Genomic DNA, 57,671 nt, shown 5'->3' with positions numbered 1-57,671 from the left:
TACAAAAAGCAGACAAGATTGCAGAATCACCTTTCAAATGGCCAATGGTCTTAAACATCATTTTAATGTGCAAGGAAATTTGACTCAAAGGATCTATTTAAAAAATGAAGCTTTGGTGTCTAATCCACAGATCATAATTGATGATCGATATACTTAAATGTTTCCCGTCATTGTTCTGTACAAAAGATGTGAACCTCCGTTGCCGTGCGAGATGATGATCAACGGAAATTCGTTGTCGATAATTTCTGCGTCAGGACTTACATTCATTATTTAGGGTCCGAATGAGACAGGTCTTGATATTTCATTAGTCGGGTAGTGGACTAAAACGGGGAATGAAATATTTTTAATTTCATCTTTAATCGTCAATTGTTTGCTTCCTACAAGAAATTTTGTCATTTTCTAAATACTTTTTACGGTTGTTCTGTCTTTGTGTTCTCTCTAAATACGAAGATTTATTTGTTTCTGAAGTGATCTTATATTTTAAAAGTTTGTATGATTTTCCATTCGTTGTCTTCTTCTTGCTCAATCAATGAAATTTCTGTGAAGAAAAGCGTTTCAGGAATATTTATTTTATTAATCTCGCCAAAAATTTCATCTGTACACATAGAATTTCTAGGATGCATTAAGGTAATGTGAGGTTGTAGGAATTTAATTTCAAAACCGAGGTTTTTTAAAACCAACTGTCGTAAATGATGGTACCCAGGATTGCTTTCATCTGCAGCGATCATCACGCCTTTACCATCTGAAAATCGAACGACCCTGTCTAAATGAATAACGATTGAACCCAGATGAAGAGATTTTATGTTTTCCTTGATCTGATCGAAATTTTCCAATTCATGTTCACGGCAAAGTGTGACATGGGATCTGATCAGACGAAACTGAACAGGATTATATCTTTTCCTGATGTCTTCGATGTCCTGTGATTGCTGATCATCAATGAACAGGGTCAATTGTCTTCTTACATTTAAACTCATTATGATAAAGGGTAAATATAGTATTTGAGATCTTAATGATCTTGCGGGAAAATTATAAAATAACGTCAGTTATGAATTCACAATGGGGCCTGTCCGAATGTGATTAAATTGCTGTCGGGATCAAGAAGTGAAAATTCCTTCTGTCCCCAAGATTTTTCGCTTAGACTTCCTGCCGGATGGATATTAATATTCTTACCTAAACAATAGTTGTATAAAGCATCAACATCAGAAGTCCGGATATAGATCTGACCATAATTTTCTGTTGGTGTCAAATCTTTGAATTCAAAAAAGTGAATTTCCAGATTATTATTTTTCATCATTAGATAGCCTTCAAAATCATTTACAGAAACTTCAAATCCTAATTGAACGTAATAGTTTCTGGTAGTTTCTTTGCTACGCATCGGCAGTTTTGGGATTATTGCTTTTATCATATTTTTTTATTCAAAATTGACGATAATCTTTTAAAGAAACACTTGATCGAAATCAAAAAGAAACACTGGCTCTTACTCTGCTTAAGGTTTCAGGTCTGATCTTAAGATAGGAAGCGATCATTGTTAGAGGGAATGTCTGAATCAGCCTCGGTTTGGTTTTAAGCAAATGATTGTATTTTTCAGCAGGATTCATATTTCTATTAAAATAAGACATTTTTGTTTCTGTATTCAAAAGCTTATTAAATTGAAGAAATTTCTGTGATTCCTTAATAAGATAATGGAGACTGTCTAATGTCAATTCCAATACTTCGGAATTTTCAAAGGCTTTAATAGTAGCTGTTGCAGGCAATTGACTAATGAGGCTTTCATGGTCGAATACCCATTCATTCTCCATAAACAGATCAATAATAATCTGTTCATCACGCTGTTTATCGTGGTAATGTTTGTAAAAAGAGCCTTTAACAATAAAAAATATGGATTTTGAAACAGCACCTTCTTTGCTTAGAACCGCATTTTTGTCCAGATTCATTTTACAGATATTTTTATTAAATAACTGTATTTCAGCATCAGTAAAATCTACAAATTCTGCCAGCATTATGGGTGATTTTAATATCACCAAATATATAAAAGATTTCAAATCTTCCAATAGCTTTTGACCTTAGATACTTTTAATCAGCAATAAATATTTTTTTCTTGGCTATATCGATGGTCAGAACATGTCCCAGCCAATCAATGCTGGTTTTCCCTTCGTAGATCAGTTCGTCAATAAAGGCGGCGTCTAAGTTTTCCACTTTGCGTAGTTTGTTTAATGTACTTATTGTTGACAGTTTTCCGATATAATAATTATTTTCTTTCTTAAAATCGCTTTTGATAGGAACTGCTTTAAAATCTGATTTGTTCAAAGCCAGAGCTTCCATTAACTTGGAACTGAACCAAAAGGAATTTTTTCCGGCGCCGCTGTCCAGTAAACTCTGGATCTTCAAGGTGTCATTCAGCTCGACAAAGGTGAAAATATCAATTGCTTTCCCTGCATAATCTGCTATTTGAATATCAACGCTTTTTTCACCTTTTGTAGGTCGGTCGAAAAGGATTTTTTTGTTGTTATAGTCAATGGTGATAGGTGTATTTCTGAAAGGTTGCAATGAGATCATCCCGTCAATGTCTCCAAATTCCAGATCTACAATCGTATATTGCTGGTCACTAAATACTTTATCGTTGATCTCCATACTTTTGGCGTTATAGAGATCTACATTCAGTTCTTCACCGGTTGCTCTGTGTCCGACAAAAAAATTAGGGGTCTTTTCATTTTTGATTTTATTTGAAAATTTAGTGAAAATAGCATTGAGACCCGCTCCGGTATCAAGAATGAATTTTCCTTCCACATTGTTGATCTTTGCTTTGATGATGATGTGTCCGTTACTGTTGACCTCAAATGGAATTTGCGCAATCGTTTTAAAAGATAATAAGATGAATACAAGGCAAATGCTGTAGGTGAATATTGATCTTCTCATAGTTATTTTTTAGGGGTGAAATTAGAATATAATGCTAGGGTTGGTTTTGTCGGCTAATTAAGGCTTTGATCTCGGTTTTTAGTTGTTTCAATGGCGTTTTGAAAGATCAAATATAGGTTTAAAAGAAGTTTATCTGACTAATTATTGTTTTTTTAGAACTAGTTCTTTAATGATTTTGATCTCAATTCAAAACCGTATTTATATAAATCTTCATAAATGTCGAAAAATTTGTCTTCATCTGCCTCACCCAATGAGGTGTTGAAAAATACGATCACAGCTATTTCTTTGTTTATATCAGAAAGCATAAATGTTCTTACGCCCGGATCAGAACCATTGTGTCCAATTCTTTTGCCTCCCATTTTTGTTGTCCAGAATATTCCTGAATTAAGCTTATCAGTTTTGACATTATCAGGTTTATTAGATTCTGTGAACTGAAAACGGAGCATTTCTTCTGACAGTTCTTTTTTCAGTAATCTCGTGTTATTGTATTTTCCATCATTAAGCAGGGTGATAAAAAATCTTGAGAGTTCCTCTACAGAAGTTCGGACGCCGCCATCAGGATAAGTTGTACCTTCGTATAGCGGTATTGACTTTATTTTGTTGTTTTCCTTTTGATAAAGTTTGGAGTGGTTTTTTAAATCGATTTCGGACAGATTCCAACCCGAATTTTTCATCTTTAACGGTCTGAAAATATGTTTTTTGCTGTACTCATAGAGTTTTTGTCCCGTTCTCAATTCAATGATATAGCCTGCAAGCCCTGCACCTATATTGGAATAGTCGCGATTTGTACCCGGTTTAGAATTTAGAAAATTATCCTTATCGTAATATTTACGACCTTTTACAAAATAGTTTTTCAAAAATCACCTAAGGGCTCTGGTTTTTGCCCGTTATAAACATAGGTGCTGTCCGTATAAAAAGGATACCGGTCTGCCAAACCTGAAGTATGGGTCGCCAGATGTCTCAAGGTGATTTTCTCATCGGGAAAATTCGGATTGAACACTTTGAAAGGCAGATAATGGTTAATATCTTCATCAAGATCGACCTTTCCTTCCTCAATTGCTTTCATTATACAAAATCCTGTAAAAGTCTTGCTTATGGAAGCAATGTTCATAATGGTTGTGGGGGAAAAAGGAATTTTATTTTCTTTGTCTGCAAAACCATAACCGTTTGTCCAGACCAGTTTTTTGTTGATGATAATGGCGGCTCCGATGCCGACGATTCCCGCCTGATCCATTTTCTTTTCGATAAGGCTGTCAATGGAATTCTTCTTATTATTTTTAATAGGGGTACTAATTTGTGCCGACAGATTTTGGATGCAAAATAGGGCAGTCAGGCAACAGATCAGTAAAAGTTTTTTATTAAGTTTTTTCATCATATCAATGTCCTTTGATTTGTAATTGCTGAGAATCGGCATTAATTATTTTTAAGATTTTCAAGAGCCAGTTTAGCCATATCTTTTACCAACTTAGTGGGAGAGTTGCAGTCACAATTGCTGAATCCAAGCACATAGATATCTTCACTTGGAATATAGACAGCCATCGATTTGAATCCGAAGATACTTTCGCCGTGTTCACGGGTAGGTATTCCGCTGATGTTTTTCAAATGCCAACCATAGCCGTATTCTATTTCCTGACCGCTACTGAGTTTGTACTTGGTAAAAGCTTTTATCTCTTCTTTAGAACTTAATAGTAGGTTTTGATTTAAAGCATTCTGCCATTTCAGCATATCGTCCAAAGTAGACATCAATGAACCTGAAGAAAAAGGAACGCTGAAATTAATGACTGTTTTATTAGCGTAACCTGTACTTTTCTTGTGATAGCCAAATGCTCTGTTTTTGATCGTTTTTTGAGATTTAGTTAGCTGATGTTTTATTTAAAAAATTGTAAAATCAAGTAAATAATTATGATTAAACATAATTGAATGCTTTTTTGAAAAATTTTGAGTGATTTCTATAATTTTGGTTTCAGTTTCTAAGTCAATTTGATCATATACTTTCTTAGAAATTCCCCAATTTTCACATTTAGTAAGTAGGAAAGTCGTTAATTTTAACTCAAATGTTTTTTCATCTAAATCTTTCCAACTATTAATAAAATCAATAGTCCATTCATCTTCTGATTTTGTATGATAAAACATTAAAATTTTTAAGTGAGAATCATAAGGAAATATATTTACATAAATTGAATTAAAGCTTGGAGAATTTATTATTGAAGTTGAATATGTTTCTTTTAATGGATAAGTAAATTCAATGCAAGTAAAATTCCTTTCTGAATTTTTAAGATCATTTATAAACAATTCATATTCTTTGTTACGAAAAGGGATTAAAGCATTATGTAAGTCAATAAATTCCTTTGTAACTATCATACTTTCCTTATTACTTGGACTAGCTTGAAGAGTATTGGAATTATAAAGCCTGTTTTGCTTTTCTAATATTATTTCTTCTCTTCTCATGAAAGAAAGAAGTGTTCTAAAAGCGAATAATAAGTTATTATTATAATTTGTAAAATCGATAGGGTGTGATTCAATTGCTTTAAATATCTCAGTATCATGTTTATTACAAAATGTTGGAAATGAATGAGCATTATTTGTGCTTATTCTCTTTAAATATGTTAGTTCTTTATAGTCTAAATTCTTCCATGAAAAAACATCTTTTGGCTTTATTTCGTAAATAAAGCCGTCTGTAGCTATCTGATTCAAAATTCCATTCCTTTGTAATATATGAGAGTTTATTGAATTTTCACTACAGTCTTTATACATGCATTTCCATTTTTTTTCTCTCACATTTTTATTTATTCCTGCAATGATCTTTTCAACGACTTTTTTTTCTTTCATAGATATATTAATTTTAAAATTTAAATTGGAAATTGATTTTCAAAGAAATTCTGATTCTGTATTTATATTAACTTATTTTTTTAATATATCTAAAATTCTCTGTTTTCTCTTCTTTGAATGATATTCAGCAAGAATCTCAATTATTTGCGGATTTCTAAAAAAGATTGTATTATCTAAAAAACCTCTATCAAATAATTTTTCATTAATATCTTTTAATAAAATGATACTCAAAGATAAAAGTTGCTCTACATGCTCATAACTTAAATCAATTTCTTTTAAAATATCAATTCTGCCAGTATCAGTATCAGCATAAATTTTATTTCTTATTTTTTTTGTTTGGTTAATTTGAGTTTTATGTGTTTTTAGTAATTCTCTCCAATTTTGTAATATTTCATTACAATCCAAATTTTCTCCAAATATTACCGCACGATCTTTTTATATTTCATTTAATATTTTATAAAAAGAAAAGTGTTGATCATTTGAATGATTAAATAATTTATCTAATTCAATTATACTAGTTCTCCACATACTATGTTGGATAAATCTGATAGGAGGGCTCATAATTATTTTTTGCTCATCTTCATTATTACTTGTATGAAAATATTTTGAAAACTTGAATGATTCATTAGCCATCGTATAAATATATGATGCATTCTCTAACATTTTATTTAACACACTATCCATAATAAATATTTAAGTAATTATAATGTCAAAAATATATACTTACTACGTAATCTTTTAGCGCATCATATCGTTTTTATGTTAAAAGCTATTTTCACAAGTATTCCAAACATTCAGCAATTTAATATTGTCAATATTATCTTTATTTGCTTTCATTTTTTAATATATTTTCAAAAAATTATTCAAAAAGAATATCGTCAATTGCTTTAACATCATCAAGATTATTTTCTAATAGAACAAGCAAACAATGTCTTAGTAAATCGAATGAAATTTTGATTATTTCCAAATCCTCGAAATTTTCAAGAGTAATCTTTTTTGTTTTTTCAATTCGTTTTACCTCTCCATGAATAACGGCGCTTCGATAGTCATATATCTTTCTACAAAGCTCATACACTTCTCTAGTTTTAAAATTATTAAAAGATTTAATCTTACAGAGTTGAGAGGCTTTTATAGAAAGTCTATAAGTAATTTCTGACTTAGAATCGTTAGTTAAGAGACTTTCTAAAGCACTAGTAATATCAAGTATACTATCTTCATCATTTTTTCTAAGTGATACCGAGTTTATTTTTTTAATTGCAAACTCATACTTGGGAATATTAATTAATTTATTGAAAATTGCTGAAAATTGACTTAAATCTAACTCCGTTATCATTTTTATCTTATTTAACCAACCAAAATTTTCAAATTTATCAGGATATTAACGTTGAGTTACAACATACATATCACCTAAGTATATCTTGAAAAGTCTCTTACTGTCTGTTGGACGAGAAATTATTTGACAATAGCCTGTTTCTGCTTGTAAAATTAATCTTAACAAGGCAAAGAGTTTTTCAATTATATTAATCGGTTGAGAATAAGCCATTACATCATTCAAAATTTGTGTCAATTACAAGGGGAGATGATAATTTACAGTTTAAGATGATAAAATAACAAATCCGATTAAAATAAAATCTGTAATCGGATTTGTCAGATTGAAAATTACTCAAGTTCGTTGTATATTACTTTTACGGTAATTGAAGGTGAAGTATTTTTGCTAAACTCAGTTTCTATTTTGTGTTTATCAATTTCAACTTTCTTATTGATTAATATTAAAAATAGTAGGGCTTTAACATTTGCGTTTTTACTGTAGAAATTTGCTAAACCATCTAATGTTTTTAGTACATCATTTTTTTTCCCAGTTGTGTCAATGTATTTCGCTTCTATAATTAAAGAATTTCCTTTTATTGAAAAATCTGCATTTTTGGTATTGCCGTCAAATATTATAGCAATATTTTCAGCTTCCACACTTGGAATCCAAGGTCTTAATATTAAATGAATAAGATTTTGAAAATCATATTCACTAGAAATTTTAATATTTGTCAAATTGACATTCTTAGCTTTTGATCCATTTGAAAATTTACTAGGTATGATCAATGATTTCTCTACAATGTTTGCCAAACCATTTGCTACTTCAGACCAATTAAAGCCTAGTATGGTATTAGGTAATTGATTATGTTCTAACTGTTGTATAATTGCTCCTGATTGAGTTGAAAAACTTGCTTGTAGAAACTGTTGCCTAGTCTTTAATAAATGAAATATTAAAGAGTTTAATTTATCTTCCCATTCAGCAGAAGATTCATCATAATTTATAAGATTCCAAAGTTTTTCAGTGAAGTCGGTATTGAATTCTGATACTTTATCTTTATATCCAGAAATACCCACAATATGAATAGGAGGATTAATTGATGGATTAATACTTATTTCTTTTAAAAATTTAATACAATTTATTGCATCACACTCACCTCCCTCTTCAATAGGCAAAACTAAATCAAGAATCATTAAGTCAAAATGCTGATTATAAAGTTCCCTTCTACCGTCTTTAACACAAGTTGCTTGCGTTATATTTTCTGGTAAAATGTCATGATAAGTTGTTATGGAGTTAATAATTTTATCTCTTTTAACCTTATAATCATCTATAACTAGAATTTTAATCATTTATTAATTTGTTTAACAATTCTTTTAATTTAATTTTCCATTCTTCATTAATTTGAGAATAATATACTAATCCAATATAATTATCAGAAAATTCTTCATTCAGCTCAATATCTAAATCAGTAATCTTAGTACCATCATCAAAGCTGCCATGCATTGTAATTACAATTGCTTTGGTTGTAATATCACGTAAAAACATTTCTTTTAAGATCTTCTTGCCAGCCATTGGCATCCAATCACCTCCACTATCTTCAGAAGAAATATCATAGTTTGGCATACTTATATCTAATAGTAAACATTTATAATCACTATAATTATTAATTAATTCTTTTAAGCCACTTATGTATGAGTTTCTGAATTCAACAATAAAATAAGGAAACTCCTCCTGTAGGAATTTTTTAATCTGGGCTTGTTTTAAGGGATGATCTTCTATAAATAGTATTTTCATTCTTTAAGTTCTTTTATATTTATTTTCAATTTAACAGAAAATATCTTATTATCTTCAGAAACATTTGTCAAAATAGCATCGGCTTCAGTACATTTTAGGTCAGATTTTAAGATTTTAAAAGCCTTATGGTATCCTGACTTTCCTTCATTGAGAAGTTTGTTTACATCTGGCTGATTATTTTTCCAGATATTTTTTAAATGATCAAGTTGGTTCATATCAGATATTTCATTTTCAATAATAATTGTTAAAATATCATTCGCCATATCAGTAGTAATTTTACATTCTATATCAAATATATTTTCGGTTGAATGCTTTATGATATTCTCTAAAAAAATTCTAATTAAATCTGCAAAATGAGTTTTAAACTCACCTCTAATTATACAATTATACTGGATGTTTTGACTAACTATTAATTCTTTATGCCAACTACTTTTATTAGTGTATTCTAAAACAATATTAATTAGTTCACTAAGACTAAAGTTTGATGCTTTTACTTCGCTTCTCTTAAACCAACGACTAATTTTGTTGATTATCATTTGCACTTCGGTGGAACAGTCTTTAATTTCTTTAACAAGCTCTTGACTTTTATAATCTCCTAGTAAATGAACTATTGATAACTCAAGCTCTTTAAAGTATTTATTGAAAAGAACTAAGATATCCTCTTGTATTTTACTTCTTATAAACGTTAAATTTTCATCTGTTCTTTCCCATAAAACGTTGAATATTCCCTGTACAAAATTTTCAAAATTTCCGCTACCAATAGCAACTATAGAATGATACCATAGATTATTATCATCAAACTCATAATTAAACCAGCCTTCATCATTAATTTCTGGTTTATAAACTTGTAAATGCTTTTTTATCAAGTCAAATATTAATCCATCAATTTTACTTGAAAAATCATTTAATATAATTTGGATTTGTTCTTTAACATCAGGTTGTAAATCACTATAAATAACATCCCAATACAAATTTTTTCGATAATTTGAACTACTTCCTTCTTTCAAAGTAATTAGTTTGTGAGTTTCAAAAACAGGTCGTAACTCGCCTACCAGCACTCCATGTCTTATTCTTGTACTTAGATAAGCAACAATGCCAAATTGACTATTTAAAAATTTGTCCTTTATTACAGTAAAGAGTTCAGAATATATTTCAAAAACAGGATTGTTGGAATATTCAATTTTTTCTAATTCAGTATTCTCATTTGAAATAAAAGTTGTTAACTTCCCTCCTTCTAAAAATAGAAGTTTATTATTTCCTGTTATATCCGCAATTATTTTAAAACGCTCATAAATAGCTTTAAATTCTTGTAATTCGTTTTCAAAAATTCCTTGTTCATTTACATAAATTTTGCTTTCATCTAGATCGATTAGCCCTTGTTGTATTACTAAAATATTTTCAATGCTTTTTATTTCTGATAGAATAAAATTATTATCAGGCATCTTTTCTTTCAAAAAATTCATAATTGATAATCTTTCTTCTAGTCTTTCTTTTGAATTATTTATAAATGTGGAATGCATTAAAATTTTAGGAACACAGCAATTTAGTAAAAACCAAAGAAATTTAGACTCTTCAAAATTTGAAATATTTTTTATTAATTCTGAAGGTTTTTCTGCTCCATTATGTCTGTTAAATTGTTCAAAGGCAATATGAGATTCAATTTCATCAGCATCAACTAATGCATAAAAAATTGGGAGATTAATTCCCTTATCAACTTCTCTAAATTTGTTTAATCTAATTTTTAAAAGGAGATTTTTTGTTTCTATTTTATCTACAATGTAATTATTAAGGAAAAAACTATTTACGTATAAATCAATACATTTGTTTAGTTGATTAAGCATTAGATAGCAATGAAAAAGATTTATAACAGCTGTTTCAAGTATTGGAGGCGTTTCTTTGTAATGATTAATTAAATATTCCCATTCTGTAATTGCGTCGATGAAATTGTCATTTTCTTGATACCATTTTGCTAATTCTACTTTATATTTTACTTCAGGAATCTTCTTTTCAAACTTTTTAATATCCTCAATTCCTTTAAGTTTTTCTAAGAAAAAATTAATGGTTAAAGAATCAGGAAATTTTTCATGTAATAAATGTAAGAAAGAAAGCTTTTCTTCATCAGTTTTAAATACTTCGTGAATAGCTGGATTAGCGGCACTATAAGATAGCTTTGAAAGTAATTTTCTTTCATCTTTTCCGTGTGTTTGGTAAAAAACAAAATCGGTTATTCCATAACTAATACTACTACTAATAATATTGTTAGCAATTCTTAATAGCTGTGCAGCAGATTGATGAGGGTTATAATTAACAGATATAATCCGATATAAATTTTCTAGTATTTCGTTTTGGATACTTTTTTTATTTCCAATATAAATGAAAGGTTTTTTCTGGTATATTAATGATTTTATATATAAGATGTATAAGTCAAATTGTGCTGGATTTTCTAAAAGCTGTATTTTTATTTCTTTTTCTGCAACGTCATATAAACCACTTGTATAATTGTCGATTATTCTAATTTCTTCTATTCCCTTTTTACTTTCGAATGCTGGAAATATTCTATCACCACATAAAAGTTTCAATTTGAATAGAACAGGATCATTAACTTTACGTATCAAATAATTAATTCTACTTAATAAATAATTTCGTAAATGTGTTTTTTCAGTTTCAGTTTCTAAATAATTAGATACAGCTAGTAAATTAGTAATTATTCTAACAATTGTTAGATATCGATCAATTATGCTATGGGAGAAATCTAAAGATATAATTTCACCATAATTCTTGAAATTAGTGTGATTATTGAAGGTTAGTTTAAACCTATAGTAATTCTGAAAAGCCTCTTTGTTCTTGCTATCTTTCATATTCAGTAATGAACCTTCTAGTTCATTATAGTATCGATTGACAGATAGAGAGTGTTCAGCTCTTAGGCTTAAATAATGGGCTAAGGATTTAGTGATTCCTAAATAAGAATTATTTTCTTTATTGAATGAACTTAAATATTCTTTATTTTCAGATGCTTTTCCTGAAAGCTCTTTTAGAACAAACCTGTTTTCTAAACTCCAAAGTGAAACACATATTTCTTCTTCAATTTTAGAAAGTTGTTTTTCTGCCTTAATGTATTCTCCTAAAATTAAATAGTTTTCAAAAATTTCTTTATATTTTAAAAAAAGACTTATTTCATATTTAAACTTTCTTATGCCTATTAAGCAAAGGTTTAATTCAGCTTCTAAGTTATCACCTAAATAAGGTATTTCGGTTACATTTCCGAGTTCAGAGTAAATTTTTGGAAGAGGGTTCCCCCAAATAAGAGTTTGTTTATTCCCCGGTATGTTTTTTTCTAGAAAATCAATGGATTCACATAATTTAGGGAAAGCAAGAGTACTTATTATTTGACTATAGGCTTTTTTTCTTAATTTTTTTTCACTAACTATCATTTGATATCGAGCTCGGGAAAACCTAATACTTTCTTTTATAGCTCTGTTTTTTTTGATCATATTTTGAGTTTGTTTATTTCAGGTTTAGTTTTATTTTAATTGTGTTGTCAATTCTATAAAAAGTAGCTTTACTAATTCCAGCTTGTTTACAGGCTTTATCAATAGAAGTATTCTTGTTATCATATAAATGTTTTGCGAATTGATACTTTTCAATACTTTTTTGGCTTGATCCTTTTGGTCTACCTAATAGTTTCTTTCGTCTGCGTGCTCCTTCCAAGCCAGATTTTGTTCTTTCGCTGATTAAGTTTCTCTCAAATTCAGCAACGGCTCCAAAAATCTGTATAATAAATTTTCCATTTGCTGAAGTTGTGTCAAATGCTGGCTCGGTGATGCTTTTAAAAAGTATTCCTTTTTCATTGAACTTTTCGATTAGATCAATCATGTTTTTAAGTGATCGAAAAATTCTATCTTTTTTAGAAAATAAACTATACGTAAGATAAGATGCAATTATAGCTGCGAAAAGAGGAATTACTGATTTAGTAATATCAGCTAATGATAATAACAGTTCATTGTCTATATCAAATTTTGTCATATTTATTAGTTTCTGGAAATATAATAAAAATGTTTCTTATGAAGAAAAAAATTCTGAGTATAGTGATTAATTATAATAGTTGTTCATTTTAACATTAATACTTTTTAATTCCTATATTTTTAATTTCTTCATCCGTATGATGATCCAGAATTTTAGCATAACGATAGAACGTCGCTCTGGTCAATCCAAATGGTTTATAAATATCTTCCGGACGTTTAGTGACGTCTTTATATACAGTACGTAGAAGTAATAATTTAGAAATTGTTTCCGCAGTATAACCCTTTGGTCTGCCTCCCAATCTACCTCTTGCCCTAGCAGATTGTAAACCCGCATTTGTTCTTTCTCTTATAAGTTCTCGCTCATATTCATACAACGACGCCATTATATTTAAGAAGAGACGACCATTCATCGTAGAAGTATCTACTCCATAGGTAATTCCTTTTATAATAATTCCTTTGTCGCTTAAACTTAAAACAAGATCAATAATATTTTTCAGGCTTCTCCCTAATCGGTCCAGTCTCCAAACATACAATTCATCACCTTCTCTGAACTGTTCGATCATCTTATCAAGTTCAGGACGATTTTTAGTTGTTGCGGAAATTTTCTCCTGATAAATTTTCTCACATCCTGCTTTTTCTAAAGTTCAATTTGTAAATCCAGATTCTGATCTTTGGTCGAAACCCGGGCATATCCTATTTTCATATTTTGTTATATTAAACTCATGCTTTGTAAATTTATGAAACATTGTTTTATGATATGAGATTTTGAGAAAATAAAAATAAAAAATAAAGTGATCAAATCCGATCACTTATAAAATCTCATAATACTACCTTTTTTATAAACTGATATGATATGAATATAAATTGAGAACAATTTTCTCATATCTAAATTTAAAATTTCTATAATCTCTATTTCTCCAGGTTCATTTCAAAAACTAAGAGATTAAATCAATGAAATTGCCAGTGAGGCTATCCGATTTTCTATAGCAAATATATTCCGTTGTCTCTGCGGAAAAAAATCTTTTTTGGTATCCGTAACCGGAGATTACAGAACCTCCGCAAAAATATTTCAAGCTTTATCAATGTGCTTTCTTATTGCTTTCAAGGAATTGATCGCAGTTTTCCTTGTGCCTGCCTGAATGGTAATCTGCATAGAAAAGTCAGAAACCTCACAAGATGCAAATGCAGTTGATTGAAATTTTGATCCTTATTATTCTTTCAGAATATATCAATTGATAAAATGAAATTATAAGTCATTTATAAAATTTAAGTATAAAATCATTTTGATTTTGCCATTTATAAACCAATTGATGATGTCTGATTATAAGTCATTTTAAAATACGATGAAGTAAAGAATAGAAAAGGTCAAGATTTCCTTCAATCTGCAAATAACAGGATCCTAAAGGTTTTTAATTGTAAGTGCGGGAAAAACAGGTCTCCGCCGTACTCGGAGCGAACAAAATGAAATTCAATATTGTAAACGAAATTAAATTGAGCTACTCAAGAAAGGGAAATTGTCAAAGGTCTGTTTCATCATCGGTAGATGCGGTAGATATTTTCAGGAAGCATTTTGATGCCGAGGAAATGGACTACAGGGAATCATTCTTTGCGCTTTATCTGAATCAGGCAAACAAGGTTTTGGGAATTAAGAAAATATCTGAATGCGGGATTTCTTCGACGTTAGTTGACGTTCGGATTGTAATGCAGGCGGCACTTCTTTGTAATGCTTCGGGGATTATTTTTTCTCATAATCATCCTTCGGGAAATCTGAATCCTTCAAGTTGTGATATTAAGATGACAACACAGATTAAAGATGCTGCAAAAATTCTAAGTATGAATTTGTTGGATCATGTGATATTGACTTCGGATTCACATTATTCTTTTGCTGATGATGGGATGATTTAATGTGAATGAGTGATTGATTAGTTGGTTGGTTGGTTGGTTGGTTGGTTGGTTGGTTGGTTGGTTGGGTGGTTGGTTGGTTGGTTGGTTGGTTGGTTGGTTGGGTGGTTGGTTGGTTGGTTGGTTGGTTGGTTGGTTGGGTGGTTGGTTGGTTGGTTGGTTGGTTGGTTGGTTGGGTGGTTGGTTGGTTGGTTGGTTGGTTGGTTGGTTGGGTGGTTGGTTGGTTGGTTGGTTGGTTGGTTGGTTGGTTGGTTGGTCGTTTCGAAAGAGGTAACGGCAAATCGTCTTGTAAGAATGGTGTTGGGAATGTGGACAATATTTTTACTCTAAAATGAAAATAAATTTTTAACAGATGAAAACAACATTGCAATTTTCAATTGAATCACTGCTCTTTGGAATTGAGAATTCTAAAGGGAGTATAGAGCAGGTTTTGTTTGCCGGGAAAATGGCGGAATGTGAAGGAATGCCGAATTGCAATCGGCTGGGTAAATTGACATTTAATGATTTTACGGTGAATCAGGCATGGGCAGGGGCGGTTTCATTGGATGAAACCTTGATTCTTGGGTATGATGGGTGGAATGACAGTGTGTTACACGTGTGTATCAGAAGTGTAAGAAGTGCAGTCAGGATTGCAACAGGTAGTTTTCCAGGTCGGGAAATTGTGATGTATGAGGAGTATAGGGAGGCGATTCTTTTAAATAAACTTTCTGATAAACAAATTGAAGAGGTTTTTAAGGAGTTGTGGAACAATATGGATTTGATAGCCTCAACCCAAATATTTGTGGAGGGAGGAATTTTAAAGTAATGCTCACTCGAAAAATAATAATGAAATAAAAATAATAGTCATGAATAAAATAGGAAATCAAACAGCAATTTCAGAAGTGAGTACTTTATTGGTACTTCGACACCGTACTCAATCCGTTGGAATTGTACAAACTGTCAATAAATTCGGAAATCTTATTGATGTGAAACCTGATATGAACAAAATTAATTCGTTGATCCGTGTTGATTCTGCGGAAAGTTCTTTTATGGACTTCTATGCAGATTTTTATCATCAGCTTAAAAATCCTGCAGAGTATTCGTTTTTTAAAGTGAGGGAATATGAGGCGCAGGAAACAGCGAGAGGATTACAGGAGTACATTGATGGTTCTTCAGAGGAAGAGAAGCAAGGTTTGAAAGAGTTTGAAGTTTATATTAAGGCGGTAGATGCGATCAGAAATAAAAAGTACGCAGATAGGAAGTCTTCTTTTGTAGAGAATGGTTTTAGAAATGAGTCATCCATAATTAGTAATAGTTCTCAATACCGTTATCAAATTACGGATGTTCCTTGGGAATCGTTGGCTGAATTAGATCTTAATCGGGAAAAGTTGGAAAGTATAGGAGCGTTGGAATCTTTGTTGAAAGGATATAAGACACCGATGTTGATTCCGATACCGCTGAGTGATGGAGAGTCTGTGAGTATGGTTGATGTACGGTTGCAGTTGAGGTTGGATGGAAAAGGTGAAGTGGTTGTCCGTATTCACAGGGTTCTTGAGAAACCTGATTTTAAGGAGAAGTTTATGGGGCATGAGTTTACGAAGGAGGATGAGTTGAATTTGTTGAAGTCGGGGAATATGGGCAGGGTGGTTGGTCTTGTTGATCCGTGGACAGAGGAAGTGGTTCATTCTCTGATAAGTATGGATATATTGACCAATGAGTTGATTCCTTTGCGGATGGAATTTGTCAGAATTCCTGCGGTGATTTGTGGGGTGACTTTGAATTTGGAGCAGGTGAAGATTCTGCGTGATGGGAAACCTTTGTTTATTGAAAATATGTTGTCGAAGAGGGGAAGACTTTTTTCTGCTACGGTGCAGTTTAATACGGATAAGCAGTGGATTGAATTTTTGTTTAAGAAGAATTTGAAAGGTTTTGATGGGAGAGTTGTTCAAGCTAATTTTGAAAGGGAGGTTCCTACTGTTTTTAGAGGGAAGTATCTTCATAAATGGCAGATGGATAAGTTGAGAGCAGGGGAGACTGCATACATTAATGAGTTAGTGAATAAGAATGGTAAGAAGTATCAGGGATATATAAGTTTCGATAAGACGATAGGGGGAATTGTGTTTTCTTTTAAGAATCCGAAGAAGAAATAGGAGAGTTGTGAAGATGTTTTTGGACTTTGAAAAAAGGGAGTAAGTAACTTACTGTATAATTTTTAAAGTAACCTGCAAAGTCAAATGACTTTGCAGGTTACTTTGTTAGAGTTTTAAAACAAAGGCATAGTTGAAAGAAATCGGGCGGCAAAAATGCAATTCCTCCCGTTGGTAGGAAACGCATTTTTGCGGAGTTGGGAGCAACCCTATTTCTAAAACATTTCCACGTGTAAGCTTCTCCATGTTTTGAAAAAAGATTGCGGAGATTTAGTGAAAATAAAACAAATCAGTTAAAGCAGAATTTGTTTTTTTTAAATTAATTCCATTGAGCTACATTATTTCATCTGTAGCTTTTCAATTATCGAGTGATTGAAGATCAATTGATTTAAACATTCTTTTTGAAAATTAACCAATTCAAATTCGTCCTCATGTCCTGTCAGTTCTATATCATGAGTATATTAATTGTTCTTAGGAGGTGTAACAACCATATTTAAAGGAGTTTACAGGTTCTATTGAGGCGGGTCAATGCTATCAGAAATAAAAAGTACGTAATAAACGCATAACCAATGTAGTATCCAAGATACCAATTTAGCTGAAGCTTAATATTTTTTCAAGAAAGCAAGTTGTATTTTTCACCCAGTTATTGAATATTACTTACATATCATACAAAATTAAGATCTCAGAACACAGCTAAATTTAATGGATCCCACCTCTTACATCGCCAACATGACTATCGTCATTATTATTCTTTGGTCGTTTTGGTTTTTTAGTAGCTATTGGATAAATAGTAGATATATATGATTTATCTAAATCTGATAATGAGGTATTCCATCCTACTGAAAAACTCTCATCTAATAGTAAGTAGGCTGGTATTGCATAATGCATGATTGAATATCTATCATATGAAGAATGTTGAGTAGAGCCTCGTGAGTATCTGAAAAAAATATTATTATCCACTTCATCCTTTGACCACCCTTGTGTTTCTTGATAATATTGATAAACTTTCGGGATATCCCAAGGAATTGCAGCTGATGGAGACTGATGCTCATGTATTAAACCTAAAGCATGCCCAAATTCATGGATAACAGTTCTGCTAAATTCTATATCTGGGGTATCTGAATTAAACCAACCAAAATTCATTGTTGTACCATCGTTGGAAAAGTATGACTCGTTGGTTTCCGGATTGATAGAATAAGTTTGTGATGCCTTTCCAATAATTGACCAAGAACCTTTTCCAGCTAAGAAATTAACTCTAATTTGTGCAGTTCCTGAAGTAATAAATTCTAATTTAATACTGCAATGCTTAGACCACTCAACAGCATACTGCTTTACTTTTGATTGAAGAAAATTATCTCCACCTAAAAATTTAACTTTTAATACTTGTCCTGCTGACCATTTTTCTCTTTTTAAAACAGCGATTTTTTGTCCACTAAAATTATATTCTTTAATTTCAGTACAAACTTTTAGAGTGTCGTTACTTTTCAACTGTGAATGAAATTGATTATAAAATCCGATAATTATAAGGATTAGAAATGTTAATTTAGTCTTCATTTTATTTATTATTAGTTACTTATCAATTTTTAATATTTATAAAATTTTAAACTCTTCATAAAAAGGTTATAGTAATCACTCGTAATCAGTTTTACACTCAAAATTTAGAGTTAAAAAATGCAGAGTAAATTTGTGAGTTCTTTGACGTTTATTTTCTTGATCTGCTATTAACGATATTAATTCTTGTTGTAATACCGATTTTAAATTTTGATAGATTGCTCTTATCATCGTCACTTGGATCAACATTAAAAACATCAGCATAATCTAAGGTTAAACCAGCGATCGGATTAAATGCATTTTGGTTTTTTAGAAAAAATATCCCAAATCCAAATTTTGTTTTAGGTTTTAAAAATTTAGAAATATCAGTCCTGCTATATCCTAAAAATGCAAGGTTTTGAAGATTCTGAGGGACAAAATATAAATCTAAGTTTAGTGGATAAACTGTGCTTTCTTTATAGAACCCATTGTAAACCGTCTGCTTTATAACTACTTTTCTTGTAGTTCCAGTATCACTATCGGTAATTGTCCTCGTATCTTCTTGGGAACTCTCAATCAGATCCTCAAAATTATTACTCTGTTTAATTCCAATTGTTGCTCCCGCAAGGATTGTATTATTTAAGATTCTAGCATTCCAATAATTGAAACCAATATTCATATCTACTCCTGTAAAATTTATTTTCTCTACTTGTTTTGAAAATATAGAATCAGCTTGAAAATGCTTAAAAGAGGAACCAGTAAATCCACCACTAGCTATTAACCATAAATCGGATGCAGGTTTTGTTTTATTATCCAGGATTTCCTGAATTTCCTCAGGAGTTTTTTTACCTGCTAATAAACTCATCCAATCTGTATTGTTCTTGAAAAGTCTAAAACCAACTTTTATATTTGCATCACCACCTGATACAATATTTCCGGTAGAAAAAAGATTGGTTACACTATTTTTGATTTCCCCGGAGCCTGAAATACCAACGAAATAATCAGTGAAATTTTCTGAAACAAAATAACTGTAATAATTCAGTTCTAATTTTTTTTCAAGTGTTGTAAACTTTATCATTCCTAAATTAAAAGGAATTTCTTCAATTTTCGATTTGTTTTCACTGTCCTCCTTTTTAGTTTCTTTAAATCCGGGATTTAAAGGGATGGAAGAAGTTCCGCCTCCATTAATTATATTTTGTGAAAGTAGGAATTGAGGAAATATCGAAAGTATGAAAATTACGATAATATTATACTGGTATTGCTTGATTAAATTGTCCATAACCGTTTTTGTTAAATGGTTTATATAATTTAAAAGTGCCTTTTGAAATTCCATCAATAGTTACACTCATCACAGAAGTAGTCATTGGGTTGCCTATTGCAATAATTAAAACATCTAAGTCATAATCATTGTCAATAGGGAAGTCACTGAGTTTTGCCACCCAATCACCATTTATAAATCTAAAATGTGTTTGTGGATTGAGATTTTTGTTTTCCAGCAGTAAGTAATCAATTCGATGCGCAGTACTTTCGATTTTAATTTCAATAGTTACTTTTTTCATGGTTTTTTGTTTTAGTTTTTAATTAGTAAATGATCAAAAATCACTTATAGTTTTAAGATAAAAGTATATCTTTCTTTTTGATAAGGAAATACCACAAAAGGGTGATTTTAATAGTAATAGAATATATTTCAATTATTTAAACATTCCCGTAATTGTGAAACAAATATTTTTAATATATTTGGGACATCGTGTTGTGATATATTCTCAGCATAAAAACTAACAACCTGAAATATCAATGAATTATCTTGAGATTAGCTCCTTTATTGAAGCTAAAAAAAAGCGTAAAGCCCATATAGAAGAGGAACTGCGCTATGTTAATACGCTTACAGATCATTTAAAAGCAGAAAAACCAATAAAGTGGTACAACAACTTCTATTATATTGTTAAAAGGTCGATATTCATTACTTTATCAATACTGTCATTATTTCTATTATTAAGCAGTTTTACACATCAAAATACTTTTAGAAAATATTTCTCTCAACATTTTGAAGGTATTATTTCCGAAGGTCTTAATGATACCTTTGGTACTCATCGCTCTGTATCTGTTTTAGAAACCAGTGCGGTAGATTCTTATAAGGTAGAAGCGGTTTTTTCAAAACCTGTCAGAGCAGATATTCAGAAAAACATAAGTTCTAAGGTTTATGATTACTCACTGCTTGCTGGAAGAATAATGTTTCTGTTGGCTGTGGTTTTATTTTGGTATATCGCAAGACTGACCAGAAAACTACATTTGAAGAATAAACTGATTTCTGAGTATTACGATTCTAATCTTACAATAATGAATATTTATAAAGAAGTAATTGAGGAGCAGAATTTCGAGATTGAGTTTTTGACGAAGGCATATAAAGAAATTTAAAAAATCAAAACTGAATTTAAGTAAATGACTATACGTGAAATTGTTACCACATTAAGTGATATGGCTTTTGAAGAGGATACACCCTTTTCAAAACTTCAGGAAATAAGACAAAAACATTTGAATAAGAGACCATATACATATCATATGTTTTCCACTAAATCAATCAAAGATGATTATGCATATCATTCAGGAGGCAGAAAAGAGTTTCAATTTAATATAGGTGAAGATTGGTTTCAGGATGAACCTGTATTAAGATATGGCCTGGCATTTTCTCTTAATGAAGACAGAACATTGAATGATTTTGACGAAGAGTTTAGATCAAAGATTGAAAGATTCAATGACTTTTTACAAACTAACCCTGCAAGATTTGATGATATGTCAATGTGGTATTATGAAAAAGGTGATTTTGCCCAATATTATAAAGAAGTACAACCCATTGATGACGAAATGTTTCAAGCAGAAAATTTCATATTTGTAGGTAAATATCTATCGAAAGAAATTACTGAAATAAATTTTAAGGATATTGAGAATATTCTTAAAACTTTTGATAGTATAATGGATATTTATGAGAAAGTAGAATTTGGAGATCAGGAAATCGAAAAAAGAATTGCAAGGCTAACTTGGAATACTAATGGTTGGATAAAGCCTTCCGGAGAAACGGGAAAAAGTAAAAATAATAAAACGCATGAGGGTAGGTATGGATACGGACATGAAGAATGGTTACTAGATACAAGTAAACTTATTGATGGTTTTCACTATGGTTTTCTTGAGCCTATTCGACAGCAACAGCAAGCATTTGAACGAAAAAAATATAATATTTGGTTATATACAATTGATTCGACGACAAAAAAAAGGTACTGGATTGGCGAGATTGATAATGTAGAAATCATTAATGGTACAGAGGCAGAAAATATTAAAGAAATCTATCTGAAAAATAAATGGTACTCTGAAATGCATTCACAAATCATAGAATGTCAAGCTAATGACGAAGGATTTTCTGAATGGAATGGGATTGATTTGTTTAACGTAAGATTTAAGCCAAAAGATGTTAGATTCAATAGCGATTACATTGAGTTATCAAAGGACAATCATATTTACGCTCAATCGCGATACAATTTCACGAAATTTACAGAGGGTTTTTCTCCAAATTCTTTACTAAAAGGTTTTGAATTTATAATTGATACTGTTTCGGATGATACAAAAGAAGAGAAGATAGATGGTGTTGGAAAAACTACTTATTACCGAGAACCTAAAGCAATTGAAATTACTTTCGTCCATAAAGCAATTAGTGATGGATTAAAATGTGAACTCATAAGGAAATTTGGCGAGAAAAATGTCAGTGCAGAAAATGGAGCAGGTTATGGTAACAATAGCATTGATATGGTGGTGAAATGTGAAGATCATTATATCTTTTATGAAATCAAAGCATATAACTCATCGAGATCCTGTATTAGAGAAGCATTAGGACAGTTACTAGAATATTCTTGTTGGATAAATAATGCCACAGCAGCTAAATTAGTTGTCGTTTCACAAAAACTTGGAGATACAGATGATTCTATTAAGTATGTTCAACATTTAAGAAGTTTATACAGCTTACCAATATATTTTCAAACATATGATTTGGTAACAAAAGAATTGTCTCCAGAGTTCTAATGTAGTCAAAAAATTGTAACATTTCGTCTGTTAAAATATCTTCCTTTGATGTATATTTGTTAATTAATTTGTAATTCAATATAGATTAAAGTAGAAATTTGGGAGACTACAAATGCAGAAATCAGAAGAGAAAGTAAAATCAGTAAAACCATTTTTGAAGTGGGCTGGTGGAAAAACACAATTGCTTAAAGAGTTAGAGCGGTTTCTACCATCAGCATATAACACTTATATAGAGGCATTTTTAGGAGGAGGTGCCTTATTTTTTCATTTACGACCATCAAAAGCAATTTTATCAGATATAAATCCGGAATTAATAAATAGCTATATACAAGTCAGAGATAATGTAGAGATTTTAATAAAAGAGTTAAAAAAATGCTTAAACACGGAAGAGTTCTATTACGAAATGAGGTCAAAAGATCTCACAATTTTATCCGACCTTGAGAGAGCTGTCAGATTTATATATCTTAATAAAACTTGTTTTAATGGGTTATACCGTGAAAATAAAAAAGGAGAATTTAATGTACCGTTTGGAAGATACAAAACCCCAAATATTTGTGATGAAGTTAGATTGAGAGAATCTAGTGAAGCATTACAGGGAGTTAAAATAGTTTGCTCTGGATACAAAGCAGTCTTGAAAAAATATGCTCAGGCAGGTGATCTCGTTTTTTTAGATCCACCTTACGTTCCTGTAGGAAAGTTTTCCGATTTTCAAAGATATACAAAAGATTCATTTTATGATGATGATCAAATAGAATTACGTGATGAATTTAAAAGATTAGAACGAAGCGGTGTTAAGGTAATACTCACCAATTCGAATGCAGATTTTGTACATGAACTTTACAAGACTCACGAAATAAATGTTTTTGAAACTAAAAGATATATCAGTAGCGATCTTAATACCCGAAATGGTCAAGATGTAATTATTCAGTCCTCTGATAATTTAAAAATTTATAAAGAGGATTTATTGGAAAATTTCCCAGGTACTCGTTACATGGGAAGTAAATATAAAATTTTATCTTTTTTATGGGAAAATGTAAAAGGTCTAGAATTTAAAACTGTTTTAGATGCGTTTAGTGGCAGTGCATGTGTATCATACATGTTCAAACAGAAAGGATTTGAAGTCTATTCTAATGATTTTATGGCTTTTTCTGCGAATTTTACAAAAGCTCTAATCGAAAATTCTGACACTTATTTAGATGAGTTGGATCTTGAAATCTTATTAGATGATACAACAGAAATCGATAATTTTGTACGGAAAACATTTAAAGATCTGTATTTTGATGATGAAGATAACTATTTAATTGACAAGATTATTGCTAATTCTCAGTTGTTGTCCAATGCTTATAAGACATCTTTAGCTCTGGCAGCGATAAGTAGAGCCTGTTTAAAAAAGCGACCACGAGGAATATTTACTTATACCGGGGCTAGATACGACGATGGAAGAAGAGATCTACAATTAACGCTAGAGGAGCACTTTTTAGAGAATGTTGAAAGCTTTAACAGTGCTGTTTTCGATAATGGATGGGGAAATAAATCTTTTAACTGTGATATTTTTGATGTTGATGTAAATGTTGATCTTGTTTATTTTGATCCACCATATTTAACATCAAAATCAGATAATGATTACACCAGAAGATATCATTTTGTGGAAGGGCTCGTAAAAAATTGGAAAGGCTTAAAAATTGACGAGTCTACAAAAACAAAGAAGTTTAAAAAATATGAATCTCCATTCGATTCAAAAGCTACTATGAATGATGCTCTGGACAGATTGTTTTACAAATTTAAAGATAGTATATTAGTGGTGTCGTATTCATCTAATTCAATACCTTCAAAAGAGGATATGATAAAATTGTTAAGTAAATATAAGGAAGAAATTGAATTGAAAGAAATTGATTACAAATATTCATTTGGTAATCAAAATCATAAAGTTGGCAATAATGCTAATGAAGTAAAAGAATATTTGTTTATAGCGAAGTAAAAATGAAAATACCTATATCTGAGGTTCCACAAGCTGACGAACTTAAAAAAGTGATAATGACCGTTGAAGCAGTTTATTATGACAATAATACTTTTAAAAAAATTGCAGATTATGTAGGTTTTACTGAGAGACAAGGGAGATATTATAGATTAGCTGCAATAATTTTAGGGTTTTTAGAAAATGATAATAATAATGCCATTCTAACTTTTGAAGGACGCACTATCGTAGGTTTAAACTCAAATGATCAAATGATTTTTCTTCGAAGTGTACTTCGATCTAACGGCTTATTTCAACGTATATTATTTGAGATAAGAAGCAGAGATGAAGGGATAAGTAAATCAGAACTTTTAGATTTGTTGCTGAAAATTATAGATGGAGCAGAGGAAACTATTAGAAGGAGATACAATACTATAGTAAGTTGGCTTTTAGACACAGAATTAATTTTACAAGGTTTAAAAAGAAATTCTATTAATGAAAAATCTTATACAATTAATCATGATCTAGATGATGAGGATATAGAAACTGTTTTTAAAAAAAATGAAATAGAAGAATTAGATGAAAATACTTCAAGAGAACAGCCATTCGATGCGGCTAAAGTAAACATTGAGACGAAAACTCCATCTCTAGACACTTTGATAAGACGAATAGAAGAAAATGAGATTGAGATGAATACTGAGTCTTATTTTCAAAGAAATAATGAGTTATGGAGCATTGATAAACAAAGTCAACTTATTGAATCTATTTTAATCCGTTTTCCTCTACCAGCATTTTTTTTTGATGCTTCTGATGATAATAATTGGTTAGTGGTTGATGGTTTACAAAGATTGAGTTCAATACGTAATTTTTGCGTCAATAAATCATTGCGACTTCAAAAATTAGAGTTTCTTCCGCATTTAAATGGATTGGGATTTGAAGATTTACCAGGCGATCTAAAAAGAATTCTAAAGGAATCACAAGTTGTGATTTATAAAATTATGCCAGGTACTCCCGTAGATGTAAAGTTTAATATTTTTAAACGTATTAATACTGGTGGATTAGTATTGGAGCCGCAAGAAATAAGACATGCTCTATTTCAAGGCATTCCGGCTGATTTTATTAAAAAATTAGCAAATAATGAATATTTTAAGTTAGCGACTGATAATAAAATTCCTTCCGATAGAATGCAGGATCGTGATTTTGTTACAAGATTCTTATGCTTTTATTTGCTAGGCATTGAAGATTATAATTCAGATTTAGAGACATATATGAGTAGAGCCATGTCTAAACTTAATGATAAATCAATTGATTTAATTAAAATTGAAAAAGATTTCTCTAAATCTATGAATTTAGCATTTGAGATTTTTGGAAAGACAGCATTTAGAAAAGTTATTGAACTAAATAAAAGAGTTCCACCGATTAATAAGGCCTTATTTGATGCGCTTTCTACTCAATTTGCATTTTTGGAAAATGAATCAGTCACAAGACTTATATTATTTCGAAAGTTAATGCAGACTGAACTAATTGATGAGTTGAAATCAGATAGAGAATTTTATGATTCTGTCTCAAACTCTACAGGTACGAAAAATAATGTACTAACAAGGCATTATAAAATAAAACAAATAATCGAGAGTATTTTAAATAATGATGTTTTATGATAACAGAATTAAATCTTAAAAATTTCAAATCAATTAAATCAAAAAAATTTCAATTAAGAAATTTAAATGTTGTAATTGGAATGAACGGGCAAGGTAAATCGTCATTTATTCAATCACTTTTATTACTAAGGCAATCCGATATTTTTGAAGACCAACTTCTTCAACTTAACCTGGGAAATACTGGAATTATAAACTTAGGTTCTGCAAAGGACGTGTTATATCAATATGCCCCAGAAGAAGAGTCTGTTTCTTATAGTATTACGTTCGATAATGAAAATTTGTTGGAATTCTCAACTACTTATAACGCTGATTCTGATATTTTACCAATTGAGTATCGCAATACAAACATTGATATAGCTTTGCAAAGTATTGTCAAAGAACCCTTGTTTACTAAAAGATTTCAATATTTAAATGCTCAAAGAATTGAGCCCTCTGATGAGAATCGTGCAAGTTACACTTCAGTAATTTTAAATGATGATCTGGGCATCAACGGACAGTATACAGCTCATTACATAGATAAATTTGGAGATAAGCCTATAGCTTTTGACAATTTATTACATTCAAATTCTTTCATCAAAGATGAGATACTAGAACAAGATTTAATAAAATCTTCCCTACTTGAACAGATAAATTTTTGGTTGGGAGAGATATCTCCTAAAGTATCTGTTAAGACAAAAAAAATAACAAATAGTTTAGTACTATTAGGTTATGAATTTGCTCAATCAGGAGTTGGATTTACTAATGAATTTGCACCACAAAATGTTGGGTTCGGAATCTCATATTCTTTACATGTTATTACTGCTATTTTAAAGGCTAGAAAAGGAGATTTAGTAATTATTGAAAATCCTGAAAGCCATATACATCCTAGAGGGCAAGCAGAGTTAGGAAAATTGATTGCTCTAGCTGCACAAAATGATGTACAAATAATTATTGAAACTCATAGTGATCACATTATAAACGGAATCCGAGTTGCTGTGAAAGAGAATAATGATTTATCTGATAGGGTTATTATGTTTTATTTTGAAAAACTTTTCAATAGCGACGAACAATTTTCGCAGATCACTGATATAAATGTTGATAAAAATGGTTCATTGGATATATATCCAAAAAACTTTTTATCAGAGTGGAGCAATCAATTATTTAAACTTATGTAATGGAAATTTTCTTCAACGAAATCTCTTTAGAACCTAAAGCTTCTAATATGAATGATAGTAAAAGTAGAATATTACAGGTTTTACAAGTGATGAAATATTTGAATACAAAAGATATTAATGTTTTAAGAATTGATCAGATAACTTTTGCTAGTGATTTAGGCGGTAATTATAGTATTTCAAACTTTCTTTCTGATATATCTGTAGATATTAATTTGAGAACTTTATTCCTGTCTATTTTAGCTTATCCAGCTATTGAAAATGATGATCAACTTGAAAACTTTATAAATTCAAACTATCAAATTGAAAATCATAATTCAACAAAAACAAGTTCGCTAGGCGTAGCTACTGCATATCTTAATAATTCTCACGTAGTAAGTATTCAGAGTCACAATTATTGGAATAATTATGCCTTGGAACTATATAATACAGTAGATAACAATTGTGAAGTTTTAGAAGATATCATAAATATAGGATTTAACAATTATCAGCATCATACTTTGCTAAACGATTGGCTGATTAATAAAAGTCAAATTGTCTTTACAATAACTAAAGCAGAAGATATTTATAATTTTTTTTCGAGAGAATTATATACTTTTGACGAGCAAGCAATACAGGATATTGATGCATGGATTTATGATGATGAAAGATATATTAAAAGAATTATACAATTACTATCTGACATTCCTACTAACCCATTTACCGGAGGCTTAGGCAAAACTGAGGTGCTAAAGCATAATTTATCAGGAAAGTGTTCAAAAAGAATAGTTGGTAGAGATAGAATTGTATACAGTTATACAGAAACTATGATAACAGTACATAGTTGCAGAGAACATTATTGATGTTTATCACTTAATCTTACTTGATAACTATTAATTAAAGCGTAACAAAAATACTAATCTCACGTTTTTACGTTCTATTTTGTTAAATTCTACATGACCTCCAATGTTCAACCAAAACCAACTTAAACGGCAAATCCCGACTGTCGTCAGGATTTTTTTTACTTTTTAATTTTCACTGCTATTTTTCTGTTTTTACTTTTGAGGATTTATTCGTATCTACTGAAATTATATTTAACAATATAAAATAATAATTTAGTATATAAATTCACTTTTTAAAAAATCCTAATTCAGTGCCCAATTCTTTATAAAGTTTGTTTTGCAGACCTAAACTACCAGCACCCGAAAAATCAGAAGATGAAGAGAAGTATTTTCCACCGTGATCTTTTATTTTCGCAAATATTAAGTTAAATTCATAAAAAAGTTCATCTTCACTTAATTTATTTAGTTGAATATGGTTTCTTATTAATTGCTTGTAAATAGGGTTCATAAGTTTTAATAAAGCACCCATACCAGTCGTTTTAACCAATACATCTTTATATTTCTCACCTTTTCCATATTCTGATTTAGGCCAATAATCAGTGAAATTTTTCTTAATTGATCTAAAATAAGCCTTTAGAAACAATGGTAAAATTTCATATTTTTTTCCATTACTTAAATAGTCTAAAGGAATATCAGCCCATATTCCATTTGCTTTAAAATGTTCTAAAATTGACTCCACAAAAAATGCTTGAGAAAAATAGCCACTACCCTTACCTAGCATCTTAATAAAACCTTTAATCACTGAATTAGAATTGTTATTTAAGTGCATTGCAAGCATATGAGCAAGAAAAATGTCATTTTTATCTGGTTCAGGATAAGAACCAAAAATATCATAATATAAGGATTTATTTACTGGCTTTTGATTGAAGTTAACATCAACAAAGACTTTACCTTGTTCCCATTTATCAAAACCTACTAGCAGTGTACAATTTAATTGAAAATTTTCTAATTCGCTAATTATAGTATTATATTCAAGATTGGGATACTTATCATCTAAACTATATCTTCCTATTTTAATTGACTTATTTTTAGCATCATTATATAATTTTAACATAGCTGCCAATCTATGTTGTCCATCTACAATCAGCGAATTTTTCCGATTTAATATTTCAAAATTTATGTATTTAGATTCGTCAGTAATTTTATAAAACGCACCTATAATATCATTTTCTTCTAGTTTTAGGACTTGGGATTTATATTCTTCTTCATTATCAAATTGCTCATTTATATCTATTGAAATGATTACAGATGTCGGAAAAGTGCCCAACTCACTCTTTTTAGTGTTTCGTTTATTAATTTCTTCTAAAAGATATTTATATATATTGATAACCCTTTCTTCGCTTGTTAACCTTTGAAAATATTCGTGATTTGCTTGAGTTGTAAACAAATCCTTGTTTTGGATTGGATCAAATGGATCAAAAGAACTTGGCTCCCTAGATGTAAATTTAACAATTTCTTTAAGTTCATTAAAACTAATAGAAGAAGTAGCAATTGGCTTGTAAGTCAGTTGCTTAACTAGGAATCCGCTAATTTTTAACAGTTTATTGGTCATTGTCATCAAATGGATTTTCTGGTTCAACTATATTTCTCAGTTCATCTTGAATAATATCTGTCACATTGCCTGAAGCTCCTGACGATCTTAATTCTAACTCTCCAATTTTTATGTTAATTTCTGCTATATCTTTTTTTAGATTTTCTATTTCTCCATTAATTAAATTAGTTGTTGCTTCTGTAGCTTGTGTAAAAACCTCATTTTTATATTGAGCGGTAAAAATATTGTTAAATTCTGTTTTGGAAGCTTCAACTGCTACATTTTTTGCGACATCATCTGCTGTTTTTTTTGATTCTTCTTTTGCTTCCTCAATTGCTCTTTGTTTTATTTCTGCAACATTTTTGTAGCCGAAAAAGCCAGCAATGACCAGAATTACGGCAACAATAATCGAATAAAATTTATTAAAATAATCGGTATTTTCTTGTTTTTCTACTAGCTTTAACTGTTTTCTTTCTATATTATGAGAAAACTCTTCTAATTTTTTTAAAGTAGAATCTATTTTTTTAAATTCTATTTCACTGTTTACTATTTTTACCGAATCTTTACCAATAAACTCATATGTTATTTCTACTTTATTTAAATTCTCTTTTTTTAAATGAGAATAGCTTATTAGAAAGACTAAGACTATTGCAAAAAATAAAATTAATGCAGAAAGCCAATTTAAAAAGTTGTTAAATGTCATTATTTCTAAAGAATTTTTTCATAATGTAATTATTATTGTCAATTCCCAAACATACTAAACGAAGCATCATCTAGCTAAAAAAGATAGGAACTCTCGTCAGGCTTTACCTTCTTTACTACTATATTTCAAAGAGAAGGTTTAAAAATTCATTGAGATCTTTTTTATTTGTGGTTTGTCATTGTCAATATTAAACTTTCCGATATGCTTTTGATACTAAATCACCTTTCCTTTCTTTGTCAAATTTAAGCAATTCATTTTTTTCTTCAGCCCTTTTGAAAAATTCTGATAATGAAATTTCAAAAAAGTCACATATTGCAAAAAGTTTACTACAGGTTACGTTGTGATCAGTAGATGTGTATCTCTCCAAGCCTAGATTTTTACCTACTTCGTTGAAATATTGATTGTTTTCGTCTAATAAAGCAGTACCTTTTTCTTTATAAAGATCTTTGATAACATCTGATATTGCTTGTGTTAATTCAATTATTTTGACTTGCTTTTTCATAAAAACAAAAGGACTAATAAAAAATTAGCGCTACAATTACACATGTGTAAATTAATTTGTATATTAGCAAAATGGTACATCACATAAATTTGATGTACTTTTGCGATACTTCAAAGATTATTAGAAGCTATTGCTTAGAATCTCGCTTCCGAAAACTGGTAATTTTCAAATAACAACGAGAGGATAAGTATTAAGCTCACGACCTAGGCGTGGGCTCTCTTATCTGTTGTTATAGGTATACCAGTGCCTCGGAGCGGATAATGTAGAGTTCCATGCCGTCTTTTTTATGTCGTCGATTTTTCTACAAAATAATCTAAGCCCGCTTCACCACATAGAGTATCTTCACACGATACAATAGGGTGTACAACCTATTGCGGCTTTTAAAGCTTACACGGGATAAATTTTCATTCATATTAATTAATGCTTTCCGGTGTCTTTCGGTCATTGGTTTAGACCTTACCATGTCTTTTTTTGTACTGAAAGGCACTTAGGGAAGTTTTGTTTTCAAATACATGAATTCGGTAGTGATAATATAAAAAATGAAATAGCACTTCTACAGGCTCAGCCTGAGAAGAAAAGTATTCAATAAAAAAATGCCCCTTCCCATAAGTTTGGAGACTCAGGAAGGAGCAATGATTATTGAATCGTTTAATTAAAAACTTTACAAAACTATGAAAAAATCCTATAATACTATAGGAAGTATTGGCTTTGCATTGATATTAACCGCTGTCTGCGGTTCAATTCAGGCTCAGACCAAGACCGTTACGGGAAAGGTTACCGTATGGAAAGGAGATCAGGTGTTGCCTCTTTCGGGAGTCAGTGTTTCTCAAGTTGGAAGTGATCAGACTTCGGTTACTAATTCTCAAGGTGTTTATCGGTTGGAGATTTATGGAGATGATGGGAATGAGAATGGGGATGGGAGCGGGAATGGAAGTACGAATGCTATCCTTGTCTTTAGGTATCCTGAATATTCTGAGCAGAGGGTTCCTTTGGGTAGTCAGTCTGTTGTTGATGTTTGGATGGTTGTTAGAAGTGGAGGTGATGGTGATAGGGTTGGTTCTGATTCTACTGCTGGGAAGTTGCAGGGTATTGAGGAAGTTGTGTTGAATGCGGGATATTATAAGGTTCGGGATAAGGAGAGGACGGGGAGTATTGCGAAGATTTCTGCGAAGGATATTGAGAACCAGCCGGTGACTAATGTTCTTGCTTCGGCGCAGGGTAGAATGGCGGGAGTGAACATCATCCAAAACGGAGGAACTCCGGGAGGAGGATTTAAGGTGGAGATCAGAGGACAGAATTCTTTAAGAACTATTCTGAACAGCGGTACCGATGGAAACCTTCCTTTGTATGTAGTGGACGGCGTTCCGATAGGAGGAGAGGTGACCGCACAGTTTGCAGGATCAGCCCTTTCCCAAAGCAGTATTAATCCTTTGAACAGCATTGCGCCTCAGGATATTGAGAGCATGGAAGTGTTGAAAGATGCCGATGCTACTGCGATCTATGGATCAAGGGGAGCGAACGGAGTTGTGCTGATTACGACCAAAAAAGGAAAATCAGGTAAGGTTGGACTGATTTTCAATTCCCTGTATTCCTTAAGCAGGCCGTTGTTCAACCTTGAAATGATGAACGGTGAACAGTATCTGAATATGCGGAGACAGGCACATACCAATGCCGGACTTACGAGCTATCCTGCTACTTCCTATGACTTGAATGGAGCATGGGATACGAATGGGGATAGGAACTGGAGAAAAGAACTGCTGGGTCAGTATGCGACTTCATCGGATACGAGATTGTCTCTTAATGGAGGCAGTGAAACCACCAGCTTTATGGTCAGTCTCGGCCATCAGGAACAGACCACAGTGTATGCTAAGGACTTTCAGTACAAGACGAACAGCATATCCGGAAACCTGAGCCATCGGTCAACAGATCGTCGTTTTCAGATGAATATGAGCAATCGTTTTTCCAATCAGAAGAACAATGTCATCAATGAGGATGTTACGAGGCTGGCCTATATCCTTCCGCCTACTGCGCCCGCTTTGTACAATGCTGACGGAAGTCTGAACTGGCAGAACAATACTTTCAACAATCCTGTAGCTACCTATAACGGAACGTATTCCTATGACAACGTACAGTTTCTGAACAACATCACTACGGAATACGAACTTTTTAAGGATCTTCGGGTTAAACTGAATGGGGGACTCAATTATCAGGCATTTGAAGAGTGGTCGATCCGTCCCAATACCATCAACAATCCTGCCTATCTTTCAGGGCAGTCCAGCCTTTTTTCACAAGCCAGCAAGTCGAACTACAACAAGTTCTCTTACATTATGGAACCGCAGATCAACTGGAGAGTTGAGCGAGGCAACCATCAACTGGATGTACTGGCAGGCGCAACCTACCAGCAGGATGTCACCAAGACAAGTTCACTTAGGGGAAGCGGGTTTGAGAGCAATGTCTTTATTCAAAATTTAGCCGCTGCACAAACCAGAACCGTCGGTGATCAGATTACTTCAGAATACCGCTATGTCGCCATGTTCGGAAGGATCAACTATCAGTTCAGTAAAAAATACATTCTGAATATCACCGGAAGAAGAGACGGGAGCAGCCGATTCGGTCCCAACAATCGATTCGCCAACTTTGCAGCGGTCGGTGCGGCATGGATTTTCTCTGAAGAGAACCTGCTGAAAGATTCTTCATGGTTGAGTTTTGGAAAACTGAGAGGAAGTTTCGGAACCTCAGGCAGTGACAATATCGGAGATTATCAGTATCTCAATACATATTCCATCTCATCGGCTAATATCTATAATGGCGTTACGGGAATCATTCCGTCAAGATTGTATAACCCTGACTTCAGCTGGGAGAAAACCACAAAGTCAGAACTGGGTCTTGAGCTGGGATTGTTTAAGAATCGACTGAATGTTACCGCAGCGTATTATCGGAACACATCCACCAATCAGCTGGTAGGTTATCAGCTTCCGGCAGTTACAGGATTTGCAACGGTAAACGCCAATCTTGATGCCGAAGTTCGGAATACCGGTTTTGAAGCCGATGCACAGTTCAAAGTATTTCGTGGAAAAGGTTTTCGATGGGAAACCGGCTTCAATCTCACCATTCCCCGAAACAAACTCCTCAGCTTTCCGGGTCTTGAAGGTTCTACCTATGCCAATACGTATGTGATCGGTCAGCCTGTGAATATCATCAAGCTGTATCATCTCGAAGGCATCAACCCACAGACCGGTGCCTATCAGTTCACGGATTTCAATGGGGATGGAAAGATCAGTTCCCCTCAGGACAGGCAGATCATCGAAGCATTGGGAGTTCGTTATTTCGGGGGATGGAATAATCAGCTGAGGTATAAAAACCTGAATCTGTCTTTTCTCGTTCAATTCGTTAAACAGAGAAGCCGGAACTATAATGCGACGATGCCTTCTCCGGGACAGATGAACAATCTCCCTATTGAAGCGCTGGACGTATGGTCTCCTGAAAACCCGGGCGGATTCTACATGCCGTACAACTATGCATCCAATCCTCTGCATTCCACGATGCAGCTTAGTGATGCAAGTGTTTCAGACGGTTCTTTTATCCGACTGAAAAACATCCAGCTGACTTATCAGATCCCAATGGGTGATCGGTCGGTATTCAGGGATGTCAAAGTCTATATTCAGGGTCAGAACCTGTTGACCATTACCAATTACTTTGGGATTGACCCTGAAACGGGATCAGGAGCATTCCTTCCTCCTCTTAAAACGTATTCATTTGGAGTACAGTTAGGTTTGTAGTTGATAAAAGATAAAGTAAACAAAGAGAGGTAATATACTCTATAGATACTTTACGAAGACAATGAGTAAAAGCAAAAATTTAAAAACAAAACAAAATGAAAATAACAATCCATAATATATTAATAACAGGAATTCTCAGTGTGTTGACCACCTGTATTTCCTGCGAGAAGATGCTAGAGGTTGATATGCCAACCAATCAAATTAATTCAGATCAGATCTTTGAAAATATACAGACCGCCAATGCAGCCCTTTCAGGTCTGTATGCGGGTCTTTATGATAATTCTCCTTTGTCGGGAGACCAGACCGGAAGAATCCTTGCGCTCTATACGGATGAACTGAATTATTATCAGGCAACATCCAATACGGGTATTATTGAAATCTACCAAAATACACTGATCGACTCAAATCCATTGGTGAACAGTTATTGGACAAACGCCTATCAAAAGATCTATATGAGCAATGCAATATTGGAAGGGGTTGAAAATTCCACAGCGTTACCTTCTGCTGAAAAAGAAAGGCTGAAAGGGGAGGCTTTGACCATTCGCTCTATATTGTTCTTCTATCTTCAGCAAGTCTATGGCAATATTCCATATCCGGTGACCACCAATTACATGATCAATCAGACGATAGAAAAAACTCCTACTGCAGAAGTACTGCAGCGTATTGAAAGTGACCTGAAAGAAGCAGTTCCTTTGTTGAATGATAGCTATAGAAATGTGGAGCGTATTTTTCTAAACAGAAAATCTGCACAGCTGTTTTTAGCCAAAGTACTGATGACCCAAAAGAAATGGAATGAGGCAGAAATCGTTTTAAAAGAGATAAGACAAAGTTCACTGTATGTATTTCAAAATGATATTACCAAAGTATTTGAAAAATCAGGAACGCATATTATTTGGCAGCTGAAACCTAAAAATAATACAGATCCCGTAAAGGAAATGTCAAGCTACTATTTTGCCAACGCAGCACCTTTAAATGCAGCGCTAACGCCTGCTTTCTACAATATTTTTGATGCGTCTGACAAAAGGAGGCTTAATTGGATTACCCCGGTGACTGTTGGCTCCAATACCTGGTATAGAGTTAATAAGTACAAAAACACCACCAACAATACGACTGAGTATTCCATTGTTCTTCGCCTTGAAGAAGTGTATCTGCTTTTGGCAGAAGCTTTGGCGCAGCAGGATAAAACCTCTGAAGCTCTGCCATTAATTAATGCAGTCCGACAGCGAGCTAATATTAGTGTGTTGACTTTACCATTAACGAAGGAAGCTCTATTGAGTGAAATTCTTTTGGAAAACAGAAAAGAGTTTTTTACGGAATTTGGACATCGCTTCATGGATTTAAAAAGAAATAACCAGCTTACTATTTTAAGCGGAGTAAAAACCAATTGGAAGACTTTTCACCAAGTGTGGCCTATCCCTCAGAAAGAACTATTGCTCAACAATAAACTTAACCCGCAGAATGAAGGATATTAATGTTACAACCGTCATCTTGGTGATGATTCTGTATTTTACAGGAAATTGCTACGGAAAGTCATTTTTTATAAAAGATTCGACGAAGACTGTTGCTGACTCAATGAAAGAAACAAAAAATATTGTTGATTCTTATAAGGACAAACTGTACACTTTAGGAGGATTAAGTATTTCAGAAGATGGGAGATGGTCTGCAGTTACCCAGCTTTATGCCAATGGAAAGGATTCACTTTTAATATTTGACAGCCGACAGAAAAATCCTGTCATGAAATTATCTGGATTAAGCTCACCCATTAGTTTTCTGCCTGACAACTTTTTGTATGCAACAGTTAAAGGGAAGGTCTTGTTTATTGATCTGATTACCAAATCTAGAAAAGAATTGGATAATGTTAAGCAATCAGGAATTCTGAAAGGAAGTAAGGAGGTCTATGTTTTGGATAACAACAAAAAAGTATCTGTTTACACTTCAAAAGGAATACTCAGCCGTCAATTTCAGGGAATTGAAAGGCTCGTTAGTGATAAAGAAAAAATCCTAATTGGGATATCAGAGTTGAAAGAGATCAAAAGTGAATTAGAAGATAAAAGCAGTGTTTCAATCAAAACTACAGTACTTACTGATCTTTCAGGAAAAGTACCTGCAGAATTATATGGAAATAAGAATATGCTGGATAAGATACAGCTATCAGAAAATAATTCCTATCTGCTACTAACGGAAAAAAGAGTTGATGAAAAAGATGTTCGCATTATGGCAATTAATCTGAAAACACGTAAAAAAAGATCGTTTTCGATAGGAGAGGCTACTTCGTTTCTAAAGTTTGAGGTTTATGAATTGGATCATGGAAAATCATTGTGGATTGATGTTTGGAAAAAAGAAATGCCGGAGAAAACAATTCCTGACATTTGGTATGGTTATGACGGTGATCTGAAAGCCAAACACAATGGGTATGCTACGTTGCATGATTACTATTTGTGGCAACATCAGGAGGAAGAACCGATTTTAGTAAATGACAAAAAATTTCCAGTGATGGTACCTGTTCAAAATACTGAATATGTATTGGCGTTTAATCCCAGAGTTAATTTTAAATACAGAACTAGAGTACCACTGCCCACATATTACCTCTACCATTTGAAAGATAAGACCTACAAGACTATTTTTCATCATTCACTTGAAACCATTATTTCAGATGATGGTTCAATAATGGTGAGTTACGACTCAGAAGAAAAACAATGGATATTGTACGAGGTAAAGCTTGGTATCCAACATAGTATCGGAGGTTATGATCTAAAAAGACCAGTATTTGAAGACTCTGGAGATCATATTATTTTTGAGAGTAATAAAGGTTTATGGCAATACACCATTGGTAAAAAGGAGCTTTCAGTCATACAGGAAACAGAAGAAAAAAAAGTATCTATATTATCTTCCGATCAGAAAACTTTCAATGCCGAGTATCATATCTCTGGCAGAACATTCAGCAAAAATGAAAATCTTCTATTGACGATGAAAGATGAAAAGAATCAAACACTATATGCTTTGTATAAAAAAGGAATGATTTTTTCTTTTAGCGTACAGACTCCTAACCGCATCACGGCAGCACAGATGACTAAAAATAATGAACAACTATATACGATAGAGGAGAACTACAATATGCCACCTCGACTTTATCAAACCCAGATCAAGAAGAGCAATAAAAAATTGATATATGCGGATCTTGATGCAGATCGAGAATCTTCCGCAATCCGTCAAGAAATAATCAAATATAAAAATAGTGAAGGGATAGAGCTAAAAGGATTGCTGTATTATCCAATACAATTTAAAGGAAATCAACAGTATCCAATGATCGTTCATATTTATCAGGTGCGAAGCAATGACTCCAATGTGTACACTTACCGAGGAGATGATGTTGGATTTGATTTGCGAGCATTGCTGAAAAAAGGTTACTTCGTGTATCTTCCTGATATTGTATACGGTGAGAAAGGAGCAGGCAGATCGGCACTGGACTGTGTCCATGCGGCTATCGATGCTCTGACTGATCATTCTGCAATAAACAGACAAAAGATAGGGCTAACAGGACATTCGATGGGAGGCTATGAAACCAATTTTATTGCCACGCACTCTCATCGTTTTGCGGCCTATATTTCAGGTTCTGCCCATTCTGATCTGGTCAGAAATTATTTCTCGTATAATTACAATACTCATATTCCACAGATTTGGCGGATAGAAACCGGTCAGTATGAGATGGGTGTATCTTTTGCGGAAGATAAGGAAAGGTATTTTAATAACAGCCCTATTCATTATGTGGATCAGGTGAGCGCACCTATTCTCTTATGGACAGGCAAAAAAGATGAGAACGTACAATGGGATCAGACCATGGAATTTTTTATGGGACTAAAAAGATTTGATAAACAAGTCATCGCATTATTCTATGAAAGCGGAGATCATACTTTTTACGAAACTCCCGATAACAATAAAGACATTACCAAACGTTCACTGGAATGGTGGGATTATTTTTTGAAGGATGTCGATGATATACCTTGGATAAATCAACAAATAAAAAAGGACGCTTTTTAGCGTCCTCATTTATTACATGTTAGGGCTGTGGAGCCTTAAACAGCTGATTTCCACAAGAAGTGTCTCCAGCTTCTCTCAGTACAATCTCTGCACCAACAGCTCCCCATGTACACATCTGACCGGTGTCGATGGTACTGCAGTCTATTTGGGCGTTGACGCACTGATTAAGATTGTTGTCGAAATAGTGTCCGTCAACAACTGCACTTTTTTTACTCTTGTCTGCATTGCTTGCAAACGCTGCTCCGGTACCTATCAGTACCACAAAAGCAGATAAAAACAAATTTTTCATAATAAATATGGATTTTGATTGCCTACTCTGGAATCAGGTTTTCGGCTTCCCCTGTAGTATTTGAGTCAACAACGATCTATAGCTGTATCGTATTAATCTCTGTCCATTCAATACAAAAAGGTATCGATCAGTCATTATCATATCAGTGAACGATTTGCCATCCAGCTTATCAATGTAAAAACTTCCTACATACTCTTGACGGTCGGTTCTATAGATATCTACAATGCTCGATGACTGCCAGGTCTTATTTTTTTCAAACCGACCTTTGAGGTTGGAATGAATAAATGCAAGATTTCCGTAGGCTGTAATTTTATGATTGACAACAAGCGGAGGTTCAGTCATTTTGTGCTGTCCATCTTTCATCTTGATGGTTTTAATTTTAGCAATTGTTGTTGTGTCGATAGTTTTCAATGTTTTGATAAGATGAAGTTCTTTGTCCATGACCATCATTTGATTGCGGTAGGCGTACAGATAAATATAGCGATCAGGACCCGAGATATTAATCAACTGACCATCACTGTCGAAAACCCCGTCACTCTGTTTTGTTAAAATGGATGTTTTGAAGATGACCTTTGGATTAGTATGCAGGTTCAATAAAGCTGCAGTTAACTGTGTATTTTGGCTTTTTTGAGTCCTGATGGCAAATTTCGTAGAATCAATAATGCTGATCTGACTGAAAAATGCATCATTATAACTGATTAATTTTGCTTTTGAATTTCCTATCAATCCTCGATAGATGACCGGGACTGTACCGTCTGCGAGATAATAATATGGTGGTTTTACTTTAACCTGTAAGTTTCTGAAATCATAATTCATCCTGTCCGGATGAACTTTCATTTCTTGAATGTTCTCCAATTGATCATCTACTGTTGAGATAATTAACGGGTTATAACGACTTCCTAAATAAATTTCTCTACCTGCAGTTCCTGCGAAATAAAACCGATCATTAACAAGTTGCAAGGATTTATCTTCAACAACCGGAAACTGTAAAAATCTTCTTGTGAAATTATTTTCTTTTTTGATCACATGCTCTGATCTAATGAATGATATAATGACGACTGCACTACTTAATACATTGGATATTAATAATATTGATGCTGTTTTTATATACGACTGATATTTTTCTTTCTCACTGAATATAACAGATATACACCCAAGTATAATGCATGTAATATTAAAAATAAGATGTTCAGTCCACCCCATTTTTTCCAAAATTCCTCCACATGAACACGGGACGAATTCGCTGTAGTTTAATATTAAGAATATGTAGATCGTAAATGCAGACATGAGTGATGTTGATGAGTATAATCCCAATAGATTGCTTCTCGGAAAAATAAGCAGTATTACGATGACGATTTCTAAAATAATAACTGCATAAGAAACAAATCCTGCATACGCGCTTAAAAGAGGAGATTGCCCAATCTGAATCTGAAAGTTTTCAAAATCCAGTGCTTTGCTGATCGCAGCATAGCAAAAGAGTAGAATAAAAAAGTAACTTACAATTTTCGGAATGTATGGGATTAGTTTTTTCATGGCTTTGTTCTTTGATTTGATGATTAGTTTTCTAACATTCAAGAATGAGAACCCATTCTATTTTTTTTCCGCAATAGTCAGGCATTTTACAGCCTTTCATTGCTGGATATGTGGTTTTAAAATTCCCCATACTCTGCCATATTCCACCTATTGGACATGGTTGACCGGTCATGCAAAATATGGAGGTATGAGGAATCATTTATTTAATTTTGACTGTTAATAGTGTGTTCTCAGTTATCAACCATTATGGCTTTATTTTCCAGTCATGAGTATCTTTTATGGGTACGTCAGGATCAGGATATAATTCAGCATTGGTTGAAGAGGTAGAATCGGATTCTCTGGATTGCATTTTAAGAGTTACCTGATGAGTTAGATTTATGTCTTCCTGAAAATCTTCCTGAACGTCTAAGCTTCGTGTACAGCTCGTTGCCATTAGGGCAAAAAGCATTATCATTGATATTGGGATAAATTTTGTCATTTTTTCTAATATTTTGTTAGTTTATCCCGGCCGGATTTGAAAGAATTCTTAAGCCAAATGTAGAAGGTTGAAACCCACGAAAAAAGCCTATTGTGGCTGTATTTTAAAATTAAGACGTCACAATTTTAAAATTAGGACAGACATGAAATGGAGCTAAGAAGGGTCTGAGTGAAGTTTATCTGGCTTTTGTGAATAATAAGTCGATAGAAGTTTGAAATCCCCTTTATTTTAGAGCATTTTGCTTAATTTTGATACCATCCAGATCAAAATATTACGAATGACAAAATCCAAAACACTATCGTTGCTGTTTTTGATGTATCACATCATCTGTATTTCGCAGGTTAAAAGTTCTTTATCATATCAGGAGATCCGTAAATACTATGAAACAAAAGAGCTTAATGATGAAACTGCGTTACCTGCTGTCAATACTTTTATTAAAAAGGCTAAAGCAAGTAATGATGATAGAGCTCTGGCTTTAGGATATCGTGATGCCGTCGCGTACTCGTCAGTTGTTGATGTTAAACTGAAATTTGCTGACAGTACGATTCATGCTGCCCTAAGAACAAAAAATAATGATTTAATCAGTGATGCTTATTTGGGAAAAGGAATTTTGTATTCTTTTAACTTGAAAAAATACCAGCCTGCTTTGGATGAGTTTTTGAAAGCCTACAATTATTCTCGTGATAGCGAAGATGAATACTTAAAACATAAAGTAAATTATCATTTGGGAAATGTAAAAAGCTATCTTGGATACTATGAAGAGGCAATTGGGCATTTCAATAATTCTATTAATTATTTTGAATCAGGTTCGAAGCGTTCTGCAAACCCAAATACTAATTACAATTTTAAAAAGGGATATTTTAATATTCTTCATCAAATGACGATTTGTTACAGGAATCTTAATGATTCCAATATATCAGATAGTCTTATCGAATTAGGAATTAATTTAACAAGACAGCAACGTGATTTTCAATTGGAATATTCTTACTTTCTTAAATGCAAAGGCATATTATATTTTCATAAAAACAAACCGAATGATGCCATCTATTATTTGAATAAGGCATTACCCCCAATACTCAAGAAGAATGATTTTACATGGGCAAGTGTTATCTATTTTTACTTAGGAAATGTTTTTATTAACAATGGTGATGAAAAGAAAGGAATCGCTTATTTTACCAAAATCGATTCTATTTTTAATAAACACCAGTTTATTTTTCCGGAAGTAAGAAGGAATTATGAGTTCTTAATTGAGCATTACAAAAAAGAGAATAACGCTGCGAAAGAACTGTACTACACAAAACAGCTTTTAAGAGCTGACAATATTATTGTTAAGGATTTTAAATATTTGTCCAAGAAAATATTTCGTGAATATGACAGGAGAAAGATGGATGATGAAAAAGAAAGATTGGAAAGTTCAAAGTTTCTTACTGTAATTATAGCACTTGTTGTGGTAAGTTGTACAATAGCAATTCTTATTTATCGTCGCCACCGAGAAAAAGTGTTGACAAAAAAGTATATCGAATTACAGGAGCGGCTAACTATTTATAAAAATAAACTTGAATCAACCAATCAGATTTCTGAAGATGATACGCAATTAAAAAAACAAATTGTAAGTGACGAAAAGGCTGCTGAATTAGCAAAAAAATTAGCAGCATTTGAAGAAAAAAATCAATTTCTCCAAAAAAATCTTACTTGTAAAAAACTTGCTGAGCAATTTAAAACCAATACTCATTATCTATCCACTTATATTAACGAAGTAAAAGGGACAAATTTTAATAAGTATCTGTCTGAATTAAGAATCAGATATATCACTAATCTTCTGAACTCTGATCGCAAGTATCTCAACTATAAAATTGATAGTTTGGCGGCAGAATGTGGAATCGCTTCCCGCCAGAACTTTTCTGATTTATTTTTCGAAATTAACGGGATAAGACCAACAGATTTCATTAAAATGAGGCTTAAGGAGATAAATAATAATTGATTCTTTTTCTAATTGCTTAAAAGTTTGTAAATTTCTTAAAAAGGACATGGTAAACAAACTTTTTACAACAATTACAAAGATGCAAGACCATCTTGAGCGAGATCTAAAATTAATTGCTGATGCACACGATGATCCTATTAAAATTGCTGAAGAATCGCTATTGACTATTGATCTCTCCATCAGAGAATTGAAGAAATTAATTAATCACACTACTTTTGAAGGAATAGGTGAAGAAATATATTTCTTTAAACATCTGAAGCCGCTATTTATCTCAAAGTATATTTACTTTATGAAAGTACTAAGCATTGTTTCTTCATTACCTCATTCGAGCGAAAAAACACTTAAAAAATATTATGAGAACGAATGGGAAAAACTTAAAAAATACCATAGTGAAAATTCTGATTTTTACAATTACTACCGTAGAAATGCAACCTACATGGATCACAAATATTTCGTACGAAATTCATTTGACCTCAAAATGAAACTCTCCTTCAATCTGTACAATTTTGATGAAAACTTTACCACCTCTCACTGTCATCAGGTTGCTCATGTGTTAGCCAATGATTTGCTGGAAGTTTTTTTAAGAAAAGAATCTGAGAAGGAGTTTAATGTTATGATTAAAAAAGAAGATCACTTAACTGTTCTCAAATGGTCTGCCTCCAAGGTGGCACTGATTGAGCTTGCCTATGCTTTGCATCAGAGCAATTGTTTCAATGGAGGAAACATAGAGTTCAGTGAAATTATGCGCTCCTTCGAAAAAACGTTAGATATCGATTTAGGAAATTACTATAAGACCGTTACTGAAATTAAAGACAGGAAAAACGGCAGAACAAAGTTTTTACATAGGCTGTCCGATAATCTCGATCAGCATTTTAAAAATGTTGATGATGAAATTTAATTTGATAAACAACTTTGTTTGTAGATTTTATGATACAGTGCGTTTTGTATCTATTTGATTCATAGTTTTTTTAAAACTTTCTCTCGGTAGTACCGTTGTCCTACCGAGAGATTTTCTGTGCATTTTTGAAACTTTGTCCCAACAAAATACAACAAAATGCAAACAATTTCAATTGTAACAAAACAAGATTTACTCGATTTTAAAGACGAGCTTCTTAAAGAGATTCTGGCACTGCTTAATGGTACAAAGATTAGAAAAGAAGAATGGTTGAAATCTTCTGAAGTACAAAATCTTTTAAAAATTTCAGCAGGAACTCTTCAGAATTACAGAATAAATGGAACCTTACCTTTTAAAAAGATTGGAGGTACACTGTATTATAAATATCATAATATTGAAAAACTTCTCAGCGGAGACAATCAATGAATTTCTGCTAATGTGTAACAATAAAATCAAATCTTATGAATATTGACAGAATAGAGTTTAACTCATGGATGGAAAGACTGATGGAGCGTTTTAACTTGCTTGATGATAAAGTGAAAGAAATGAAAAACCAGAATTTTGAAATCGATGGCGAACAGCTTCTCGATAATCAGGATGTTCTCCAAATGCTCAAAATAAGCTCAAGATCACTTCAACGCTACCGCACTTCAAAGCGTCTACCATATTATACCATAAGCGGTAAGTTATATTATAAACTTTCAGATGTACATCAGTTTATACGGGATAGTTTTAATGGTAATTCTAGAAGCTGATTAAGTCAGTAAGAGACATTGTAAACCATCTACTACAAAGTTTTAAATCCATTTTTTACGGTTCTCTACCTTCATCGTCATAATTAATAAGTTACTTATGAGCGATTCGATTGAAGGAAAAATGAATAATAAGGAAAAGGCTGCGAAGTCAAAAGAATCCTTGCAGGAAAACTTATCTGATACACTACTCGCATTAGATAAGAAGACAAATAAAGTAGACCTCGTCGATGGAGTAGATACCAATGGAAATTTAATAAAAACAGATTCTCAGAAGAAAAATTCCAAACCATTTATTCGCATTGATAGGGGTGGAGACTTCTTCTCCAACTTCTTTTCAAATTTCATCAGTCAACTCAAAAATCCAACTGAATTTTCATTTTTTAAAATTTCAGAACTCGGCGCTATGCAAACTGCAAAAGAGCTGCAGGAGTATGTCGATACGGCATCACCCAAAGAATTAGAGACCTTAAAAGATTATGAAATCATCATTCAAAATAGTTTAACCCATAAAAATCAAAACAAAATGGCAACAAAATCAACAGAAACAGAAAATCAAACCCAACAGGAAAGCCCGCAGTATCGCTATCAACCTGAACAAATCGACTGGCAGATTATGGCAAAGTTCGGATTAGATCAGGAAAAGCTAACAAAGATGAACGTCTTGGATCGTCTGCTCAGAGGATTTAAATCACACAAGTTGGTACCCATCACTATAAATTTAGGGAATGCCGTCAGCAGGATGGATGTTCGTCTTTCTCTACAAACTAACGATAGTGGTCAGGTGCTGATCAATCTTCATGGAATCCGTAAAGAACCTGATTTTAAAATGAAGTTTTTAGGACACGAATTTTCTGAGCAGGATAAAGAAAATCTTAGAAATACCGGTAACATGGGAAGGGTCGTTGATCTAGTCAATCCCAAAACCAACGAGATTATTCCTTCCATAATCAGTAAAGACCGGTTAACGAATGAATTGGTTGCTTTAAATACCAACTACATGAAGATTCCCGACGAAATAAAAGGATTGAAACTTAATGATGAGCAAAAGCAAATTCTTAGTGAAGGGAAACCTCTTTATCTTGAAGGTATGATCTCAAGCAAAGGAGATTCTTTTAATGCATCTGTACAGTTTAATGCTGAAAAAAGGTATGTTGAGTTTCTGATAGATCCTAATAAAAAGCTGGATCAGGTTCAAAACAGGCAACAAACTGTAAACGAAGAGCCACAAAAAGTTTTCAGAGGAAAAGAGTTAACTGATCAGCAGTTTAACAATCTGAAAGAGGGAAAATCGGTTTACCTAAGTGGATTAATTGATCAAAAAGGAAATACATACAACGGTTACATTACGTACAGTAAAGAAAACAAAACTACAGATTTTTCTTTTCAAAATCCTGCTAAAATTGTTGAACAGGCAAAGCCTGACGAAGCTCATAAAACACAGGTAGCCGTAAATTCAGAAGGAAAGACCAATGAGGCAACGAAAAATATAAAAGAGCCTTTGGAATCAGCTCAAACTAATCCTCTTAATAAAAAACAGGCAGAGGATCAGCATAAAACTAAACAGCCAACCAGATCTCGAAGAAGAAAATTATAAACGAATTTATTAAGCAACCCAATGGATCAATAAAGCTCATTGGGTTTTTTATTAATCAAAAAAAATAAAAACATGAAAGCAGTTATTGCAGAAAAGCCAAGTGTAGCAAAAGAAATTGCATTGCTCTTAGGTGCTACCGATAAAAAAGAAGGTTTCATTACAGGAAACGGATATTGTATAACGTGGGCATTCGGACATTTAGTAAGTTTAGCCATGCCTGAAGATTATGGGATTTCCGGATATCAAAGGGCTTCATTACCGATATTTCCAGATCCTTTTAAATTGATTGTCAAGAAAATTAAAAAAGGAAAAAATTATGTAAGTGATTCGGGAGCATTGAAACAATTGAAAATTATTGAAAAGGTAATGAATGATTGTGACAGTATCATTGTGGCAACCGATGCAGGAAGGGAAGGAGAATTGATATTCAGATATATTTATGAGTATTTAAATTGTAAAAAACCGTTTGAAAGATTATGGATCAGCTCTTTAACAGAAAAGGCGATTAAAACCGGTTTTGAAAATCTCAAAAAAGGGAGTGATTTTGATGGTTTATATCATGCCGCTGTCGGAAGAAGTCGTGCGGATTGGCTTCTGGGAATCAATGCTTCTCAAGCTCTATCTATCGCTGCTGACAATGGTTCTTATTCTCTTGGGAGAGTTCAAACGCCCACATTGGCATTACTATGCAATCGGTATTTGGAATATAAAAATTTTGTTGCTCAAAAATATTGGCAGATTCATTTAACTCATCAGAAGGGAATGCTAAATTTTAAAAGTACTTCTCAATTGAAATTTGATGATCAAAAAAAAGCTAATGATCTATTAAAAGCCATTGAAAGGGGAGATGGGAATGTAAAAGTTGATATTGTAGAAGTTAAAACAATTACAGAGCAGGCTCCTCTTTTATTTGATTTGACAGGTTTACAGAAAGAAGCGAATAAAAAACTGAATCTTTCAGCGTCTGAAACCCTTGATATTGCCCAAAGTCTCTATGAAAAGAAGTTTATCACTTATCCAAGAACAGGAAGTAAACATATTCCTGAGGATATGTGGAAGGAAATACCCAATCTCATTAGGATTTTAAAAGACACAGATTCTTTTAAACGGGCTGTTAGTAATGTTAAATGGGGACAGTTCAATAAAAGAATTGTTAATGATCTTGGGGTAACAGACCATCACGGCTTGCTCATTACAGAGAAAATTCCATCAGCATTATCTGCGAAAGAAAATGCAATTTATGATATGATTGCATATCGATTGCTCGAAGCAATTTCAGAAGCTTGCCTCAAAGAAATAACTCAAATCTCATTAGAAGTTCTTCATTATGTTTTTATTTCTAAAGGAAGTAGAATCATAAATCCTGGATGGAGAATAATGAAAGGTGATTTTTCTGAAGATGAAAATAATGAACTTCAGGAATTACCACAGGTTTTGAAAGGTGATGACATAAAAATCAAAAAGTCAGTCATATTAGAAAATAAAACACAACCACCTTCATTGTTTACTGAATCGGGTTTATTGTCGGCAATGGAAAATGCAGGAAGTAAAATTGAGCAAGAAGAACAAAGAAAAATCTTGAAGAATATAGGTATTGGAACTCCGGCTACCAGAGCTGCCATTATTGAAGTTCTTTTTAATCGGGATTATATTCAAAAAGATAAAAAATCATTAGTTCCAACAGAGAAGGGGCTGCAAGTCTACAGACTTATTAAGGATAAAAAGATTGCTGATGTGACAATGACAGCAGAATGGGAATTAGAGCTGCAAAAGATTGAAAATAATGAGGAGGATTTATTAAATTTTCAGAGAAGGATTGAAGCCTATACTTCAGTTATAACGGATGAATTACTTCAGACAAAAATTATCAGAGAAGAATTACCGGATTTGATCTGCCCAAAGTGTAAAAAAGAAAGACTTCGCATTCTTGATAAGATTATTAAATGTAAAGATGATGCCTGTAATTGGATGCAATTTAGATTGGTTTGTGGAAAATTATTGACAGTCAATGATATTCAATTGTTGATAGAAAAAGGAAAGACCTCACTGATCAAAGGGTTGAAAAGTAAGGCTGGGAAGAGTTTCGATGCTTACATGATTCTAAATGATGCTGGAGAAACTGTTTTTGAGTTTGATAAAAATAAAACAACTAGGAAAAAGTAGCTAATGCAATTTTGTGAAACTAAATACTAAATATTTAAAAAGAGTAGAGAATTACAATTTTCCACTCTTTTTTATGTTTCTATCATCTTTTTAGTCTTGTTAAATAAGATTTATAAAGATCGGAGCAAGCGTCCGGAAGAAATTTATAAGCCATTAGGAATAACTAGGTCAACATTTTATCGGTACACTAAAATTCTGGATCATCTTACGGATGAAGAAGTTAAAAAAATTGGAATTAAAAAATAACATTTGTAATTAATTCAGTATAAATACGGATTGCCGTAAGCACGATATATTTCTTATTATTACATTCGTGAGTTGATGTCAAATCATTTTTATATCTATAAAATAATGAATTTAAAAATTATATTATGAATAAGGAATTAATACTTGAAAAATTAAACAAATTTCGTCAACTTTTAGAAGTCGATAAGGAACTGGCTAAACAAATCAAATTGAAGTCTGATGATGAATTAGCTCAGAACGGAACAAATCAAACCGATTTAGATAATAAAATTCAGTCGCACACTAAAGAAATCAAAGAACTGGAGGAATTAATATTATCAATTGAATTATTATGATTATGGAAGAGAATATACAAGAAAATTATAAATATTTTTTTCTAAGTGTTTTACCAAATTATGTACGAATGAAGAAATAAAGAAAATGGCAATTAAAAAATAATAAAATGCGCCAATAGGTTGCATAGTAAAAATATATTTTTGAATACTATATATTAAAAATCAAATTATAATATCAATTAATTGGAACAGTATAAATGATGGGCTTCGGCCAGAAGCCGAAGAACCCGTTTTACTTGATAAAGAACCTACTGAAGATTTAATTAATAATTGTAGAGTTGGTTCATTGATAATACACGAAGATTCGGGGGAAGTAGGATGGTTAGTAGGAAATGATTGTGATGTAATTACATTATCTTCTAGAACATATTGGGCATATATAAATGAAAAGGCACTTTCTATTCCAGATACTGATGACGAAAAGGTGCTTTCAGACTGCCTACGGGAGTATATGCTAAAACTTCAATATTTTGAAAAAAAAATTCAAAAACTAAGTGAATGTGTGATGGCAAGTGGTAAAGGTACATATCCACTAGATTACTTTATTGCAGGAATTTTAAATAGAAGCCTTTCTTTAATTTATGGTTTTGACACTTTACTTAAATCTGCAAACTTTATTGGTAAAAATTGAAGGAAAAGTTACCACTTGGTATGAATATATGCCTTATGGAGAATTATTGATGGAAAACACTACTTTTGATTATGATAATCCTTATAAATACAATGCAAAAGAATTTGATTCATCGACAGGGTATTACTATTACAGAACTAGATATTATGAAAATGAAGTGGGAAAGTAAAGTATTTAAAGTCGTTATTATATTGGTAATTGCTATATTGTTTTGCTAATGTTCTGAAAAATTTGATAATCTTAGAATCGCTGTTAGAGCTAAAGAGAAAAATGCAGATTTTATATCTACATTAAATATTAATTGTTTTCCATCTAAAGATATACCACTACCATACTTGTCTTTTACTATTTCTAATAAGACAAAATGTTTTAATGGTAATGATTTCAACAATGTCTACTTTTTAATAATAGTTTCCAATGAAAATTGTAAAATTGATTTTAGAGAGTAACATTACTATCCAATTTAATGAAGTATTTTGGCATCTCCCAAATTATTAATATATAATACTGTCAAAACATTAAGAAAATGCTGTATTCATATCTGGAATTGGAGGCCAGGAAGAATCTTAAAAAATTTCGGTCTTTTATATTTTTATAAAATATCCTTTTTTCAAAGTTTATTTTTAATCTTTTTGTATAAGATGCTTTAGGTCAGGATCATTTTCAATTCGTTCTATTTCCTTTTTTACAATAGACAGAATGTCTGATTTGACTTTATGGTAGTTAGCTATAATTTCTCCTTTCATGGTATTTTGCCCAAACTCATTTTCAAAGTTCATAATCTGTGGGATTTTCTGATATGATTTTGTTTCTGAAGCTATTTTGTCATTATTAACAACGATTTCAGAATGAAATATTTTTTGCTCAATGCGCTCATCAAAATTATCTGAAACAGCTCCTACAAACATTCCCTGAGTTAATGTCGAAATTTTGGAAGCTGGTATTAAACTGTCTAATTGTGTTGAAATAGAAGTGGAAGTATCGTTTCTATTAATACTTAAGCTTTGTCGTTTTTGAAGTACTTTTCCAAATCTTTCAGAAAGATTTTTAGCGGTTTCCCCCACGACCTGTCCGCTGAAAATGTTTCCTACAGTGTTTTGAATAACCTTGCTTTCTTTATCACCATAATCACGAATAAGCTGTGAGAAGTCCTGAAATCCTAGACATACAGCTACTTTATTACTTCTCGCCGTAGCAATTAGATTATCCAGTCCCCTGAAATAAATAGTTGGCAGCTCATCAATTATTACAGAACTTTTCAACTGCCCTTTTTTATTGATTAGTTTCACAATTCTAGAATTGTACAAACCCAAGGCGGCTGAATAGATATTCTGACGGTCCGGATTATTGCCAACACATAGGATCTTTGGCTCTTTTGGATTATTAATATCTAATGTAAAATCATCGCCGGTCATTACCCAATAGAGTTGTGGTGAAATCATTCGTGATAATGGGATTTTAGCTGACGCAATCTGTCCTTGAAGCTGATCTTGAGCTCCTCCTTGCCAAGCATCCATAAAAGGTGAAAGATAGTTTTCTAAATCTGGATAAGTTGTCAAGATGGTAAAAACATCAGCATACTTTTTATTTAAAAGTTCAATGGCGTGTGGAAATGTACAATATTTACCATTTTCGTAAATTTTTAAAAACCAAATTATTGCAGCGAGCAATATGATCGGACTTTCAACGAAAAAATCTCCCTGTTTCTGAATCCAACTTCTATTGAGATTAAGCATAATGGTGTATGCAGCTTCATAAGCATCTGAAATATCAGTCATGAAATCAGGATTCAGTGGATTGCAGCGATGGCTCCTGCTCGGATTATCAAAATTTATAACGTAAAATTTAGGTATTACGTTATATTTGTCAGTGTGTTTAAGCAAATGGTTGTAAGCTATGGTAGAGAGGTCATCAAATTTGAAATCATAAATGTACATTGAAAACCCTTTTTCGATATGCTGCTTTATATAATTATTGATAATCGCATAAGACTTACCTGAACCAGGAGTACCCAAAACAATAGTTGCCCGGAAGGGGTTCACAATATTAATCCACCCGTTATTCCATTGACCTTTATAGTAAAATTTGGTTGGCAGATTAACCGAATACTCATTCTGCATAAGTTTGGTCTCCTGCTGAAAGCTTTCGTTTTCATTATTGAAAACATCTTCCATTAGATTTGTCCTTAGAAGGCGGCTAGTCCAAGCACTCGATACCATAAGGCAGATATATCCGGCAGATGTTGTAACGATATAAAAATAGATTGAAAATCTAAAAGGAGAATTTAACAAGAATCCATTAAAAAAGAAAAGTATTACTCCAATTGTTAAAGTAGCGCTGATCTTTTTCCAAGTAACTTTTTCGTTTTTAACACCTTTTGTTCCTAAACAACTTAGCGCAAGTAAGCAGATAGAAAAGATCTTTGTAAATATAGGATAAGAAAATAATCCCGCAGTTTTTTGAAAATTGAATAAAATTCTATTAATAATATCTAAAACCAATTCATATTCAAGAAATAAGGTATAACAAAACCAGTAGAAATGGATTAAGAGTAATATAATACTTACCGCTCTCATAAAACCCATGATTTTAGCTAAGCTTCTTAGATCATCTTCACCTTGCATAACGTTCTGTTTAAATTTATTATGCACAAAAATATCTTGCTGTCATAAGGTTTTTTATTACTGTCTTTCAATGACTTTTATTTTCTGATTAATTTTATAGCAGAGGTAGTGAGCATCTATTCTAAAGAGTTAATAAAATCATGAATTGCAATCATAATCTAGCCAGACATAATGTTAAAGCATCTCAGTTTATTCAGTGCAGAGTAATTCGATACGTTTCCAAAGAAATTGTTGGAATTCAGAGAACACTTCTTAACAGCAAAAGAGTCAGATTTGCTTTTTTCTCGACTCTTGGAAAATACTCCTTGAAATCAGAAAACTCAAACCATGTATAATAAGAAAGTTTGACTCCACGTCTTACAGCTTGGTATGGAGACATTGAGAAATCTTACAAATTGGGAGGTCGTGAATTTGAGGTTAACGCCTAGACTCATGAACTGCTTTCTTTGATGAACAAAATTGAACACACATTTGGTTATGAGTTTAATTCATTGTTGCTGAATTTATATTGCGATCATAATGATTCCGTCGCATGGCACAGGGATAAAGAAAGCAGATACAGTGACCGTCCGGTTATTGCATCACTAAGTCTTGGAGAAACGAGAAAATTTAATTTGAGAAAGCTGAGCCGTCATCAGAGCAGACATGGTATTCCACTTCCTAATGGATCGGTGCTTATGATGAAGGGTGATCTTCAGGAGCATTGGGAGCATCGTCTTGCTAAGTCGTCTTCGTTAATGAAAGAGCGTCTTACTCTTACTTTTCGGTTGGTCAACTTATTATAATAAAAATCCTTAGGTTAGATGTAAACCATTATATATCGGAAGAAATTCATTTTCAGATATTTAATTCTTCTTTTTTGAAAATAAGTGATCCATTGATTAAAATTCACAAATTATTGAATCATTTGAAAGGCTATTTTGGTTATCTGAGCCCTATAATTTCTCAGTTCCTTTCACAAGAAATAAGTTGGTAAGCCTGACAGGTCTTTGCGTTGAAAAAATTATTCGGGTAACTATAAGTGGAGAATTTACAACTTCTAAAAATTGATTATAGAAAGATTTACGATTAGCACTTCGTCTAATTGTTGAATATGTGACTTCTTACTAGGCATAAAGACATCTGAATATTTATATACCACATCGTTGATAATACGAGAGGGTGGCTTGTAGTTTGTTTATTCATCAACAGATCACAAACCTATCAAACGTTTTACATCAAAATAATAAAACAAAAATTAAATTTATTTTATGAAGTACTTTTCTGTGATAAATACTAGTTTGTAAATAATTGCCAAATTAAAAATTACATAAAATATAAAAAAACGAAGAAATGAATTTTATAGAATTTACAAAGGAACATCTGTCATTTAATGAAGAACAGCAGAAATACTGGATTGATATTCCAAAAGAAGAAATAGGCTTTAAAATAAATTCTGTCCAAATTGTCAATGAGGATGGAACTTTCTCCGAGGCTGTGCGAAATTACAGAAGATAATCTCTTGTTTACCATTTTACTGCAATTTCCGGCTAATCTCAGAATAAAATTTTAAAATTTAGAGTGTTAAAAAGCTTATGCTTTTTAACAAAAGAGTCTCAAAAGGCTTTTTTTGATGAGATATCAATCAGCATAATGGGGTCATTAAAATCATCAAAATAATATAGAATACAATATGAATTTAAATTGGAATGAAATTTTTGTTGGAGATTTAGATGGAAATTATGTTTTGGAAATTTCCTTACGTACCATACTCATGTTTATTATGGTGTTAGTCATTTTAAGGTTATCGGGCAAAAAGGGGGTAAGGCAGCTTTCTCTTTTCGAAGTGGCCATCATCATTGCATTGGGATCTGCAGCTGGTGATCCGATGTTTAATAAAGATACTCCCATTCTTCCTTCTCTGTTAGTATTTGCTGTTATCATCATAATATATCGCATAATCACTTACTTTGCGAGTAAAAGTGAAAAGTTTGAGGATGTAATAGAAGGTGAACCGCTGTACGTAATAGAGGATGGACAATTTGTTTTGGGTGTTAAGGATGATCATACTTTTGCAAAAGATGAATTTTTTGCTGAAATGAGACAGGAATCAATTGAACACGTAGGACAGGTTAAAACAGCAATTTTAGAAACAACCGGAAACATCAGCTTTTTTTTCTACCGAGACGAAGAGGTACATTTTGGACTTCCGGTACTGCCTAAAGTATATGAAAAAAAAATAACTGAAATTCAAAAGGATGATATTTATGCCTGTACATATTGTGGATATTCAGCGTATTTGGGAAAATCAGTAACAAACTGTGAACGCTGTCATAAGAATGAATGGGTAAAAGCTATCAAAACTTTGCGAATCACTTAAAAGATGCTATTATCATGAACAGTACTCATAAACTACTGTTTTTCTAAGATATTTTTATTAATAATTTATTTTGCTTAGTAAATTATAAGACATGAACTCTTTGGCAGAAAAATTGTTAGTTGTAGCAAAAAGTAATAAATAAATTGCTTTCAATTTTAACCAAACAAATATATATTATGAAAAATTCAATTCTGACATTGTTGGCAGTTGCTGCAATGGTATCTTGTAACAAAAAAGATTCTGTTTCAACAAGCAATTCGGTAGATTCAACAGATATGTCATCGACCGCTCCTATGGACTCTCCAAAGATCCAGAATGATTCTGCAGCAGTTTCAAGTACATTGACTGATGCGCAGGCATTAAGTAATCAAGACAAAACTTTTGTTGATGCCGCTGCTAAAGGTGGAATGATGGAAGTAATGATGGGAGAGCTTGCAGCTACAAATGCTTCAAATACATCAGTAAAATCTTTGGGGCAGACGATTGCAAAGGATCACAAAATGGCGAATGACGAACTTAAAAAGTGGGCTGCTACTGTAAATTATTCTCTATCTTCATCAATGGATGCTTCGCAACAGAAGATGCATGATGATTTGAAAGCAAAAAAAGGTGCTGATTTTGATAAGGCTTATGTTGATATGATGGTTAACGATCATAAAAAAGATATTGCGGTTTTTAAAAAACAGTCTACAGATGGTGCTGATAAAAACTTAAAAGCATTTGCAATTAAAACTCTTCCGACTTTAGAAAATCATTTGAAGGAGTCTGAGAAAGTGAAAGCTGCTATGAAATAAAAGAAAATATATTTAAATAAAATAATAAGCTGTCATATTTGACAGCTTATTATTTTTTCTTTGGAGAACAGTTTTTTACAAAAATTATTTTCTAATATGTAAATAAATGATTGGGTTTAAAAAAGTACTTTTATTCTGTTTTTAAGAAAATCTACCCAAATTGAGCAGCTCCTAGTTTGTATTTGTAATAATGAAAATAGTATAATAATGTTGAAAATTCAATTACCTCCGGATGGAGGAATGTTATATAAAGAAACCGATATGGCTCAGTTATTCCCCGAGCCGTTAAATGCAATAACTTCCATACTATTTCTGGCCATAGCAATTTTTTGGACCATTAAAATAAAGGGTAGTTTCAGGAAATATCCTTTTTTAACTTATTGCTTAATCCTATTATATATTGGTGCTATAGGTGGAACAATCTATCATACATTCAGACAATGGCCGGTATTTATTATGATGGATTGGATGCCTATCTTGTTACTCTGTTTGTCTGCTGGATTCTACTTTGTGGCTAAAAGTACTAAGTTGTATTATGGTGCTGCAACAATTTTCTTATACTTGATCGTGATGTTTGCATTGAGAAACTGGATTTTATTCTATAGCACCTCTCTTTTTATCAACCTAAATTATGCATTAATGGCTTCATTTGTACTATTCTCAGTATTAAGATATTTGATCTATACCAAGTGGAAAGCTGGTAAATGGGTAGGCTTTGCGTTATTGTCATTTGCTATTGCGCTAACTTTTCGTATAGCTGATACGTGGGAATTGTTCCACTTTGGAACCCACTTTCTATGGCATACCTTTGGAGCGATTGCAACATTTTGTATGTTTAATTATATTTATTTTACAAGAAATAAATAAGATAAAAAACAGTACGTTATATGAGTATACGGGATATTTTTGCATTTTGGTATATGTAAATTGGGCTTCCTCCCATGTCTTCTTCCGTTCTTTGTCACTCTGATACATATCCAGTTAGGATAGCAAACTAAATACCTTTTGTTTTAGACACAATCATGACCTACAGCATTTGCCAGCTCGAAAATATACCGATCATTTTTATATATCAAACGTAATCCGATATTCCTCAAGAAGGTTATATTTGAATATAGAGAAATTGACTTAATATATAGTAATGAAGCTTTCAACATTATCTCTGCGCAGCGTTCTTCGTTTTTCCATATAACTGTGTCACCGTCTGTTATCTGTTGCTCTATTATGTTTTGTGCATTTTCGAGAATAGTTTTGTTCTTCTTCTTCTTCTGCAACTCAGTAATGCGCGCGATTTTTCCTATTCCGGCATCGCCTGTGATGATGTAACAGTTTTATTTTTTTACCTTCATATTAAGTTTTTACTTTAAATATCTGACACATTTTAGATCATAAGATATTTAGTGTTGCTTTAAGGAAAAATCAATCTCAAAAGTTTGTATAATAAAATTTTGGTCTATAATTTGTAAACAAAAAAACACAAAAAAATATTATTGACTAAAATTTTATAAGATGATAATCAGTGAAACTTTATTATTGGAATACGGTGCTGTTTACAAATTATACGATAAGAATGAAATAATTTTTTCAGAAAACAGTAGTCCACAATTTTACTTTCAAATTATAAAGGGTTCTGTAGAACTTACTCACAATACCCCTAATGGGAGAGAATTTACCCATGACATTGTTTCAGACGGTCAAAGTATTGGAGAGTTTTTCCTGTTGAGCGATCGGCGATTTTCTTGTTCGGCAATAACAATAACAGAGTGTGAAATTTTAATGGTTTGTAAAAGTTCATTTATGCATCTTTTGCATAAGCATCCTGAAATCAATAGCAGTCTCTTGGTCAATATCTCTAAGCAGATGGCTGATCAATATATGATGTCTTCCAACTTGTTCAATACAGATCCTTCGAGCAAAATAGAAAATGTTATCAGTCATTTTAAAAATGAACAAAACTCTCCGCAATTTGGTTTTGAGGTGCCTTTTACGAGAAGGCAATTAGCAAATCTCACAGGTCTTAGAGTTGAAACTGTTATCAGAGCAGTAAAAAAATTAGAATCACAGCACAGGCTTAAAATTTTTAATAGGAGGATTTACATATAGAGGAATTTTTTCAAAAACTAAAGCAAGGTCGCATAGTACTTGGCAACAGCTTTAAACTCTTTATTTTTTTATTTACTGCGCTTGTTGTATGATAATATCTTTGAGAAACGTATGCATCCACTAAATGAAGAGTCCAAGGATTTGCTAAGGTCGAAGAAAAAGTATGGGGCTCTTACAGCGGACTGAAAAGTGATTATGACC

54 protein-coding genes and 2 pseudogenes (2 of these 56 running past the window's edge) are annotated in these 57,671 nt (G+C 32.3%); 30 read left to right on the top strand and 26 right to left on the bottom strand.

Going from position 1 to position 57,671, the window contains the following annotated elements:
* On the top strand, positions 1-157 hold the final stretch of the coding sequence (locus OEA66_RS00820; RefSeq protein ID WP_267279562.1) for a hypothetical protein. It extends 422 nt beyond the left edge of the window; the window shows 157 of its 579 coding nt (coding positions 423-579); its start codon lies beyond the left edge, outside the window; it ends in the stop codon at positions 155-157.
* A 113-nt stretch (positions 158-270) separates the two neighbouring features.
* Here OEA66_RS00820 and OEA66_RS00815 read toward each other — a convergent pair whose 3' ends face one another.
* The 16 genes and pseudogenes from OEA66_RS00815 to OEA66_RS00740 form a co-directional block, all read right to left on the bottom strand.
* Entirely contained in the window at positions 271-396 is a 126-nt protein-coding gene (locus OEA66_RS00815; RefSeq protein WP_267279561.1) for a hypothetical protein, read from the bottom strand.
* Positions 397-473: 77 nt separating this feature from the next.
* A complete protein-coding gene (locus tag OEA66_RS00810) occupies positions 474-974 on the bottom strand; it encodes a 2'-5' RNA ligase family protein (protein ID WP_267279560.1) in 501 nt (166 codons plus the stop codon).
* Positions 975-1,051: 77 nt separating this feature from the next.
* On the bottom strand, positions 1,052-1,405 hold the full coding sequence (locus OEA66_RS00805; RefSeq protein ID WP_267279559.1) for a bleomycin resistance protein: 354 nt from the start codon (positions 1,403-1,405) through the stop codon (positions 1,052-1,054).
* A 52-nt stretch (positions 1,406-1,457) separates the two neighbouring features.
* On the bottom strand, positions 1,458-2,000 hold the full coding sequence (locus OEA66_RS00800; RefSeq protein ID WP_267279558.1) for a Crp/Fnr family transcriptional regulator: 543 nt from the start codon (positions 1,998-2,000) through the stop codon (positions 1,458-1,460).
* 73 nt (positions 2,001-2,073) lie between these two features.
* On the bottom strand, positions 2,074-2,916 hold the full coding sequence (locus tag OEA66_RS00795; RefSeq protein WP_267279557.1) for an aspartyl protease family protein: 843 nt from the start codon (positions 2,914-2,916) through the stop codon (positions 2,074-2,076).
* Between the two features lie 158 nt (positions 2,917-3,074).
* On the bottom strand, positions 3,075-3,773 hold the full coding sequence (locus OEA66_RS00790) for a serine hydrolase domain-containing protein (protein WP_267279556.1): 699 nt from the start codon (positions 3,771-3,773) through the stop codon (positions 3,075-3,077).
* Positions 3,770-4,291 carry a serine hydrolase domain-containing protein gene (locus tag OEA66_RS00785; RefSeq protein WP_267279555.1) on the bottom strand — a complete coding sequence of 174 codons (522 nt, stop codon included), beginning with the start codon at positions 4,289-4,291 and terminating at the stop codon, positions 3,770-3,772. The genes OEA66_RS00790 and OEA66_RS00785 overlap by 4 nt, the downstream gene beginning before the upstream one ends.
* A 38-nt stretch (positions 4,292-4,329) precedes the next feature.
* The gene (locus OEA66_RS00780; RefSeq protein WP_267280065.1) at positions 4,330-4,755 is read right to left on the bottom strand and encodes a serine hydrolase; all 426 of its coding nucleotides are present in this window, start codon (positions 4,753-4,755) and stop codon (positions 4,330-4,332) included.
* 33 nt (positions 4,756-4,788) lie between these two features.
* Positions 4,789-5,745: a hypothetical protein gene (locus OEA66_RS00775; RefSeq protein WP_267279554.1), complete on the bottom strand. Its 957-nt coding sequence runs from the start codon at positions 5,743-5,745 to the stop codon at positions 4,789-4,791.
* 72 nt (positions 5,746-5,817) lie between these two features.
* On the bottom strand, positions 5,818-6,150 hold the full coding sequence (locus tag OEA66_RS00770) for a hypothetical protein (RefSeq protein WP_267279553.1): 333 nt from the start codon (positions 6,148-6,150) through the stop codon (positions 5,818-5,820).
* A gap of 454 nt (positions 6,151-6,604) precedes the next feature.
* Positions 6,605-7,078: a HEPN domain-containing protein gene (locus OEA66_RS00765; protein ID WP_267279552.1), complete on the bottom strand. Its 474-nt coding sequence runs from the start codon at positions 7,076-7,078 to the stop codon at positions 6,605-6,607.
* A 326-nt stretch (positions 7,079-7,404) separates the two neighbouring features.
* Entirely contained in the window at positions 7,405-8,400 is a 996-nt protein-coding gene (locus tag OEA66_RS00760) for a PD-(D/E)XK nuclease domain-containing protein (RefSeq protein ID WP_267279551.1), read from the bottom strand.
* Entirely contained in the window at positions 8,393-8,845 is a 453-nt protein-coding gene (locus OEA66_RS00755; RefSeq protein WP_267279550.1) for a response regulator, read from the bottom strand. The genes OEA66_RS00760 and OEA66_RS00755 overlap by 8 nt, the downstream gene beginning before the upstream one ends.
* Positions 8,842-12,336 (bottom strand): hypothetical protein, encoded by a 3,495-nt coding sequence (locus tag OEA66_RS00750; protein ID WP_267279549.1) that lies wholly within the window; start codon positions 12,334-12,336, stop codon positions 8,842-8,844. The genes OEA66_RS00755 and OEA66_RS00750 overlap by 4 nt, the downstream gene beginning before the upstream one ends.
* Positions 12,337-12,349: 13 nt before the next feature.
* The gene (locus OEA66_RS00745; protein ID WP_267279548.1) at positions 12,350-12,868 is read right to left on the bottom strand and encodes a recombinase family protein; all 519 of its coding nucleotides are present in this window, start codon (positions 12,866-12,868) and stop codon (positions 12,350-12,352) included.
* A gap of 94 nt (positions 12,869-12,962) precedes the next feature.
* Positions 12,963-13,496: pseudogene (locus tag OEA66_RS00740) on the bottom strand (recombinase family protein); the annotation flags it as partial.
* 832 nt (positions 13,497-14,328) lie between these two features.
* Here OEA66_RS00740 and OEA66_RS00735 point away from each other — a divergent pair.
* The 4 genes from OEA66_RS00735 (at position 14,329) to OEA66_RS00720 (ending at position 16,898) form a co-directional block, all read left to right on the top strand.
* Positions 14,329-14,772 carry a JAB domain-containing protein gene (locus OEA66_RS00735; RefSeq protein ID WP_267279547.1) on the top strand — a complete coding sequence of 148 codons (444 nt, stop codon included), beginning with the start codon at positions 14,329-14,331 and terminating at the stop codon, positions 14,770-14,772.
* Between the two features lie 13 nt (positions 14,773-14,785).
* Positions 14,786-15,043: a hypothetical protein gene (locus tag OEA66_RS20560; RefSeq protein ID WP_267279546.1), complete on the top strand. Its 258-nt coding sequence runs from the start codon at positions 14,786-14,788 to the stop codon at positions 15,041-15,043.
* Between the two features lie 78 nt (positions 15,044-15,121).
* Positions 15,122-15,574, top strand: a complete 453-nt coding sequence (locus OEA66_RS00725; RefSeq protein ID WP_267279545.1) for a hypothetical protein — start codon at positions 15,122-15,124, stop codon at positions 15,572-15,574.
* Positions 15,575-15,614: 40 nt separating this feature from the next.
* Positions 15,615-16,898: a DUF3945 domain-containing protein gene (locus OEA66_RS00720; protein WP_267279544.1), complete on the top strand. Its 1,284-nt coding sequence runs from the start codon at positions 15,615-15,617 to the stop codon at positions 16,896-16,898.
* A gap of 696 nt (positions 16,899-17,594) precedes the next feature.
* Here the strand turns inward: OEA66_RS00720 and OEA66_RS00715 are convergent.
* The 3 genes from OEA66_RS00715 to OEA66_RS00705 all read right to left on the bottom strand — a co-directional run bounded on the left by OEA66_RS00715 (position 17,595) and on the right by OEA66_RS00705 (position 19,984).
* Positions 17,595-18,449 carry a matrixin family metalloprotease gene (locus OEA66_RS00715; protein WP_267279543.1) on the bottom strand — a complete coding sequence of 285 codons (855 nt, stop codon included), beginning with the start codon at positions 18,447-18,449 and terminating at the stop codon, positions 17,595-17,597.
* Between the two features lie 148 nt (positions 18,450-18,597).
* Positions 18,598-19,704: a hypothetical protein gene (locus OEA66_RS00710; RefSeq protein WP_267279542.1), complete on the bottom strand. Its 1,107-nt coding sequence runs from the start codon at positions 19,702-19,704 to the stop codon at positions 18,598-18,600.
* On the bottom strand, positions 19,673-19,984 hold the full coding sequence (locus tag OEA66_RS00705) for a hypothetical protein (protein ID WP_267279541.1): 312 nt from the start codon (positions 19,982-19,984) through the stop codon (positions 19,673-19,675). The genes OEA66_RS00710 and OEA66_RS00705 overlap by 32 nt, the downstream gene beginning before the upstream one ends.
* Before the next feature lie 235 nt (positions 19,985-20,219).
* On the opposite strand from OEA66_RS00705, the gene OEA66_RS00700 reads away from it, so the two are divergent.
* From OEA66_RS00700 to OEA66_RS00675, 6 genes are all read left to right on the top strand, one after another.
* Positions 20,220-20,840: a hypothetical protein gene (locus OEA66_RS00700; protein WP_267279540.1), complete on the top strand. Its 621-nt coding sequence runs from the start codon at positions 20,220-20,222 to the stop codon at positions 20,838-20,840.
* A 24-nt stretch (positions 20,841-20,864) separates the two neighbouring features.
* Positions 20,865-22,493 carry a hypothetical protein gene (locus OEA66_RS00695; RefSeq protein WP_267279539.1) on the top strand — a complete coding sequence of 543 codons (1,629 nt, stop codon included), beginning with the start codon at positions 20,865-20,867 and terminating at the stop codon, positions 22,491-22,493.
* A gap of 112 nt (positions 22,494-22,605) precedes the next feature.
* Positions 22,606-24,471 carry a Dam family site-specific DNA-(adenine-N6)-methyltransferase gene (locus OEA66_RS00690; protein WP_267279538.1) on the top strand — a complete coding sequence of 622 codons (1,866 nt, stop codon included), beginning with the start codon at positions 22,606-22,608 and terminating at the stop codon, positions 24,469-24,471.
* 2 nt (positions 24,472-24,473) lie between these two features.
* On the top strand, positions 24,474-26,105 hold the full coding sequence (locus tag OEA66_RS00685) for a DUF262 domain-containing protein (RefSeq protein ID WP_267279537.1): 1,632 nt from the start codon (positions 24,474-24,476) through the stop codon (positions 26,103-26,105).
* On the top strand, positions 26,102-27,259 hold the full coding sequence (locus tag OEA66_RS00680) for a DUF3696 domain-containing protein (RefSeq protein WP_267279536.1): 1,158 nt from the start codon (positions 26,102-26,104) through the stop codon (positions 27,257-27,259). The genes OEA66_RS00685 and OEA66_RS00680 overlap by 4 nt, the downstream gene beginning before the upstream one ends.
* Complete coding sequence (locus OEA66_RS00675; protein ID WP_267279535.1) at positions 27,259-28,098, top strand: Txe/YoeB family addiction module toxin; 840 nt, start codon at positions 27,259-27,261, stop codon at positions 28,096-28,098. The genes OEA66_RS00680 and OEA66_RS00675 overlap by 1 nt, the downstream gene beginning before the upstream one ends.
* Before the next feature lie 265 nt (positions 28,099-28,363).
* Here the strand turns inward: OEA66_RS00675 and OEA66_RS00670 are convergent, their stop codons facing one another.
* From OEA66_RS00670 to OEA66_RS00660, 3 genes are all read right to left on the bottom strand, one after another.
* Positions 28,364-29,689: a DGQHR domain-containing protein gene (locus tag OEA66_RS00670; RefSeq protein WP_267279534.1), complete on the bottom strand. Its 1,326-nt coding sequence runs from the start codon at positions 29,687-29,689 to the stop codon at positions 28,364-28,366.
* Positions 29,679-30,371, bottom strand: coding sequence for a hypothetical protein (locus OEA66_RS00665; protein ID WP_267279533.1), 693 nt, complete (start codon positions 30,369-30,371; stop codon positions 29,679-29,681). Before OEA66_RS00665 ends, OEA66_RS00670 begins: the two co-directional genes overlap by 11 nt.
* Positions 30,372-30,558: 187 nt before the next feature.
* On the bottom strand, positions 30,559-30,873 hold the full coding sequence (locus tag OEA66_RS00660; RefSeq protein ID WP_267279532.1) for a hypothetical protein: 315 nt from the start codon (positions 30,871-30,873) through the stop codon (positions 30,559-30,561).
* A gap of 671 nt (positions 30,874-31,544) precedes the next feature.
* Between OEA66_RS00660 and OEA66_RS00655 the strand changes: the two genes are divergently transcribed.
* The 3 genes from OEA66_RS00655 to OEA66_RS00645 all read left to right on the top strand — a co-directional run bounded on the left by OEA66_RS00655 (position 31,545) and on the right by OEA66_RS00645 (position 38,690).
* Positions 31,545-34,652 carry a SusC/RagA family TonB-linked outer membrane protein gene (locus OEA66_RS00655; RefSeq protein WP_267279531.1) on the top strand — a complete coding sequence of 1,036 codons (3,108 nt, stop codon included), beginning with the start codon at positions 31,545-31,547 and terminating at the stop codon, positions 34,650-34,652.
* Between the two features lie 95 nt (positions 34,653-34,747).
* Positions 34,748-36,124 carry a RagB/SusD family nutrient uptake outer membrane protein gene (locus OEA66_RS00650; protein WP_267279530.1) on the top strand — a complete coding sequence of 459 codons (1,377 nt, stop codon included), beginning with the start codon at positions 34,748-34,750 and terminating at the stop codon, positions 36,122-36,124.
* A 22-nt stretch (positions 36,125-36,146) separates the two neighbouring features.
* Positions 36,147-38,690: an alpha/beta hydrolase family protein gene (locus tag OEA66_RS00645; RefSeq protein ID WP_267280063.1), complete on the top strand. Its 2,544-nt coding sequence runs from the start codon at positions 36,147-36,149 to the stop codon at positions 38,688-38,690.
* 19 nt (positions 38,691-38,709) lie between these two features.
* Here the strand turns inward: OEA66_RS00645 and OEA66_RS00640 are convergent, their stop codons facing one another.
* From OEA66_RS00640 to OEA66_RS00630, 3 genes are all read right to left on the bottom strand, one after another.
* Positions 38,710-38,952 carry a hypothetical protein gene (locus OEA66_RS00640; RefSeq protein WP_375379282.1) on the bottom strand — a complete coding sequence of 81 codons (243 nt, stop codon included), beginning with the start codon at positions 38,950-38,952 and terminating at the stop codon, positions 38,710-38,712.
* A 60-nt stretch (positions 38,953-39,012) separates the two neighbouring features.
* Positions 39,013-40,512, bottom strand: a complete 1,500-nt coding sequence (locus OEA66_RS00635) for a MauE/DoxX family redox-associated membrane protein (protein ID WP_267279528.1) — start codon at positions 40,510-40,512, stop codon at positions 39,013-39,015.
* A 244-nt stretch (positions 40,513-40,756) separates the two neighbouring features.
* A complete protein-coding gene (locus OEA66_RS00630; RefSeq protein ID WP_267279527.1) occupies positions 40,757-40,990 on the bottom strand; it encodes a hypothetical protein in 234 nt (77 codons plus the stop codon).
* 277 nt (positions 40,991-41,267) lie between these two features.
* Here OEA66_RS00630 and OEA66_RS00625 point away from each other — a divergent pair, with 277 nt between their 5' ends.
* The 9 genes from OEA66_RS00625 (at position 41,268) to OEA66_RS00585 (ending at position 49,759) form a co-directional block, all read left to right on the top strand.
* On the top strand, positions 41,268-42,971 hold the full coding sequence (locus OEA66_RS00625) for a helix-turn-helix domain-containing protein (RefSeq protein WP_267279526.1): 1,704 nt from the start codon (positions 41,268-41,270) through the stop codon (positions 42,969-42,971).
* 79 nt (positions 42,972-43,050) lie between these two features.
* A complete protein-coding gene (locus tag OEA66_RS00620) occupies positions 43,051-43,869 on the top strand; it encodes an RteC domain-containing protein (RefSeq protein WP_267279525.1) in 819 nt (272 codons plus the stop codon).
* 156 nt (positions 43,870-44,025) lie between these two features.
* Positions 44,026-44,292, top strand: coding sequence for a helix-turn-helix domain-containing protein (locus tag OEA66_RS00615; RefSeq protein ID WP_267279524.1), 267 nt, complete (start codon positions 44,026-44,028; stop codon positions 44,290-44,292).
* Positions 44,293-44,327: 35 nt separating this feature from the next.
* Positions 44,328-44,621: a helix-turn-helix domain-containing protein gene (locus OEA66_RS00610; protein ID WP_267279523.1), complete on the top strand. Its 294-nt coding sequence runs from the start codon at positions 44,328-44,330 to the stop codon at positions 44,619-44,621.
* A gap of 97 nt (positions 44,622-44,718) precedes the next feature.
* Positions 44,719-46,215, top strand: coding sequence for a DUF3945 domain-containing protein (locus tag OEA66_RS00605; RefSeq protein WP_267279522.1), 1,497 nt, complete (start codon positions 44,719-44,721; stop codon positions 46,213-46,215).
* A gap of 72 nt (positions 46,216-46,287) precedes the next feature.
* Positions 46,288-48,378 carry a type IA DNA topoisomerase gene (locus tag OEA66_RS00600; RefSeq protein ID WP_267279521.1) on the top strand — a complete coding sequence of 697 codons (2,091 nt, stop codon included), beginning with the start codon at positions 46,288-46,290 and terminating at the stop codon, positions 48,376-48,378.
* 371 nt (positions 48,379-48,749) lie between these two features.
* Positions 48,750-48,959: a hypothetical protein gene (locus OEA66_RS00595; RefSeq protein ID WP_123838413.1), complete on the top strand. Its 210-nt coding sequence runs from the start codon at positions 48,750-48,752 to the stop codon at positions 48,957-48,959.
* A gap of 286 nt (positions 48,960-49,245) precedes the next feature.
* Complete coding sequence (locus OEA66_RS00590) at positions 49,246-49,590, top strand: hypothetical protein (RefSeq protein WP_267279520.1); 345 nt, start codon at positions 49,246-49,248, stop codon at positions 49,588-49,590.
* Positions 49,577-49,759 carry a hypothetical protein gene (locus OEA66_RS00585; RefSeq protein ID WP_267279519.1) on the top strand — a complete coding sequence of 61 codons (183 nt, stop codon included), beginning with the start codon at positions 49,577-49,579 and terminating at the stop codon, positions 49,757-49,759. Before OEA66_RS00590 ends, OEA66_RS00585 begins: the two co-directional genes overlap by 14 nt.
* Positions 49,760-50,213: 454 nt before the next feature.
* Here the strand turns inward: OEA66_RS00585 and mobC are convergent, their stop codons facing one another.
* Positions 50,214-52,214 carry a conjugal transfer protein MobC gene (mobC, locus tag OEA66_RS00580; RefSeq protein WP_267279518.1) on the bottom strand — a complete coding sequence of 667 codons (2,001 nt, stop codon included), beginning with the start codon at positions 52,212-52,214 and terminating at the stop codon, positions 50,214-50,216.
* Positions 52,215-52,663: 449 nt separating this feature from the next.
* On the opposite strand from mobC, the gene OEA66_RS00575 reads away from it, so the two are divergent.
* The 7 genes and pseudogenes from OEA66_RS00575 to OEA66_RS00545 form a co-directional block, all read left to right on the top strand.
* Entirely contained in the window at positions 52,664-52,999 is a 336-nt protein-coding gene (locus OEA66_RS00575; protein WP_267279517.1) for an alpha-ketoglutarate-dependent dioxygenase AlkB, read from the top strand.
* Positions 53,000-53,546: 547 nt separating this feature from the next.
* Positions 53,547-53,711 carry a hypothetical protein gene (locus OEA66_RS00570; protein WP_267279516.1) on the top strand — a complete coding sequence of 55 codons (165 nt, stop codon included), beginning with the start codon at positions 53,547-53,549 and terminating at the stop codon, positions 53,709-53,711.
* A gap of 175 nt (positions 53,712-53,886) precedes the next feature.
* Positions 53,887-54,573, top strand: coding sequence for a DUF421 domain-containing protein (locus OEA66_RS00565; RefSeq protein ID WP_267279515.1), 687 nt, complete (start codon positions 53,887-53,889; stop codon positions 54,571-54,573).
* A gap of 176 nt (positions 54,574-54,749) precedes the next feature.
* Positions 54,750-55,367: a DUF4142 domain-containing protein gene (locus OEA66_RS00560; RefSeq protein ID WP_267279514.1), complete on the top strand. Its 618-nt coding sequence runs from the start codon at positions 54,750-54,752 to the stop codon at positions 55,365-55,367.
* 207 nt (positions 55,368-55,574) lie between these two features.
* Positions 55,575-56,234, top strand: a complete 660-nt coding sequence (locus tag OEA66_RS00555; RefSeq protein ID WP_267279513.1) for a hypothetical protein — start codon at positions 55,575-55,577, stop codon at positions 56,232-56,234.
* Positions 56,235-56,876: 642 nt separating this feature from the next.
* Positions 56,877-57,470 (top strand): Crp/Fnr family transcriptional regulator, encoded by a 594-nt coding sequence (locus OEA66_RS00550; protein ID WP_267279512.1) that lies wholly within the window; start codon positions 56,877-56,879, stop codon positions 57,468-57,470.
* A gap of 146 nt (positions 57,471-57,616) precedes the next feature.
* Positions 57,617-57,671, top strand: a pseudogene (locus OEA66_RS00545) (PA2169 family four-helix-bundle protein); its annotated part runs 323 nt beyond the window's last position; the annotation flags it as partial.

This window comes from Chryseobacterium luquanense (assembly GCF_026460945.1).
In the GTDB taxonomy this organism is placed as follows: Bacteria; Bacteroidota; Bacteroidia; order Flavobacteriales; family Weeksellaceae; genus Chryseobacterium; species Chryseobacterium luquanense.
This window is presented reverse-complemented; position numbering and strand designations above follow the sequence as displayed.

Bases quoted from the DNA above. Each gene is read 5' to 3' on its own strand.
- OEA66_RS00815 (WP_267279561.1), bottom strand. From the start codon at position 396: ATGACAAAATTTCTTGTAGGAAGCAAACAATTGACGATTAAAGATGAA.
- OEA66_RS00745 (WP_267279548.1), bottom strand. From the start codon at position 12,868: ATGACAAAATTTGATATAGACAATGAACTGTTATTATCATTAGCTGAT.
- OEA66_RS00600 (WP_267279521.1), top strand. From the start codon at position 46,288: ATGAAAGCAGTTATTGCAGAAAAGCCAAGTGTAGCAAAAGAAATTGCA.
- OEA66_RS00765 (WP_267279552.1), bottom strand. From the start codon at position 7,078: ATGATAACGGAGTTAGATTTAAGTCAATTTTCAGCAATTTTCAATAAA.
- OEA66_RS00670 (WP_267279534.1), bottom strand. From the start codon at position 29,689: ATGACCAATAAACTGTTAAAAATTAGCGGATTCCTAGTTAAGCAACTG.
- OEA66_RS00795 (WP_267279557.1), bottom strand. From the start codon at position 2,916: ATGAGAAGATCAATATTCACCTACAGCATTTGCCTTGTATTCATCTTA.
- OEA66_RS00615 (WP_267279524.1), top strand. From the start codon at position 44,026: ATGCAAACAATTTCAATTGTAACAAAACAAGATTTACTCGATTTTAAA.
- OEA66_RS00605 (WP_267279522.1), top strand. From the start codon at position 44,719: ATGAGCGATTCGATTGAAGGAAAAATGAATAATAAGGAAAAGGCTGCG.
- OEA66_RS00565 (WP_267279515.1), top strand. From the start codon at position 53,887: ATGAATTTAAATTGGAATGAAATTTTTGTTGGAGATTTAGATGGAAAT.
- OEA66_RS00810 (WP_267279560.1), bottom strand. From the start codon at position 974: ATGAGTTTAAATGTAAGAAGACAATTGACCCTGTTCATTGATGATCAG.
- OEA66_RS00800 (WP_267279558.1), bottom strand. From the start codon at position 2,000: ATGCTGGCAGAATTTGTAGATTTTACTGATGCTGAAATACAGTTATTT.
- OEA66_RS00690 (WP_267279538.1), top strand. From the start codon at position 22,606: ATGCAGAAATCAGAAGAGAAAGTAAAATCAGTAAAACCATTTTTGAAG.
- OEA66_RS00710 (WP_267279542.1), bottom strand. From the start codon at position 19,704: ATGGACAATTTAATCAAGCAATACCAGTATAATATTATCGTAATTTTC.
- OEA66_RS00625 (WP_267279526.1), top strand. From the start codon at position 41,268: ATGACAAAATCCAAAACACTATCGTTGCTGTTTTTGATGTATCACATC.
- OEA66_RS00635 (WP_267279528.1), bottom strand. From the start codon at position 40,512: ATGAAAAAACTAATCCCATACATTCCGAAAATTGTAAGTTACTTTTTT.
- OEA66_RS00725 (WP_267279545.1), top strand. From the start codon at position 15,122: ATGAAAACAACATTGCAATTTTCAATTGAATCACTGCTCTTTGGAATT.
- OEA66_RS00630 (WP_267279527.1), bottom strand. From the start codon at position 40,990: ATGACAAAATTTATCCCAATATCAATGATAATGCTTTTTGCCCTAATG.
- OEA66_RS00675 (WP_267279535.1), top strand. From the start codon at position 27,259: ATGGAAATTTTCTTCAACGAAATCTCTTTAGAACCTAAAGCTTCTAAT.
- mobC (WP_267279518.1), bottom strand. From the start codon at position 52,214: ATGCAAGGTGAAGATGATCTAAGAAGCTTAGCTAAAATCATGGGTTTT.
- OEA66_RS00715 (WP_267279543.1), bottom strand. From the start codon at position 18,449: ATGAAGACTAAATTAACATTTCTAATCCTTATAATTATCGGATTTTAT.
- OEA66_RS00665 (WP_267279533.1), bottom strand. From the start codon at position 30,371: ATGACATTTAACAACTTTTTAAATTGGCTTTCTGCATTAATTTTATTT.
- OEA66_RS00775 (WP_267279554.1), bottom strand. From the start codon at position 5,745: ATGAAAGAAAAAAAAGTCGTTGAAAAGATCATTGCAGGAATAAATAAA.
- OEA66_RS00650 (WP_267279530.1), top strand. From the start codon at position 34,748: ATGAAAATAACAATCCATAATATATTAATAACAGGAATTCTCAGTGTG.
- OEA66_RS00695 (WP_267279539.1), top strand. From the start codon at position 20,865: ATGACTATACGTGAAATTGTTACCACATTAAGTGATATGGCTTTTGAA.
- OEA66_RS00700 (WP_267279540.1), top strand. From the start codon at position 20,220: ATGAATTATCTTGAGATTAGCTCCTTTATTGAAGCTAAAAAAAAGCGT.
- OEA66_RS00620 (WP_267279525.1), top strand. From the start codon at position 43,051: ATGCAAGACCATCTTGAGCGAGATCTAAAATTAATTGCTGATGCACAC.
- OEA66_RS00680 (WP_267279536.1), top strand. From the start codon at position 26,102: ATGATAACAGAATTAAATCTTAAAAATTTCAAATCAATTAAATCAAAA.
- OEA66_RS00785 (WP_267279555.1), bottom strand. From the start codon at position 4,291: ATGATGAAAAAACTTAATAAAAAACTTTTACTGATCTGTTGCCTGACT.
- OEA66_RS00560 (WP_267279514.1), top strand. From the start codon at position 54,750: ATGAAAAATTCAATTCTGACATTGTTGGCAGTTGCTGCAATGGTATCT.
- OEA66_RS00555 (WP_267279513.1), top strand. From the start codon at position 55,575: ATGTTGAAAATTCAATTACCTCCGGATGGAGGAATGTTATATAAAGAA.
- OEA66_RS00705 (WP_267279541.1), bottom strand. From the start codon at position 19,984: ATGAAAAAAGTAACTATTGAAATTAAAATCGAAAGTACTGCGCATCGA.
- OEA66_RS00575 (WP_267279517.1), top strand. From the start codon at position 52,664: ATGAACAAAATTGAACACACATTTGGTTATGAGTTTAATTCATTGTTG.
- OEA66_RS00720 (WP_267279544.1), top strand. From the start codon at position 15,615: ATGAATAAAATAGGAAATCAAACAGCAATTTCAGAAGTGAGTACTTTA.
- OEA66_RS00595 (WP_123838413.1), top strand. From the start codon at position 48,750: ATGAATAAGGAATTAATACTTGAAAAATTAAACAAATTTCGTCAACTT.
- OEA66_RS00750 (WP_267279549.1), bottom strand. From the start codon at position 12,336: ATGATCAAAAAAAACAGAGCTATAAAAGAAAGTATTAGGTTTTCCCGA.
- OEA66_RS00550 (WP_267279512.1), top strand. From the start codon at position 56,877: ATGATAATCAGTGAAACTTTATTATTGGAATACGGTGCTGTTTACAAA.
- OEA66_RS00645 (WP_267280063.1), top strand. From the start codon at position 36,147: ATGATTCTGTATTTTACAGGAAATTGCTACGGAAAGTCATTTTTTATA.
- OEA66_RS00805 (WP_267279559.1), bottom strand. From the start codon at position 1,405: ATGATAAAAGCAATAATCCCAAAACTGCCGATGCGTAGCAAAGAAACT.
- OEA66_RS00570 (WP_267279516.1), top strand. From the start codon at position 53,547: ATGAATTTTATAGAATTTACAAAGGAACATCTGTCATTTAATGAAGAA.
- OEA66_RS00735 (WP_267279547.1), top strand. From the start codon at position 14,329: ATGAAATTCAATATTGTAAACGAAATTAAATTGAGCTACTCAAGAAAG.
- OEA66_RS00755 (WP_267279550.1), bottom strand. From the start codon at position 8,845: ATGAAAATACTATTTATAGAAGATCATCCCTTAAAACAAGCCCAGATT.
- OEA66_RS00685 (WP_267279537.1), top strand. From the start codon at position 24,474: ATGAAAATACCTATATCTGAGGTTCCACAAGCTGACGAACTTAAAAAA.
- OEA66_RS00610 (WP_267279523.1), top strand. From the start codon at position 44,328: ATGAATATTGACAGAATAGAGTTTAACTCATGGATGGAAAGACTGATG.
- OEA66_RS00660 (WP_267279532.1), bottom strand. From the start codon at position 30,873: ATGAAAAAGCAAGTCAAAATAATTGAATTAACACAAGCAATATCAGAT.
- OEA66_RS00655 (WP_267279531.1), top strand. From the start codon at position 31,545: ATGAAAAAATCCTATAATACTATAGGAAGTATTGGCTTTGCATTGATA.
- OEA66_RS00760 (WP_267279551.1), bottom strand. From the start codon at position 8,400: ATGATTAAAATTCTAGTTATAGATGATTATAAGGTTAAAAGAGATAAA.